The sequence below is a fragment of the Paenibacillus sp. LjRoot56 genome, from assembly GCF_964253335.1.
In the GTDB taxonomy this organism is placed as follows: Bacteria; Bacillota; Bacilli; order Paenibacillales; family NBRC-103111; genus Paenibacillus_E; species Paenibacillus_E allorhizoplanae.
Genome location: NZ_CAXURV020000001.1, coordinates 2,510,759 through 2,568,429 on the forward strand (window position 1 = coordinate 2,510,759; position 57,671 = coordinate 2,568,429).

The 57,671-nt window shown below is 46.1% G+C and carries 35 protein-coding genes (2 of these 35 running past the window's edge); 31 read left to right on the forward strand and 4 right to left on the reverse strand.

Annotated elements, in window-relative coordinates:
* The 10 genes from ACSQ8O_RS11265 to ACSQ8O_RS11310 all read left to right on the forward strand — a co-directional run.
* Nucleotides 1-585 carry the final stretch of a glycoside hydrolase family 88/105 protein gene (locus tag ACSQ8O_RS11265; protein WP_436241633.1) on the forward strand. The gene continues 1,584 nt to the left of window position 1, outside the view, so 585 of the gene's 2,169 nt are visible here — the last part of the coding sequence; the start codon falls outside the window, past its left edge; the stop codon is at nucleotides 583-585.
* Nucleotides 586-850: 265 nt separating this feature from the next.
* On the forward strand, nucleotides 851-9,487 hold the full coding sequence (locus ACSQ8O_RS11270; RefSeq protein ID WP_436241634.1) for a cadherin-like beta sandwich domain-containing protein: 8,637 nt from the start codon (nucleotides 851-853) through the stop codon (nucleotides 9,485-9,487).
* Nucleotides 9,488-9,769: 282 nt separating this feature from the next.
* A complete protein-coding gene (locus tag ACSQ8O_RS11275; RefSeq protein WP_436241635.1) occupies nucleotides 9,770-12,856 on the forward strand; it encodes an ATP-binding protein in 3,087 nt (1,028 codons plus the stop codon).
* Between the two features lie 3 nt (nucleotides 12,857-12,859).
* Nucleotides 12,860-13,957 carry a BTAD domain-containing putative transcriptional regulator gene (locus ACSQ8O_RS11280; RefSeq protein ID WP_436241636.1) on the forward strand — a complete coding sequence of 366 codons (1,098 nt, stop codon included), beginning with the start codon at nucleotides 12,860-12,862 and terminating at the stop codon, nucleotides 13,955-13,957.
* A gap of 262 nt (nucleotides 13,958-14,219) precedes the next feature.
* Entirely contained in the window at nucleotides 14,220-14,615 is a 396-nt protein-coding gene (locus tag ACSQ8O_RS11285) for a (R)-mandelonitrile lyase (protein ID WP_436241637.1), read from the forward strand.
* A gap of 177 nt (nucleotides 14,616-14,792) precedes the next feature.
* A complete protein-coding gene (glgB, locus tag ACSQ8O_RS11290; protein ID WP_436241638.1) occupies nucleotides 14,793-16,697 on the forward strand; it encodes a 1,4-alpha-glucan branching protein GlgB in 1,905 nt (634 codons plus the stop codon).
* A gap of 7 nt (nucleotides 16,698-16,704) precedes the next feature.
* Nucleotides 16,705-17,886: a glucose-1-phosphate adenylyltransferase gene (locus ACSQ8O_RS11295; RefSeq protein WP_436241639.1), complete on the forward strand. Its 1,182-nt coding sequence runs from the start codon at nucleotides 16,705-16,707 to the stop codon at nucleotides 17,884-17,886.
* Nucleotides 17,887-17,909: 23 nt separating this feature from the next.
* Nucleotides 17,910-19,046 carry a glucose-1-phosphate adenylyltransferase subunit GlgD gene (gene glgD / locus ACSQ8O_RS11300; protein ID WP_436241640.1) on the forward strand — a complete coding sequence of 379 codons (1,137 nt, stop codon included), beginning with the start codon at nucleotides 17,910-17,912 and terminating at the stop codon, nucleotides 19,044-19,046.
* Nucleotides 19,047-19,069: 23 nt separating this feature from the next.
* Nucleotides 19,070-19,885, forward strand: coding sequence for a PPK2 family polyphosphate kinase (locus ACSQ8O_RS11305; RefSeq protein WP_436241641.1), 816 nt, complete (start codon nucleotides 19,070-19,072; stop codon nucleotides 19,883-19,885).
* A gap of 30 nt (nucleotides 19,886-19,915) precedes the next feature.
* Nucleotides 19,916-20,458 (forward strand): DUF1003 domain-containing protein, encoded by a 543-nt coding sequence (locus ACSQ8O_RS11310; RefSeq protein ID WP_436241642.1) that lies wholly within the window; start codon nucleotides 19,916-19,918, stop codon nucleotides 20,456-20,458.
* 128 nt (nucleotides 20,459-20,586) lie between these two features.
* On the opposite strand, the gene ACSQ8O_RS11315 is transcribed toward ACSQ8O_RS11310, so the two are convergent.
* Nucleotides 20,587-20,718 carry a hypothetical protein gene (locus ACSQ8O_RS11315; RefSeq protein WP_436241643.1) on the reverse strand — a complete coding sequence of 44 codons (132 nt, stop codon included), beginning with the start codon at nucleotides 20,716-20,718 and terminating at the stop codon, nucleotides 20,587-20,589.
* A gap of 111 nt (nucleotides 20,719-20,829) precedes the next feature.
* Nucleotides 20,830-21,720, reverse strand: coding sequence for an AraC family transcriptional regulator (locus tag ACSQ8O_RS11320; RefSeq protein WP_436241644.1), 891 nt, complete (start codon nucleotides 21,718-21,720; stop codon nucleotides 20,830-20,832).
* A gap of 118 nt (nucleotides 21,721-21,838) precedes the next feature.
* Between ACSQ8O_RS11320 and ACSQ8O_RS11325 the strand changes: the two genes are divergently transcribed.
* From ACSQ8O_RS11325 to ACSQ8O_RS11380, 12 genes are all read left to right on the forward strand, one after another.
* Nucleotides 21,839-23,704, forward strand: a complete 1,866-nt coding sequence (locus tag ACSQ8O_RS11325) for an ADP-ribosylglycohydrolase family protein (RefSeq protein WP_436241645.1) — start codon at nucleotides 21,839-21,841, stop codon at nucleotides 23,702-23,704.
* 361 nt (nucleotides 23,705-24,065) lie between these two features.
* The gene (locus tag ACSQ8O_RS11330) at nucleotides 24,066-28,538 is read left to right on the forward strand and encodes an S-layer homology domain-containing protein (RefSeq protein ID WP_436241646.1); all 4,473 of its coding nucleotides are present in this window, start codon (nucleotides 24,066-24,068) and stop codon (nucleotides 28,536-28,538) included.
* A 211-nt stretch (nucleotides 28,539-28,749) separates the two neighbouring features.
* Nucleotides 28,750-29,760, forward strand: a complete 1,011-nt coding sequence (locus ACSQ8O_RS11335; RefSeq protein ID WP_436241647.1) for a zinc-dependent alcohol dehydrogenase — start codon at nucleotides 28,750-28,752, stop codon at nucleotides 29,758-29,760.
* Nucleotides 29,757-30,890, forward strand: coding sequence for a Gfo/Idh/MocA family protein (locus ACSQ8O_RS11340; RefSeq protein ID WP_436241648.1), 1,134 nt, complete (start codon nucleotides 29,757-29,759; stop codon nucleotides 30,888-30,890). Before ACSQ8O_RS11335 ends, ACSQ8O_RS11340 begins: the two co-directional genes overlap by 4 nt.
* A 34-nt stretch (nucleotides 30,891-30,924) precedes the next feature.
* Nucleotides 30,925-31,803 (forward strand): helix-turn-helix domain-containing protein, encoded by an 879-nt coding sequence (locus ACSQ8O_RS11345; protein WP_436241649.1) that lies wholly within the window; start codon nucleotides 30,925-30,927, stop codon nucleotides 31,801-31,803.
* 149 nt (nucleotides 31,804-31,952) lie between these two features.
* Entirely contained in the window at nucleotides 31,953-36,971 is a 5,019-nt protein-coding gene (locus ACSQ8O_RS11350) for a cohesin domain-containing protein (RefSeq protein ID WP_436241650.1), read from the forward strand.
* Nucleotides 36,972-37,384: 413 nt separating this feature from the next.
* Nucleotides 37,385-39,202, forward strand: a complete 1,818-nt coding sequence (locus ACSQ8O_RS11355; protein ID WP_436241651.1) for an S-layer homology domain-containing protein — start codon at nucleotides 37,385-37,387, stop codon at nucleotides 39,200-39,202.
* Nucleotides 39,203-39,321: 119 nt separating this feature from the next.
* Nucleotides 39,322-40,416 carry a response regulator transcription factor gene (locus ACSQ8O_RS11360; protein ID WP_436241652.1) on the forward strand — a complete coding sequence of 365 codons (1,095 nt, stop codon included), beginning with the start codon at nucleotides 39,322-39,324 and terminating at the stop codon, nucleotides 40,414-40,416.
* Entirely contained in the window at nucleotides 40,413-42,191 is a 1,779-nt protein-coding gene (locus ACSQ8O_RS11365) for a cache domain-containing sensor histidine kinase (RefSeq protein ID WP_436241653.1), read from the forward strand. The genes ACSQ8O_RS11360 and ACSQ8O_RS11365 overlap by 4 nt, the downstream gene beginning before the upstream one ends.
* Before the next feature lie 99 nt (nucleotides 42,192-42,290).
* The gene (locus ACSQ8O_RS11370; RefSeq protein WP_436241654.1) at nucleotides 42,291-43,259 is read left to right on the forward strand and encodes an ABC transporter permease; all 969 of its coding nucleotides are present in this window, start codon (nucleotides 42,291-42,293) and stop codon (nucleotides 43,257-43,259) included.
* Between the two features lie 27 nt (nucleotides 43,260-43,286).
* Entirely contained in the window at nucleotides 43,287-44,162 is an 876-nt protein-coding gene (locus tag ACSQ8O_RS11375; RefSeq protein WP_436241655.1) for a carbohydrate ABC transporter permease, read from the forward strand.
* Nucleotides 44,163-44,188: 26 nt separating this feature from the next.
* A complete protein-coding gene (locus tag ACSQ8O_RS11380) occupies nucleotides 44,189-45,802 on the forward strand; it encodes an extracellular solute-binding protein (RefSeq protein ID WP_436241656.1) in 1,614 nt (537 codons plus the stop codon).
* A gap of 398 nt (nucleotides 45,803-46,200) precedes the next feature.
* Here ACSQ8O_RS11380 and ACSQ8O_RS11385 read toward each other — a convergent pair whose 3' ends face one another.
* Together ACSQ8O_RS11385 and ACSQ8O_RS11390 are read right to left on the reverse strand one after the other, a co-directional pair.
* Nucleotides 46,201-47,274, reverse strand: a complete 1,074-nt coding sequence (locus ACSQ8O_RS11385) for an amidohydrolase family protein (RefSeq protein ID WP_436241657.1) — start codon at nucleotides 47,272-47,274, stop codon at nucleotides 46,201-46,203.
* 17 nt (nucleotides 47,275-47,291) lie between these two features.
* Nucleotides 47,292-47,645, reverse strand: a complete 354-nt coding sequence (locus tag ACSQ8O_RS11390; RefSeq protein WP_436241995.1) for a Rieske (2Fe-2S) protein — start codon at nucleotides 47,643-47,645, stop codon at nucleotides 47,292-47,294.
* 102 nt (nucleotides 47,646-47,747) lie between these two features.
* Between ACSQ8O_RS11390 and ACSQ8O_RS11395 the strand changes: the two genes are divergently transcribed.
* The 9 genes from ACSQ8O_RS11395 to gabT all read left to right on the forward strand — a co-directional run.
* Nucleotides 47,748-48,566: a helix-turn-helix domain-containing protein gene (locus ACSQ8O_RS11395; RefSeq protein WP_436241658.1), complete on the forward strand. Its 819-nt coding sequence runs from the start codon at nucleotides 47,748-47,750 to the stop codon at nucleotides 48,564-48,566.
* Nucleotides 48,563-50,299: a sensor histidine kinase gene (locus ACSQ8O_RS11400; protein WP_436241659.1), complete on the forward strand. Its 1,737-nt coding sequence runs from the start codon at nucleotides 48,563-48,565 to the stop codon at nucleotides 50,297-50,299. The genes ACSQ8O_RS11395 and ACSQ8O_RS11400 overlap by 4 nt, the downstream gene beginning before the upstream one ends.
* The gene (locus ACSQ8O_RS11405; RefSeq protein ID WP_436241660.1) at nucleotides 50,296-51,897 is read left to right on the forward strand and encodes a response regulator; all 1,602 of its coding nucleotides are present in this window, start codon (nucleotides 50,296-50,298) and stop codon (nucleotides 51,895-51,897) included. The genes ACSQ8O_RS11400 and ACSQ8O_RS11405 overlap by 4 nt, the downstream gene beginning before the upstream one ends.
* 153 nt (nucleotides 51,898-52,050) lie before the next feature.
* Complete coding sequence (locus tag ACSQ8O_RS11410; protein WP_236285956.1) at nucleotides 52,051-53,001, forward strand: ABC transporter permease; 951 nt, start codon at nucleotides 52,051-52,053, stop codon at nucleotides 52,999-53,001.
* A 20-nt stretch (nucleotides 53,002-53,021) separates the two neighbouring features.
* Entirely contained in the window at nucleotides 53,022-53,888 is an 867-nt protein-coding gene (locus ACSQ8O_RS11415) for a carbohydrate ABC transporter permease (RefSeq protein ID WP_436241661.1), read from the forward strand.
* 62 nt (nucleotides 53,889-53,950) lie between these two features.
* A complete protein-coding gene (locus ACSQ8O_RS11420; RefSeq protein WP_436241662.1) occupies nucleotides 53,951-55,456 on the forward strand; it encodes an extracellular solute-binding protein in 1,506 nt (501 codons plus the stop codon).
* 21 nt (nucleotides 55,457-55,477) lie between these two features.
* The gene (locus tag ACSQ8O_RS11425) at nucleotides 55,478-56,227 is read left to right on the forward strand and encodes a LamG domain-containing protein (RefSeq protein WP_436241663.1); all 750 of its coding nucleotides are present in this window, start codon (nucleotides 55,478-55,480) and stop codon (nucleotides 56,225-56,227) included.
* Nucleotides 56,228-56,596: 369 nt separating this feature from the next.
* Nucleotides 56,597-56,902 (forward strand): helix-turn-helix domain-containing protein, encoded by a 306-nt coding sequence (locus ACSQ8O_RS11430; protein ID WP_436241664.1) that lies wholly within the window; start codon nucleotides 56,597-56,599, stop codon nucleotides 56,900-56,902.
* Between the two features lie 160 nt (nucleotides 56,903-57,062).
* Nucleotides 57,063-57,671: the start of a 4-aminobutyrate--2-oxoglutarate transaminase gene (gabT, locus tag ACSQ8O_RS11435; RefSeq protein ID WP_436241665.1), read on the forward strand. It continues 747 nt past the right edge of the window; 609 of the gene's 1,356 nt are visible here — the first part of the coding sequence; its start codon is at nucleotides 57,063-57,065; the stop codon falls past the right edge of the window.

A 57,671-nucleotide genomic window follows, 5' to 3' on the forward strand; every position in this document is an offset into this window, starting at 1 on the left:
CAGTTCATCCAGTTCAAGAAGAAATTGTACATCCCTGAGCTGCAAATTATGTCTCACGTCTATGACTTCGGTATCGACAAGCCCACGAAGATCGCTTGGGGCCGCGGCAATGGCTGGGTCATTTTTTCCTTATCGGAATTGCTGGCTGTGCTGCCGGAAAGTCATGAGCAGCGCGACGAACTGCTGCAGTTCTTTAATGAATTGAGCGAAGGCTACTTGCGCCTGCAAGGGGAGAACGGCTTGTGGCACCAAGTGCTGACAGAGCCGGCTTCTTATGAGGAAACCTCGTGCACCTCGATGTTTTTGTATGCTTATGCTCGCGGTGTAAGGTATGGCTGGATCACAGATACAGAGAAGTATATCGCAGCGATCCATAAGGGCTGGAACGGCATGGCCCGCATCTCCATCGATAAATTCGGCAATGTGTACGGTGTGTGCCGCGGTTCGGGCTACTCGTACAGTGTTGGTTATTATAAGGATGATCTGTCATGGCTGCTTAACGATACGCATGGTATTGGTATTGTTTTGCTTGCTGGCATTGAAGTGCTGCAGCTGGAAAGCCATTTGGTAGCAGGGAAGGTCTAGGTAAAACTGAATATACGATAAGTGAAGCTGGCCTTACGAGAAATCGTGGGGCTAGTTTTTATTTCTAGTCAAGGTAAATAGCAGGAGACCTTTGAACAAACCTAGATTCCATCTTGTTCATTTTTTGTTTATCCGACATTTGTATAATAATCCCGATTACTGTCGAAAAGTTTCGTGAAGTTAGGACTAGAGGCCTGGTTTTGGTAGGTCTATAAGCTGCTATGCCTACGGATACTGTTGATGAAAACTAGGAAAAGAGGGATGAATGTTGAATAGACGTCGGAAAGCCGGATGGGCCAAACTATTAATTGCTGCATTGCTATTCCAGTACATACCGTTTCTATACGGCGGTTCGAGTGTAGCTCAAGCTAAAGATGTGGCTCCCGGGACTAACACAGTGCTGCAGAATACATACGGTCCTGCAACCAAAATCACGGATTATACTTGGCAGAGAGTAACAACGAATCTTTCACCTGGTGCAAGACAGGGTGCAGCCATGATCTTTGATGAGATGGCTGAGAATGTGGTCATGTTCGGAGGTCAGAGTAACAGTGGCCTTTTCGATGAGACTTGGATATGGGATGGCTATGAGAAAACTTGGCGGGAAGAATTGCATCTTGCTTCCTCTCCGTCCAAACGCAAAGGCGCAGCCATGGCTTATGATCCATCCACTGGAAAAGTTCTTCTATTCGGAGGCGAGGGTCAGTCCGGAGCGTTGCTAGGTGATACTTGGCTGTGGGATGGCATGGATGCCAAGTGGGAGCAAGTTCAAGGGCTTACGGACTCCCCGATAGCTCGCGGAGGCGCTCAGCTTGCCTATAACGGCGATCAGTTGGTTCTGTTCGGCGGATATTCAGGCAGCGGAAGTTCTAAGCATCTTCAGGACGATACTTGGCTGTGGAATGGAACTGGCTGGACTCAGGCTACGCCTGATGATAAGCCACCTGCAGCGTATGGCGGGCAAATGGCTTTTGACGGCCAAACGGCAGTGCTTTACGGTGGGAACAAAGGCCAAATCACTGCGTCCTACACAGGTACCGCTACAAAAGAAACGAAGACGATCACGCATGATGATAGCTCTCCGTTATTATGGAAATGGAACCGGGAAGCAAAGAACTGGAGTTCGATAGCTGGTCCAGAAGCTTATGGTCGATGGGGACAGGCAATGGCCTATGATGGGCGTCGAATTGTCTTCTTTGGTGGAGAACGAGACTATGTACATGATAACAATGCGGTATTGGTTGAAAAATTAAAACTGCCATCCAGCACATACCCTCCGACGAGGGGGAGTATGGCTTATGGATGGAATGGAAGTAAGTGGGAAACTTCTCCATTAAAATTCTCCACCGGAGTTATGTATAAAAGTAATATGGACGATAAGGGAAAGGTTTATGAGGTCCAGGGGCAACCCAATCAGGTGCCTTTCCCATTAACCAATGCGAACATAGCGTTCGATGGTAAAAATTTTGTCATGTTTGGTGGAAATCGCGACGAAATTATGATCATGGATAAAGTTTTCGGCTCTAAAGTCGGTGCTGAGCCTGCAGCGATTATGAACGAAACTTGGTTGTTCGGGTATACACCTCCGACAGCGCCAGGTGTTAAGCTTACGGTGGATCCGATTCTTCAGTTTGATCTCAAGCATATCGATGATATTGTCAGTGTGATTACAAATGTCTATGATGATGGAACAAAAGACATTACAGCACGAGGGGTCGAGTATCGAGAGTACTCAGATAAGGGCGATAATAATTGGGTTCGAGTACCGTACACAGGTACAGAAGAAGGAACAAGCTCATTTACGGTTGTTCTAAAAGGCCTTACGTGGCATAAAGAATATGAAACACGTGGCTATGCAACGAATATCATTGGTACAAGCTACACAGATATAAGACGATTTATCATGAAAGATGATCCGAACATGTTAAAACCGGATGTTGATTATGACCGTGTAGGCGCTTCGGTTCTGCATGTGAAAGACAAGAAACGATTGGTTGCAGTCGGTACGGGTATTCCTAATTTGCTTCGTAAGCCTTTAGCCGATATTCATTACTATTTACAAAGTAAGGACGGCACCAAATATACACTTTCTTACAATGTCATTAATGAACGTCAGTTAGAATTGACATGGAAGGATGAATTGCCACCGGGCAAATATGATGTACACCTGGAGCATGATTTCTATGAAGATTATGTATATACGGAAGGTTTGATGATAACAGCACAAGACTTCTACAAACCAAGAAACTTCGCTAGAGTAGATGTGCCAAGCACGTCTGCTAGCAACGAGGCAAACAGTCTTGGTCTGCAAGGGCCGTTCACGGAGAATCCGGATACGGCTGGTCTCTATACACTTAATGACACTACCGAACCGGTAATCATTAATGACTCGGTCATGTTCAAGGGAACCAGCCTTACTGTGGACAAAAGAGTAAATCCAGCGACAATAACCGGCGATGGCCGCTTATATGTCAACGGCGGTGGAGCACTCGGTTCGAATGTGTCTTACACGATTCATGAGGGGCCTTTTACCATCACGTCAGACAAGTTCGCTTTGGATTTGAGCAGCTCGCAAGCGACGGACTACTTGAACATGGATATGCCGGTCAAGGCAAGCTCGTTTATTTTTACAAAGGACGGCCTGCGTCTAACTGGTGATCTGGAAATCGGTTTGCAAGTAGGAACTCAAAAAGTTAAGGAAACGGTGCCGTTTGAAGGCCTGCAATTCCGTAACAACCGCTTCGATTTGTCGGGTACCTACACGATGAAGAATAGCTTTCAGGTGGGCCCAATCAAAGCAAGTGATACTAAATTCGTTGTGGAAAGCCGCATTCCTTATGTCGGTGTTCAGGGAACAGGCAGCTTGCCAGATACGAACTTAAGCTTCGATTTGAATATGAAAACCAAACAAGGACGTTTGGATGGCGTAAGTTTTGGGATGTACAAGAAAGTGAAGCTTGCTTCGACAGGTCTACAAGTCAATTATCTATTCGGTAATGTGGACAAACTTGCAGAGAAGTCGCAGATTCCTCAGAAGTTCAGTGTCACTGGATCTGTGAATGATCTCATTGTCCCTGAACTGAAGCATCCGCAGGCCAATTACAAGTTTAATCTAATCGGTACCGATTCCATTGATATGAATCTATCGAACTACGGCTTTAATGGCAGTGGAATTGAATACTACTATTGGCTGCCAGTGAAAAACATGGACATGCAAACAGTAGTGAATCCAGCAACCGCTGGAATCAAAGGATTTTCTGCACCGGGCTTTGCAACGAAAGGCGACATCAACCTTTTTGAAGTCGTCAAAGGAGCAATTGGCACGTACTCTTTTAATCAAAAGGGATTCAACGGTGCTATTAAAGGAACGGTTTATGTTCCCAAAGGGATTCCGCGTATTGGTGGAGCGACGGTGAGTAACGTTGCACTTAGTGTAAATGAAAAAGGCATTAGTGGTACTTTCAGACATAACGGGGTAGGCGCTAATCTGAAGTATACGTTCAATAACAATACCATTCTGTTCGAAGTGGAAGCAGAGCCGCCTAAGAAGTCTTGGTGGGAAAAGGGTCTGGATTTCGTGAACAGTGTTTCTGATTTTATGGACGCAGCAGAACCATGGCTGGACATTGCGGAAGAATTGTTCCTAAGGAATACAGATTCGGGCAAAACGGTGAATGATGTTAGAATTGCTGCTGCCAATCCGCTGAAGCGAGTCTTTGATCTAACACCGGTTAGTTTGTCTTTCCAACCGGATGAGTCAGTTCATATCGATGCGAAAGCGCGCATTGTGAATGGACAACTTACGTCAGTGGATCAAACACCTCTGATCACAACAGAAACAAATGCTTCAAGCGGGAAGTCGACAGCTACTTTTACGGTAGATCGTTCCTACACGGCACTTATTGCCTTAAAAGGAGATCAACGAACTGCTGCACTGAAAAGTACTGCATCTAAGCAAAGTTATGAGCAGACTATGTATCCAGAAATCAGCTATGATGCTGACAGCCAAATGACATATATGCGTGTAGCGTTGTTTGCAGGCAAATGGAGTCTGACAACAAGCGGTAATAGTCATATCCAAGTGAATGAACTGTTATTTGCCAGCGAGTCGCTGAAGTTGGATGAATTGGCGAAGCTGTGGTCGCAAACACCAGATCGCTCGGTTACTTCTCTTACAGTGAAAGAGCGTGGAAGCTACATCCTTAAAGTTGGTGAAGCTCAAGGTGATATTATTGTGTACAAGCCAGATGGACGTCCTTATAGTCTACAGACGGCACAGAACGAACCAGATTGGAATGCTTTCGAAGATAAGGGTTACGTGTACACGTTGGTGGATGCGGTTGAGGCAGGAACTTGGATGATCAGCGCAGGCACAAGTCCAAGTGCCGTATTAAACAGTGTTCCGTCCAAAACGAAAATAGAGGATGTTCAGCAGTGGGTGCAGGATCAAGTTTATCCTACCGTGTTTGACATGACTCAAACAGATAATGGCCAAGCGATCGTAGAGATTTATGGCGCAAATGAACAGACAAAACTGTATACGCCAAAAGGTGATCTTTACAAGCTTCAACCAAATGCGGATTTGCCAGGAATGAATGTTCTGTATGACGAATCGCAGCAGAAGAAAACGATTTTCCTAGATGATGTTGATTTGAAGGGACAGTGGAAAGTTGTAAGCAGCAGTCATACAAGTGTTGTTGCCTACAAGTCAACTAGGAAGTTCAAGTCCATTAAACCATTGGCGATGGAAGGCCGATTCAGCAAATATCTCGAAATCGCCGAGAATGGCAATTACATGCTAACGGTTAGCGACGGCAATGCCAATACTGTCATTACAGCGCCTGACGGTTCACCGTACACACTGAACTTCGATGCTCCTGATGGCAACGCCTATTTACAACCGGCGTCAGATCGAGTATCAAGTACAAACTCAAGCGGAGATCCGCTCCAACAGACGAAGATCTCGACACCAAATCCAGTGAATGACGGCAGGGATACACTATATGTTTCGCTGTTGAATGCGCCAGCTGGCAAATGGATGATTCAAAATGCTACAAAAGTTGATCTGCAAATTCAAAAATTAATTCCTCTGCCTGAGATTAAAGCTTCAGTAAATGCTGTAGCTGGCGTGGAAAATCGTATTCAAGTAACGTGGTCTATGGAGAATGCATCGTCTGATGCGCAAGTAACCATGATGTTAACAGACAGTGCTGATCAATGGGTTGGAGAAGTTATTCAAAGCAGTTTGCCATCATCCGGCAGTAAAGCTATTGATCTTCCGACTTCCTTGCTGCCTGGAACTTATTATCTTTCTGTTGTAGGAGAAAGTGCAGATCAAGCACCAATCCATGCTATTACGGATGCAACTGTAGAGGTGACTGCTCCTATTTCGCTGGATACACCTGAGCAACCTGAGGTTCTTTCTACTGGGAATGGAGAAATATCCTTGCGCTGGGCTTCTATTGCAGGAGATGTGACAGCTTATCGCATTTGGGCTAGTGAAAGCACGAGTGGTAAAGCTGCAGTTCCAATCATGGATCTGCTACCTCAAGTGGGAAGTGAGCAGAATGCTGTTATTACCGAGTTAACTTCTGGTAAAAAATATGATATCTTTGTCTCAGCTATTGGTCATGAGCAAGGACGTATTGTGCTTAGTCCAATGTCTACGAGTGTGTTGACAGATTTGCCAGTTCCACAACCGCCAACGTTATCAGTGGCGATTGATGCAGGTGCAAAAGCAGTCATTGAACAAGCGTATACGTCATATGACGGAAATAAAGAGAAGCTAATGCTTACAACAGCTGAAAAAGCCTCCTTGAAGGTGACTGCTGATCAAGACGCAACTGTGACTTTATTCGTAAACGGACAGCAGCTCGGCAGCCATGAGCAAGTAACAGCAGGAGGAACTGCCACATTTGTTCTGCAAGATCTGCTTGGAGTTGCCGTATTGGAAGAACGGGAATATAACGTGTTGGTTGAATCTGTGAATGTGCGCGGTGACCGCTCTACGGCATACCGCAAGTTGTTCATTGACCGCACAGGACCGATGTTGATCGCTTCCGGAGGCAATGATGCTCAGAGCAACCCGATTTCACTGAATGGTATTGTCACAGATATCAGCAGAATGTATATAACCGGCCAAACAGATGCGGGAGCTAAACTTGTTGTTAATGGTACGAATGTTCCATTGGATGATAAAGGGAAATTCTATTATTACGCACCATTGGCGTGGGGAGATTCGACGGATCGCGTAAAGATGACGATGACGGCTACTGATGGAGTTGGCAACAAAACCGAGTATGGATTTGAAATCATCCGAGGTATACCTGAAGCGATTCCGGCAACCCCTAGCGATCTTGCGGCACTGACAACGGGCAATGCACAGATGAGTGCTCCGTATCAATTCGGTACAACTGCTTATCAAGCAGTAGCTTATTCAGACAATGTTCGTGTATATGCAGTTCCGATGGCGGCTACTTCGGTCGTGACGATCGACGGCACGACAGTTCCTGAGAGCGGTTATGTCGATGTCGCAGTACCTGTTATTGGGAAATCGGTATCCATCAAAGTTCGTTCTGCTAGCGCAGGTGATAAGTTCTACACACTTACTCTTGATGGAACGGGTTCCAAAGAAGCCCTATTGACGTCATTGAAGCTGAATAATGCCACGGCTTCGCAACCGGGAGATGTACTTCCGGCGAAAGCCTTCACAGGGACGGAAGAAAACTATGCCGTTTATGTGGATAATACCGTGGACACAGTAACCTTGACACCTGGTGCTATGAAAGCCGGTTCAGGTATTAAAGTGAAAGGTCAATCCGTTCAGGGCGGGCAATCTTCTCAGACGATTCAGCTGCAAGTTGGCGAGAATCAAGTCCCTGTGGTTGTGACCTCACCAGACGGATCGGAAACACGCAACTACCAAGTAACTGTAGTTCGAGAACTAAGTGGTAATGCACAACTGCAAAGCTTGGGACTTGCTACTGACGGAGCTCAGTTGTTAACTGACTTCAACCCGACAGTAGCAAATTATGAGGTTCTTGTACCTTATACAGCTGGTGAGTTTAAGCTTCTACCAGTTGCTGCAAAATCGGATACAGTCATCTACATCAATGGTCAAAAGGTAACGAACGGAACAGTCTTGTCACTTCCATTTACGAAGGATGCACAATCCTTTACTATTAAGGTGGAAGCTCAAGACGGTACCGCACTCACCTATATTGTATCTGTATTGCGTAAGCAGACAGTGCCTGGTCAGCCACCATTATTGGCGAGTTTGCAGGCAGATACCATCTTGGACGGTGCTTTTACGCCATACAAGCTTAAATACGGAACGATTGCACCAACCGAAAGCTCCAACGTGGCAATCAAGGCGATTACCAATGATCCAGAGGCGACAGTAAGGGTGCGGAATGTAAAAATTAAAGGCGGTGGCACCTTTACACCTGCTATAGGAATTGGAAGCAATACCATAATCGTCAATGTGGAATCAGCCGATCTGATGTCTTCACAGACGTATTCCATCGACGTAAAACGTGTAGAGGAATCAAGTACTGGCCCTAAGGTTCGCCAAACGACGGTTGCAGGAAGTTCCGGAGGTTGGACATTCGAAACCAACATCCTGAGGACCCAATCGTCAGAAGGTAAAGCGCTTGATACGGTGAAATTGAATACTACAGATGCACGTAAGATCTTGGAAAAGGCTGCAGAGAATAAGGATCATATTGCTCGCATCTATGTAACGGACTTGCCAGAAGATCCTGCAGATGAGCGAATTGTCAGCTTAAATGCCGAAACGGTAAGCTTGCTTGCAGATGGAGGAATGGCGCTGCAGTTGGTGCTGCCTGATGGGCAGATCACCGTATCCGTAGAGTCCCTACAGCAAATGGACAAAGACGGAAAAGATGCCTACTTCCGAATTGTTCCGGTCCGTGCAGAGGCTGAGCGCAGTGAAGTAACAACACGCGTGAAAGCTGCTGAGCTTGTGCTCAAAGATGCAGGAGGTCGATCGATTACCATAATCGGTCAACCGGTTAAGATTGAAACCAACTATTCGGGATACAAGACGGAAGTCGTGTTCCCACTGAATAACTTGAGTTTGCCAGAAAACGCAGCAGCGGCCAAACAAGTACTGGATGGGCTTGCTGTGTACATTGAACATAGCGACGGCGAAAAAGTGCTTAAACAAGGAGAAATCCGTTATGATGCGGATGGCAAACCAATCGGTATTGCTATTGAGATCAGTAAATTCAGTACATTTACCATTATTCAGAAAAATGGAGCGGGAGCGCTGAAACCTTATTTGTCCGGTTATCCAGACGGCACATTCCACCCATCGCAAGCCATTACGCGTGCGGAATTGGCGACAATTTTGAATCGTATTGGCGCTGCTAAGTCCAACAATACATCGGTTTCGGCACAACCTAGTGGTTATCCGGACGTTGCCAAAGGACATTGGGCTGCAGAAGCTATTGCCAATATGCAGCGCGCAGGAGTGATGCTCGGAGATGATACCGGCTTCCGCCCTAATGATGCGATTACTCGCGGCGAGATTGCCAACATCGCTGCTAGACTGCTTCAAGTTGGAGCAACTGGAAACACTTCTTATGCAGGTTTCAGCGATACGCAAGAGCACTGGGCTTTTGAAGCGATTAAGCAAGCTTCGCAAGCAGGCATTTTGCAGGGCTATTCCGACGGCACCTTCCTGCCGAATAATCAATTGAATCGTGCGGAAGCAGTAACGATATTAAACCGATTGTTCGGGCGGCCGACAGCCGACGTTAAGTCATCAAGCTGGCCGGACGTTCCGCAAGAACATTGGGCACTTCGGGAAATTGAATCAGCCTCGGGCACTGTACAAGTGTTGTCTGATGGCAGTGTTTATGTGGTACCTAATCATTAATAAGTTTTAAACATGACAGCCAATGAGCTGGTCATACCCTTGTCAAGTAGACAGATGAAAAAAGCTATGCTGTGAGCGCGTGCCGATACTCAATTGGCGCGCGCTTTTAAGTTTGAAGCGGTTTTATTTTCATTTTAAGCCGCATACCGAATAGGAATTCATGATGACAACAACGAAATAGTTTATATCGTTAAGTAACTGTCTAGGAAAGAGGAGGCGAACCTGATTCGAAACGAAAGAATATCATGGCTTGCAAGGGTCTTACTTGTCACTGTTATCGGATTGATCGGTTTTTCGCTCGTACCTCTTTCCGAGAAGATCGGAGGCGGCGAGCAGCAAAGCCAATGGATTGTGCAGGATGGCGTCTTAGATCTTGCGCGGTGGAATCCCGAAGACGATCCAGTTATCCCGTTAAACGGCGAGTGGGAGTTTTACTGGAATCAGTTGCTTACGCCGGATGATTTCCGGCAGTTATCAAAATTGCCTGATGCCAGCGACATTGCTTATATGAAAGTCCCATCCCCGTGGAACGGGAAGGTGATTAATGGCGTCGAGCTACCGGTTTATGGAGCGGCTACGTACAGGATGGTTTTGACAGGGCTTTCCTATTCCGGAGAGTTGGCACTGAAGAAAACGAATATTCGTTTTGCCAGTGAGATTTATGTGAATGGAGTCAAGCTGCTGGCGGATGGGCAAACGTCTGGAGATAACAAATCGGGCTATCGTTCGGGTAACCGCCCGCAACTTGGCGTATTTTCCGCAAACCAGGGGCGCACCGAGATTATCGTGCAAGCGGCCAACTACGATTATGTAAATTCAGGAATGGTCGATTCGTTGCGCTTTGGGTCAGCCGACCGATTGATCTCAGAACGGCAGCTAGCGCTCAGTAAGGATTTTTTCGTACTAGGTATTCTCTGTACGCTGACTTTGCTTTACTTGATCTGTTTCGTAGCTGCCTCCGCTTATCGCATCAGAGACAATTCGCTTTTACTGTTGGCGTCCATCTGTTCGATGTTTGGGCTGTATCATGGACTAATGGGAGAGCGATCGCTATTTTTTTTGTTGGAAGGCAGATTATCTTTCGAAGTCCTCTATAAAATCAAGGATTTCGTTTCGGTTTCCGGTTGTTTGGCATTAGCACTTTTTTTCCATCATTTGCATCGAAGCAAGCTGTCTTTACGGATTACACAAGGGGTATCGTTCGTGCTGGTTGGATTTATGCTCCTTATTCCGATGCTGTCCATTCGGGCGTATACGCCCATTCAGTTTTATATTGTTCTCCTGTACCAAATCGTTCAATTTTGGAATTTTCTCGTAGCTGCACAATTGTTCGTCCGAGGCGATCGAGGATCACGGTTTAAATTACTGATGCTGTGTGTGGCTGTCCTGATGATTAATATGTATTCGCTGGACGTTATTTTCTTCGCAATGGGGATCCATAGTAGCGCCTCGCTGGCGCAGTTTTGCATCATTATTTTTAATATCGTGATGGTACCTGTAGTAGTACTGCGCTTTTTTGAAGCTTACCAGACAGTTGATAGGATGAAAGACCAATTGTTGCGGCTCGATAAAATCAAAGACGATTTTCTGTCGAATACGTCTCATGAATTGCGGACACCGCTGAATGCGATCGTTAATATTTCCCAGTCACTGCTTAAGGGAGTGGAGGGGACGCTTACAGACAAGCAGGCTCGCAACATGGCCATTGTGGTTGACAGCGGAAGAAGGTTGATGATGCTCGTAAATGAATTGCTCGATTACTCCAAGCTCAAGCACGGTGATTTGGCGTTACAAAGAAACACAGTCGATGTGAAATCGTATGTCGAATCGGTTATCCAGATTCACGGCTTTTTGCTGGAGGGCAGAAGCACGAAGCTTATCAACAGCGTGCCGGATCATTTGCCTCTCGTTTATGCGGACGGTAATCGTCTCATACAAATTTTGCACAATTTAATCGGTAATGCAATTAAGTTTTCCAATCAAGGGACCGTCGAAGTGAGCACTGAAACCAGGGGAGAATGGATGGAAGTGCGAGTGAGCGATACAGGGATAGGGATCGCTGCAGATATGCGCGAACGTATTTTCCTGGATTTCGAACAAGGCGGAGCGGCTGATTACGGCGGCACCGGGCTCGGGCTCAGCATTACGAAGCGTCTGGTGGAGCTTCACGGCGGACTTATCGAAGTTGATTCTGAGCCGGGTAGGGGGGCGACATTCCGCTTCACGCTTCCCCTGGCAAGTGACAAGTTGAAACTGGACGGCGACGGAAGGATGGCTGAATCAGTCGAATTGCCATTGTCCGGAACTGTCAGCGTACTCCCTACTGAGTATCCACTTTATGTTGCCGGGAAGGAAAAAGAACCCATCCTGCTGGTGGATGACGACTTTGCCAATCTGCAAAGTATGATGAACATGTTCAAGCTGGAAGGGCGCACTTTCATCGTTGTCGACCGAGGACAATTAGCTTTGGAAACGTTGTTCAGTCATCCGGATATTTCACTTGTCGTACTGGATCTCATTATGTCGGACATGTCCGGCTACGAAGTACTTGCGAAGATTCGGGAAAGATTCTCGCCGTTCGAACTTCCGGTGCTCGTGCTGACGGCCCGCAACAGCAGCGAGGATATTCGGATCGCGCTAGAAAATGGAGCGAACGATGTCGTCGCTAAGCCGTTTGAATCCGAGGAATTGATTGCCCGCGTACGTAATTTGACCGAGCTGAAATCTTCGGTCAAGCTGGCCAGAAATGCAGAGATCGCTTTTCTACGTTCGCAGATCAAACCGCATTTTCTGTATAACGCGCTTACGGCGATCGCCGAACTGTGCGTGATGGATGCCGAACAGGCGGAGCAGCTTACACTCCGATTGTCGCGGTATTTGAGAAGCAGTTTTGATTTCAAGCACCTTGAAGCGTTGACTACGCTAGAGAACGAGTTGGAGCTCGTCAAATCTTATGTAGCCATTGAGCAGGCGAGATTTGGCGCGAGGCTGCAGGTGGAATACATCTTGGAGGCAAATTTGGGGGTCATGATCCCCCCTCTCGTCATTCAGCCGATTGTCGAGAACGCGATTCGACACGGCATTATGTCCCGCTCGAAAGGGGGGACGGTGAAATTGACCGTCATCGAACGGGCACAAGGTGATATATTGATACGCATTGAAGACAATGGCTGCGGCATGAATGAAGGTCAGTTGAAGTCAGTCATGAAGCCCGATACGACAGTCGGAGGCATTGGATTGTGGAATATTAGTCAACGCCTGCGATTGCTGTATGGTACAACATTGTGCATCGACAGCCGAGAGGGCGAAGGTACGCGTGTCGAGATGGAACTGTCGACAAGCCACATTTTAGAAAGAGGGGAGACGTAGCGTATGCTGCGATTGATGATCGTAGACGACGAGGAAATGGCGATAAGGAGATTGAAGCGCCTCTTGTCGGAAATCGGTGGAATCGGGAGTATCGAGACATTCTTAGATCCCCAAGAAGGATATGATTATGCCAAAGAGCATGACGTCGATGTCGCCTTTCTAGATATCTCCATGCCCGATATTAACGGAATGAGATTGTCGGCGTTGCTAACGGATATGCGGCGAAATATCGATATCGTGTTAGTGACGGGATCCGACGAGTACGCGGTTAGGGCCTATGCGATTAACGTGCTAGACTATATCGTAAAGCCTGTTACATCGGAGAGGCTGGCCGTCACCATGGAGAAGATTCAAAGGGTTCGTCGGCAGGACGATCCCATCCCGAACCTGGAAGTTCAACTGTTTGGTGGTTTTAAAATTATAGGCCGTACGACCGATGGGAAGAAAGAAGTGATTCGATTGCGGACTCCGAAAACCGAGGAACTATTTGCTTTCCTGGCTTGCAAAAGAACGGTCACCCGGGAGGAAGTAACGGAAACGTTGTGGCAGAATCTAGCCCCGGACAATGCATTGAAGAATTTGAATTCGACGCTGTACGCTATCCGTAAAGCGGTCGGATACGACCGGTCTGGCGGCGGGATTACAACGACAGGAAACGAGATACGCTTAGAATCCGATGACCTGAAGTGCGATCTGTATGAGTTCGAGCGATTAATCAAGGAAATTAGAAGAGCACCTAGTGAGAGCGCAGCCTTGTTGGAAAAGGCGGAAGCCCTCTATAAGGGACCGCTGTTGAAAGGCAGGTCCTATGAGTGGGCTATCGAGATTAGTCGCTCGCTAGAGCAACAGTACATTGATTTGCTAGAGCTAACCGCTCAGCATCATCGGACACATGACCGTCAGCAGCAAACGCTGCATTACTACGGGGAAATGTTGAAGATCGATCCCATGAGAGAAGACATCCATTACAAAATGATGCGGTTGTATACGGAGCTAGGCCGGAAGAACGAAGCGATGAAGCAATATCGCGAATTGGAGCAACTGCTGCAGCGAGAGCTTGGAACGTCGCCAGATCTTCGGCTGGAAGATGTGATTTCATAAATAAAGACAAGCTCTTCACTCAAAAGGGAAGGGCTTGTCTTTGCTCATTCCTTATGCGGATGCTAGGTCCTGCCACACAGTCACCGTCAGCAGCTCTTCGATGAGCAATTACAAGGTAGTTTTGTAAATCTCCTGTCCTCCAGATGATTAGATGGATTTTATTCTAACTGCTAGCGAGAATTCAATTTAGCCATCCCTTTTGGTATCATTATGTTTACAACAACGCGACAACAAATACGTAACTTAGGGAGGTAATTAGAAAATGGAAATCAAAAGAGCAGGATCCCAACCTTCGGGTAAAGGACCATCTGATTATTTTACGGGAACGGTTCGGATCGATCCATTATTTGAGGCAGCTGAGCCTGCACGCGTAGCTGGTGCAAGTGTTACGTTCGAACCCGGCGCACGGACAGCGTGGCATACACATCCGCTGGGTCAAACACTGATCGTAACGGCAGGGGTAGGACGGGCTCAACGATTGGGAGGTCCAATCGAAGAAATTCGTCCCGGTGATGTGGTCTGGTTCCCACCTGGTCTAAAGCACTGGCACGGAGCTTCGCCCACCACAGCTATGACACATATTGCCATTCAAGAACGTCTTGATGGCAAGGCGGTCGAATGGTTGGAGCAAGTCACTGATGATGAATATCAGTCCTAAGCCACGCGGAATCGCTGTTATAACAGCAAAAGCGCTATATAAATTTACTGTTCAAAAAACACGAGCCAAAATGGCATCGTGTTTTTTTGTGCTGCAAAAAGTTATAAGTTCGTTGTTTCAATCTACCCAGATGTGTGTAATTAGCATTAAATTCAACAACACAGGGGAGGAAAGTACATGACAATGATCGCCTCGAAATCAAACACGGATGCGCTCTATTTGCTGCATGAGGGCACACAGTATCAAAGCTATCAATTTCTTGGAGCACATTTGGAAGAACGCGATGGCTGCAAAGGAGTCAACTTCGCTGTGTGGGCACCGAATGCCAAGCAGGTGAACGTATCCGGAAGTTTTAATGGTTGGGATGGCACTCATCATGCTATGACCATGCAGGAAGGTATTTGGACACTGTTCATACCCGAGCTGGAAGAAGGCACTTTATATAAATATGAAATCGTTACGCTGGATGGGGATCGTTATCTGAAGGCGGACCCATATGCGTTTCAAACGGAGTTTCGACCGGAAACCGCTTCCATTATTGCTTCGCTTGATAATTATGAATGGCAGGATGAAGACTGGTTGGCGAATAACACGTCGAATCAACACTTGCAGCAGCCGCTTCTCATTTATGAAGTGCATTTGGGCAGTTGGAAGCGCAAGGAGGATGGCGGATTTTATAGTTACGTGGAATTAGCAGATGAACTTGTGGATTACGTTAATGAGCGAGGGTATACGCATATTGAGCTCATGCCTTTAGCCGAACATCCGCTAGACTCATCGTGGGGATATCAAGTAACCAGTTACTATTCGGTAACAAGCCGATTTGGATCACCGAAAGACTTTATGTATTTTGTTGATCGTTGTCATCAAAAGGGAATCGGCGTGATTATGGATTGGGTCCCTGCTCATTTTTGCAAAGATGCGCATGGCTTATCTCGATTTGATGGCTCCCCCCTTTATGAATATGCGGATAGTCGCAAAGGTGAGAATCCGACGTGGGGGACGTATATTTTCGATTATGGTAAGCCGGAAGTCGTTAGTTTTTTAATTTCGAATGCCCTCTTCTGGATGGATATGTATCATGTGGATGGATTAAGAGTCGATGCCGTCTATAGCTTGTTAACGTTGAATTTTAATCGGCCAGAAGAGGAATACATTAAGAACGAACAGGGTGGAGAGGAGAATCTGGAAGGGATTGCATTCTTACAGAAATTAAATGCGGTCGTATTTTCCAGGTATCCTAATGTGCTTATGATTGCAGAAGACTCCAGCGCGTATCCGGGTGTCACTACACCGGTTGAGCATGGTGGACTCGGGTTTAATTATAAATGGAATTTAGCCTTTACCTGGGATACGCTCGAATTCATGAAGAAAAATCAAAGTGAACGCAGCGGACAGGAAGATCGGTTAACGCGGTCACTACTGGGGACAAGGGATGAGAATTATGTCTTGCCTTATTCTCATGACGAGATGAATTATCCGAGCAAATCCTTGTTAGGTAAAATGTCTGGGGAAGATAATTGGCAGCGTTTTGCCAATCTGCGTGTGCTTTATTCGTATATGATGGGACATCCGGGTAAAAAGCTGCTTTTTATGGGTACTGAATTTGGTCAAATGGATGATTGGAATTCAGAGGATTCCTTGGCATGGGGATTGCTCAGGAATGAAGAGCATCAGCATTTTGCAGAATTTGTGAAACAGATGAATCATTTTTACATAACAGAAAAAGCATTGTGGGAATTGGATTTCGAGTCGAACGGCTTTACCTCATTAGTTGCGGATGATAAAGAGGATGGTCTGGTGACGCTCTTGCGAAAATCGAAGACGAACAATGAGCAGCTAATTATCATAAGCAATTTCAAGCCTGAAACGCATGAGGGATATCGCCTTGGGGTTATGGATCCTGGGCGCTATCAGGAGGTTTTTAACAGCGATAAGTTGGAATTTGGCGGTTCAGGAATAACGAATGACAATAGTTTGGATACTGAGGAATGGTTTTGTCAGGGTTATCCTCAAAGTATTTCAGTTAACATACCGCCACTTGCAGCGGTTATCCTCAAATATATGCCTACGGAAGGATGAGATTAAGGTGAAGAAACAGGAATGCATAGCTATGCTTTTAGCAGGTGGTGAGGGCAGTAGACTTAGTCCGTTGACGAAAAATATTGCAAAGCCAGCTGTCCATTTTGGTGGGAAATATAGAATCATTGACTTTTCTTTAAGCAATTGTCACCATTCGGGCATTGACACGGTGGGTGTATTGACGCAGTACAAACCTGCTGTTCTGAATGCTCATATCGGAAGCGGGGAAGCATGGGGGATGAAGAGTGATAGAGGGGGTATCTCTCTATTTGAAAGACAAGTTGGTGCGCCCAATGCGTACTCGGGGACAGCAGATGCCATTTATCAGAATCTGGCTTTCCTCCGGGAACAGAATCCAAGCTATGTCTTAATTATTTCCAGCGACCATATCTACAGCATGGATTACCGCGCGATGATCGAGCATCACAAGGCATCTGGTGCGGATGTTACCATATCCGTGACACCTGTGAAATGGGAGGAAGCAAGTCGGTTTGGCATTATGAGCACGGATGAAAACGACCGGGTTACAGCTTTTGAAGAGAAACCACTGAAGCCCGCTAGTAATCTCGCTTCCATGGGAGTGTACTTGTTCAATTGGGATGTTCTTCGTTCATCATTGGAAAAAGATGCGAAAGATCAGGCTTCGGAACATGATTTTGGACACAATATCATTCCTGGATTACTAGCTGGAGGTGCCCATTTATCAGCGTATCCTTTTGATGGATATTGGAAAGATGTGGGTACGATTCATAGCCTTTGGGAATCTCATATGGATTTACTGGGATATACGCCGAAGTTGCAATTGGAAGAAGAAACGTGGCCTGTACTGACCAAAACAAAGAAACTGTCGAAGACGCACGTTGCCTTAACGGCTAGAGTAAATAATGCGGTTATCGGTGATGGCTCGACGATCTATGGAAATGTTAGTCATTCCGTGATATTTGATAACGTGCGGGTTGGGGAAAATAGCAGAATACTCAATAGTGTCATCATGCCAGGTGTGCAAATTGGCAAAAATGCACTCATCAGTAATGCGATTATCGGAGAGGGCGCTATTATTAAAGATGGAGCTGTTGTAGGTCAGTTAGACGCGTTAGAGATCACGACAATTGCTGAGAGAACAACGGTAAGACGCCAATATCCAGCTGTAATTCCGGCCAAGCTGACCAATCAGGTATACTTTGGGTAATCCAAGACAAGGAGGAGTGTACGATGAAGGATGTTCTTGGAATGATCAATTTGATGAATGAACAGGATGACTTATCTACACTTACACGCAATCGATGTGTAGGTGCCGTTCCTTTTGCTGGTCGTTATCGGATGGTCGACTTTGCGCTCTCCAATATGAGCAATTCAGGTATTCAGAGGGTTATGCTATTGTCAAATGACAAAGCGGACTCCTTGCTCGAACATGTGGGTGACGGGCATCATTGGGGCTTAGATACGACCGCGGAAGGCGGTGTAACGGTGCTCCCTCCTAGTTATCTCGCTAAGGATGTGCGTGGAGATCTATTTCATCTATACAGTCATCTTGATTTATTGAAAAATTGCACCGAAACGTATATGCTGCTTGCCCCAAGCAGTGTAATTTACCATATGAATTTTGAAAATATGATCGATTACCATCTGGGCAACGACGCTGATATTACGATTCTCTATAAGCATTTAACGGAGATGGATCGCCATGCACATATTGGTCATGCCTATAACTTGGAAATGAGCGATCAGGGCAGAGTCGTCCGGGTTACGCCAACCTACCATGCGTTGCCAAGTTTAAAACCGCAAAATATCGATTTGGATACAATGGTGATCAAACGAAGTTTGCTCATTGAGCTGATCGAGCAAAGTATGATGCTTGGCAGTGAGAGGTATCTGAAAGAAGTCATATGGAACCACTTAGCCGATATTCAAGTTCAAGGTTATGCCAATCATGGATATGTGGCAATTATGGATTCGATCGATAGTTACTATGCCCATAGTATGCACCTTCTGCAACCGCATGGATGGCATGAATTTATGATTAACCATGAATCTGTCTATACAAGACAGGAAGAAGAACTGGAAACGGCATATCATGACCAAGCGTTGATTCGTAACTCATTCATCGCTCATGGCTGCAGCATTGAAGGCTATGTGGAAAATAGTATTTTGTTTCCAGGGGTGAAGGTGAATCGTGGTGTAAGTATCAAAAATAGTATCGTGATGCATCAGTGCGCGATCGAAGCGAACGCCTATTTGGATCATGTTATTTTGGACAAGCAAGTTGTTGTGGAACAAGGAACTATCTTACGCGGCGAGTTCGCCCACCCCTTTGTAGCAGAGAAAATGGGTGATTTCACCACTACATGACAACATGGTAGAGGAGGTCAAGTATGCCTAACAACGATTTCCGCTGGCAACCCGGTAAAAAAGTACATTTATCGAGCATAGATCCAAACGATACAAATGCTCATCATGAAAGAGATGACATCGAGCCGAATATGGCACGTTTAAGGGAACGATTGGAAGCTCTTCAAAATATGCTTTATGCAGAAAAGAAGCGGTCCGTTTTGTTCGTCATTCAAGGTATGGACTGCAGTGGAAAAGATGGTGTCGTGAAGCATGCGTTAGGAAGCCTGCATCCACAAGGATTCCAAGCAACGAGTTTCCGAACGCCAACAGAAGAAGAGGCATCCCATGATTTTCTATGGCGTGCACATAAGGCAACCCCTGCCAAAGGTATGATCGGAGCTTTTATTCGGTCTTACTATGAAGATGTATTAATCACTCGTGTACATCGTTCAATCGACGATTCGGAAACCAAACAACGGTTCAAGCATATCAAACATTTTGAGAAACTGCTGGAGAGCAGTGGTGTAAAAATAGTAAAGATTTTCTTGCATATATCGCAAGATTTCCAACTAGCCAAGCTTAGGAATCGACTCAAGGATCCAACCAAGCGTTGGAAATTCGATAAGAATGACCTAGTTGAACGTGAATCTTGGGACGAGTATCAAGCGGCTTATGAGGATTTAATTAAACACTGCAGTTCGGAGTCAGCACCTTGGCATATTGTCCCTGCTAACCATCGCTGGTATCGGGACTGGGCAGTTCTGCAAATTGCCGTGGCAGCGTTAGAAAGCATGGAATTAACTTATCCGGAATCGGACAAGGAGTTTGATGACAAGCTCCTCGCTACTTTGCAGTAAGATTGGCTTTAGGGAAGAAGGGACAAGGAGATGGAAAAAGAGATAGGAAATAAGACGGAAGGGGCTCAAGCCGCAGGTGATGTCACTTCGGAAAAGTTATTTCATGAATTAGATAATGATCCTAACTTTAAATTGGACAATGACCAATTAGAACGCATAGCCTCCATCGTAAATGCGTATAAAGGGAACATTAAGTCCCATTTAATAGAGCAGCAGGAGAAGAAGACTTCTTGGGCTGATCGGCTTGCTGATGACATTGCAACATTCGGTGGAAGTTGGGCGTTTATCTTGCTATTCAGCTTGTTCTTAGTCATTTGGATGTCGATTAATCTCATGAGCTTCGCCTTCGATAAACCCCCGTTCATCCTGCTTAATCTTATCCTTTCTTGTATTTCAGCCTTTCAAGCTCCAGTCATTCTCATGAGTCAGAATCGACAAGCTTCCAAAGATAAGCAGGAGGCGATCCTTGACTTCGCCATTAATTATCATGCGGAGCAGGAAAATATGGAGATCAAGGTCCTGCTGGAAAGGTTGGATCAAAGGCTTAAAAGAATCGAGCAACAGGGGCGGTAAGTAGTGTCTTGTTACATATATACATAAGTAGAGAACGTTGGAATCGCAGATCTTATTTTCTTATTTTTATGTTTGAGCCAAAAAACTCTTTTGCTACATATAGCAGATGAGTTTTTTGGTTCTACTATTTATCTAATAACATGACGCGTTCCACGGTTAAAAGGTTCATGATGCTCCAAGTCGTCTTCATCATCGTCAATATCCAAACCAGTTGCAATGATCGTGTCATTCACGATGGTTTCGAGCTCACCATCTTCCATTGAAATTCCTCCATTTCGCTCATGGTTCAGATGTACCTCATATCTATTTCCCTGTCAGATGTAATTATCCTTCACTTTTTTTATAAGGACGGCATCTTGTCAGTTGACCGTCTACTCCATTGGCTCTTTATTCCGATAATGCAGAGGAGCGACACCTTCGATCCTTTTGAACATACGGCTGAAGTAGAAAGGATCCGGATATCCCACTTCACTGGCAATTTCCTGAACACTTTTATCTGTAGTGCGCAGCAGATGTTTGGCGCGTTGGGTTTTGAGTTGGTGGATATAATTGTGGATGTTCGTTCCGGCATACTTTTTGAACACCTGACAGAGATATTCGTATTTGCGATCCATCAATCGTTCTAATGTCTCTTTGGAAATGTCCGAATCGTAAAAATTATTCAAGTAATTGACTAGATTGCGAAAAGTAAGGTAGGAAGCGGAGAAAGCGGTGTCCAATTGGCTTTGCTTCAAAAAATCATTGGCCATAAGACGAAGGATTTCACCAAGTAATAAGGTGGCATGAAAACGAAAATAACCCGTCGGTTGTTTCATTGTCTCGACTAGCTCTTCAAACAAGCCGAGCAATTTATAACGTTGCAAAGAACGAAACTGACGTGGGATAACAAGCAAATCTTCATGCAGGTTTTCCGTGGTTCTAAGCTCGGTTCGTTCGGCATGGACAATATTAAGCTCAGCGGCTCGATCCAGCACGAATTCATTAAGGGGAGGATTGCAGGAAAATTGCACCCAGAAAAATTGCCCTTGTCGTTCTTGGGGATTCCAACCGGTATGCGTTTCCCAAGGCTTCAAAAGAAGCGACTCCCCGGCGTGTAAGATCATACGTTCATCTGCAGTCTGCAAATGCACCGTTCCGTCGGCAATGACGATAAGCTCATAAAAGGGATTATGATGCTGACCGAAGAAATGGGGGTTATTGGCATCGAAAAGATCTGCCCATTTGACATCCAATGTGGATAATCGAGAAAGAGAGTAGTGCATGGCATGACATCTCCTGATGTTTTTTCTTTTTAGAACAAAACTATGTACATGGCACTATAATGGAACCGCTTTTATACTGAATTCAATGTCCATTATATCAAACAACGGAGGTTTCCACATGCCTATCAGTATTTTAAATGAACAAGATTACTATCGTATCGTATTTGGGGGATGGCTAGGGAAAAATATCGGAGGAACGCTTGGGGCACCGGTCGAAGGCAAGAAGGAGCTGCTTGAATTGAGCTTTTATCCAGAGCTGCCAGACGGTCCACTAGAGAATGACGATCTGGACCTGCAGTTGGTGTGGTTGCACGCTTTGGAGCAGTATGGTCCGGGATTGACCGCAACTGAGCTTGGACAGGAATGGTTAGAGCATGTCTTTTTCCCGTTTGATGAATATGGCTATGCGCTGACGAATTTAAGAAGAGGTTTACTTCCACCAATTGCTGGTTGGTTCAACAATCCATTCAATGACTGTATGGGCTCACCTATTCGTTCCGAAATATGGGCGATGGCAGCTCCAGGTGCCCCGGAAATCGCTGCTCACTATGCGTATCAGGATGCGATTGTAGATCATGCTGGCGGCGAAGGGGTTTATGGTGAAATGTTTTTCGCTGCGTTGGAAAGCGCCATATTCTTTGAGAAAGACAGGGATCGGTTGATCGAGATTGGAATGAAGTATATCCCTGAGGATAGTCGTACTTCCAAGGCCTTGAAAGATCTGCTTCGGTGGCATCAGGAAGGGAAAAGCTGGATTGAAACGCGCTTACTCATTCTGGAGCACCATGGCAGCGATAATTTTACCGATGCTCCTCAAAATATTGCCTTTACCATCCTTGGATGGTTGTATGGGGAAGATTTTGAAGACGCGATCTTGAAAGCCGTCAATTGTGGTTACGATACAGATTGTACAGCAGCAACGCTGGGTGCGATATTGGGCATGCTGGTAGGACCGGAAGGCTTGCCTGCTAAATGGGTAAAACCGGTAGGTGACCGCATCGTCGTCAGCCCCCCAATCAAGGGATTCCCAGCGCCTAAGAATTTGGACGAATTAACTCGTCGCACAATCCGTATGGGCAAACAGATTCTCGCAGCTTGGGATACTGGGATTTTGGTGCATCCTGAGTTTCCTACTTCTTGGAAACAATCGCTGGAAGTGGGAGAAGCGGATGAAGCCATAAGGGAACTTTGGGAGAGAAAAGTAACATCGAATCATTACTTGCTGCCTCTGGGTACGAAAAGATGCCCGGATGCAGAATTAATCATCGATTTCGGACCAGATGGTCCAGCTATTGGTCCAGGACATAGTAAGGTACTGCAGTTCACGCTGACGAATCGCTCATTGACCCGGATCGATGGAGATATAGCATTAGAGCTACCTTCAGGTTGGCATGGACCAACAACGGTTAAGATTAGTTTGCAACCAGATGAATCCTTCAAGTGGGATACGGAAATCCAAGCTGGACCGATTGCAGCAGTAAGTCATGAGTTAACGTTTAGTTGGACTCGAATCCATGACCATGCGATATGGTCGATTCAAAAAGTACCATTTGCCATGGTCAACTCTTCCAGATGGATCGTCTGGGGGCCCGAAGATAGCGAAGGAGAAGTGATCTATTTCCCAGGGAATAGCGTACAGTGGGAGAAAGTCGAAGTAGAAGGCGTGTATAAGGCGGAAACAAGGCTTACTAATCCGATTGAGCGCAAGCTAAGACTTATTGCAGCAGCGAATAGTCCTGTAACGCTGAAGTTGAATGGTCAGACGGTGATTTCATGCAAAGAAACGTTGGAGTTCATGCCAGCGTATCACAGAGCCCCTGATCAACAGTATGTGGAGTTAACTCTAGCAGCTGGAAGTCATCTTGTGGAAGTTGAGGCCATGGGCGATGGCTCACCGCTTGAGGTGTATATCTTGCCGGTGGCCCTTCTCGATACAACATCACCGGGTCCTTACTATTATTATACGGATATATTACTGGGATAAATGATGTGAATTTGCCCAAGTCACATTGATCAAAAAGATTGCCAATCACCTTGCCAGGAAGGCCGGGATGAGTGGCAATCTTTTTATTGTCCAAACTGACAGGCAGTGTGTAGTCCGCGAGCATGCGTGCGGAGGGCTTGAAGGCAATTCCCAGACCAGGCGGCTAACATCCGAAACTTGAACGCCAAGCGCGTTCGTTATTTTCATTAACGTTGTAGCTGAGCGTCATTATCAATAAATATCTGCCCTTGAAATAGAGATTACCGCATTATAACCAAAGAACCCAGTTGCTATAATGAAAAAGTGGTAGCGCTAACATCCTTGCAAAAGTCAGCGAAGCTATACAGGGGGGAATGAACAGATGATAACAATTAATCGATTTTTCAGTATGATCATGGCGGTTGTTTTTACGGCAGGGTTTCTTTTTAACCCTCTAACAACTAGCGTGGAGGCAGCAGTGACTCCAGAAATTAATGCAGCAGCGTCGAAAGCAGTCATATATCCTTATAATCAACCAGCGAAGTATGCGGCTTCCGTTAACTACACGCTGAAGGCGAACGGAGTGGATATTCCCGTAGTCAAAGCTTTTGACGATTATGATTATGCGAACTTTTCCATGTCCAATGGACCGGTTACCTTCGAGGTTACGATACTAAATACGGACAAAGTTCACGATTACTCTATTAGCCCCAAGAAACTGGGAATTCAACCGGACAGCGTTGTGGGTCGAACCTTGACGTTCACCACGCAGAAAGATGAATATTTGATTGTTACGATGAACAGCAGGAAGACGCGCCTCGTCATTGCGGCTGATCCGGCAGAAACCGATGTGCCTGCATCTACAGGGACAGGTATTTTTAACGTTGGACAAGCCCCTTATCTTGTTAACTCAACCGGGGATCAAACGGGCGTGGCAGCTAGGACATCAGCTATTCAGCAAGCCATTGACGATGCTAGCAGCTACGGTACACTTGCAGGGAATGGCGTTCAAGGAATCGTGTACATTCCTGCGGGACAGTACTATATTGGCAATCTCGTGCTGAAAAGCAATACCGCCTTGTATATGCAGCCTGGGGCTGCGTTTATAGGAACGGGAAAGACAGCCGATTACAAGGAACATTGGTACAAAGATTCTATGGGCAGGCCGGCAACTTGGTGGATTTCCACCGCATTTGATTCGACGAACATCAAGATGTATGGACGTGGAACGATAGATGGGAATGGCGCTGCGCTATATGCCGATAAATCAACCAATGCCAAAGGCATGATTAACAATCTGGTTGTGCCTATCGCGACATCCAATTTCATTATGGATGGAATTATCATCCGAGAATCCGCGTCTTGGGCGGTTACGCCAGTTCGGTCACATGACCTAAGTTTTACGAATGTGAAGTTCTTTAACAGCTTGGGCATGGGGGAAAATGACGGGATCGATGTGTGCGAGTCGCAGAATGTCGTAGTGAGAAATGCGATCGGGATTGCCCTGGATGATCCCTTTTCGACCAAAGCTTGGAAAGAAACGACGGATATTGCGTCGGGCAAAGTACCTTGGCCCGGCAGTCCACAGCCTGTAAGTAATGTGCTCTTTGAGGATGCAATCTCCTGGACATTGTGCTACGGCTTCAAAATTGGCCAAGGGGTCATGCAGGATCAGAATAATGTAGTCTTTCGAGATGGCGTCGTGTATAAGGCGGCTGTCGGGTTTGCCATTCATCACAAATATGGCACTGGTGCTGTGAGCAATGTTACCTTCGAGAATATGGATGTCGAGGATATCAGCGGCTTCAACGAAGATAACAGTGCTTGGATGACGCTTTTTACGGTAAATGGCAGCAATTCGGGTGTTGGCCCGATTTCAGGAATTACGGTTAAAAATATTACTGTGCGCGATGCTGGCGAGGGTGTTGCCAAAATAAAAGGGCTGCCCGATGCGCCTATAAGCGGAATCACGTTTGAAAACGTCTATATGCCAGGAAAAGCTCAGTCTGCGACAAGTCTATATGAGATGAATTTCGCAAATAAGGATAATTATAGCGATATCACCATTAAACCGGTACAGAATCCGGAGCCTCGGCCGCAGACGAATTTGGCCCTGAATCAGCCAGCGGTGGCTTCCTCTAATGACAGTACGGTCGATACGGCGCCTTGGGCTTTTGACGGAGATATGTCGACCCGGTTCGGTTCCAAAAGAGCCGTCGATCCAGGCTGGGTTTATGTTGATTTGGGAACTATTAAATCCATTAATGAAGTCCGGCTTTACTGGGAGGCTGCTTACGCAAAAAGCTATCAAATTCAGGTATCGAATGATCTGCAAACCTGGAATAACGTGTATAGCACAACCGCTGGCAAGGGTTTATTGGAGAAAATTACATTTAATCAGACCGATGCTCGATACGTAAGGATGTATGGTACAGTACGGGCTACGCAGTATGGCTATTCCTTGTGGGAGTTTGAAGTCTATGGTCCCGAAGTTTTTCCTGAAGCTATCTCTTTGAACAAAACGGCATTTACCTTGCTTCCAGGCGAAACGGAGTCCTTGACAGCAACGGTGCTGCCAGCAAATACAACGAACAATAAAGTATTATGGTCGTCGAGCAACAAAAATGTAGCTGCGGTAGATAAAAATGGACTAGTTAGTGCAATTGGCTTAGGCACAGCTTTCATAGAAGCCAAAACCTCGAATGGTGAATTCAAAAAAGTGGCAACGGTTACGGTAGCTGAACTGAACAAGCCTCAATTGCTATCTGTCATAAGCGGAGATGGTTACGCGAATCTGAGCTGGAGTAACGTAGACAGGGCCACGAATTACCGCATCTATGCTAGCGCAACAGCGGGTTCATATGGTTCCCCGCTAGCAACGGTTAGCAATGAAGTTTACAATTACAAGGTTGAAGGGCTGAATAACGGCGATACCTATTACTTCGTCATTAAGGCAGTTCGTGGTGAAAGAGAGAGCGGCTTTTCCAACGAACTGTTAGCAACACCGCAAATAGCAATGCCGGGAGTACCTCAAGTAACGTCCGCGTTGCCGGGCGATGCCCAAGTGCGTCTCACTTGGGAAGCAATGGATTCAGCCACGAATTATCATATTTATGTCAGTGATCATTCAGGCTTATACGAAGATGAACTTGCAACCGTGAGCGGTTCTGTTTATGCGTATGATGTTGTGAATTTAACGAATGGAACACCTTACTACTTTGTTCTAAAGGCCAGCAATCTAGGAGGATTAAGTGGAGCATCCCAAGAAGTTAGTGCAACACCACAAATATCGCCGCCTGGAGCACCGACCGTTAAACCTCCAGTTGCTAGCAATAGGCAAGTAAGTCTCAGCTGGGACCCGATGGATCATGTGACGAATTATCAGATCTTTGTCAGCACGAATTCAGGTGAATATGGAAGCGAACTTGCAACTGTAAGTGGCTCCGTATATACGTATGATGTCGTGAACTTGATCAATGATACGAAGTACTATTTTACCGTTAAAGCTGTAAATCCGGGTGGAGTCAGCGAAGCATCGCAAGAAGTAAGTGCGGTTCCGTATACGGAAGAACAGTCAAGTAGTGGGGATGGCGATCAATCTAGTACACCATCGGAACAAGCTCCTGTTACCTCACAAACAGGTGTGTTGGGCTCCACAGTCAAAGATGAACTAGGAGGCAAATCCACAACCACCTATACCGTGGATGCTCAAAAGCTGGAGCAACTTTTATCCACAGGTGGAGAGGGTAGTCATATTATTTTGTCGACTTCGGGTACAACAGACGCGTTCATAGGTAAACTGACCGGACAAATGATTAAAAGCATGGAGCAAAAGAATGCTGTGCTAGAATTACAAACCGATGCAGCTAGGTATACTTTACCAGCAAAGCAGATTCAAGTTGAAAGTTTACAGAGTCAGTTTGGCGAAAATGTGGAGTTTCAAGATATTACAATCCAGATTGAAATTGTGAAACCAAATGAGGATATGGTGCAGCTTGTAAAGAATACGCTTTCCACTAATGAGCTGGAACTGAAATCTTCGCCAGTTGATTTCAAAGTGACTGCTAGCTATAAGGGCCAAACTATAGAGATTTCTCAGTTCAGCAATTATGTAGAAAGAATGCTGCCTATCGAAGATCAAGCCGATGTGTGGCAAATCACGACAGCAGTCGTGATCGACCAAGACGGAACCTTACGGCACGTACCGACCAAGATAGTGAAAGTAGACGGGAAATATTGGGCCCAAATAAATAGCTTGACGAATAGCGTCTACTTTCTGATCTCACACCGTATCGAGTTTGGAGACGTTCAAAATCACTGGGCGAAAAAAGAAGTGAATAATTTGGCAGCCAGAATGATTATTCAAGGGCAGGACGATACTCACTTTAACCCGGATCATGACATTACACGAGCGGAGTTCACCGCTATTATCGTTCGAGCGCTAGGATTGAAGCCACAAAATGGTAGCGGCCGATTCGTTGATGTGACCCCTGCGGAGTGGTATCATGATGCGATTCAAACTGCCTCTGCCTACCATCTTATTGGAGGGTATGAGGACGGCACTTTCCGGTCGACGTATACCATCGACAGGGAACAGGCGATGATGATCATGGCTAATGCGATGAAATTAACAAGCATGAAGGAGAACGTATCGGACGCAGCACTTCTTACCAAGTATCAGGATGCCGATCAGGTATCGGAATGGGCGCAAAGAAGCATAGCCATCTGTTTACAGGGAGGCATAGTTGCTGGCCGAACGGACAGCACGTTAGCGCCGAAAGGGCAATTGACACGAGCAGAAGTTGCTGTCATGTCGCAACGTCTTCTGCAGCAGGCCGGGTTGATCAATCCGTAAGACAAGCTTTTTCATGCTTTGGATCATCGATGTCGTCAATGCGTTTAACCAGCGTGATATTCTTTCTGAAGAATGTCGCAACAACAAGAACACGGAACCCTATTTTGGGTTTCGTGTTTTTTGATAAAAAATCATGTTTTACGTCAAAGACGCTCCAGGTAAAAACATTTATATTGAAAATGAGATCAATATAAAGGAGTGTATCAATGCGATGATCAACAAAAAAGTAGTATTTCTAAGTCCGTGGCGTGTTGAAACGGTGGAAGAGAACTTCTCTGAGCAAATTGGCGTAGAGGAGGTACTCGTTAAGAAGCTGTATACCTTAATCAGTCCGGGAACTGAACTGGCCATGTTGTCGGGGAATGAAGCTTGGTTCCAGATGCCTGGGATTCCAGGTTATGCGGCTGTAAGTGAAATCGTTGAAGTAGGGACAGGCGTGACGGGGTTTACATCCGGCGATATTGTTTTTCATTATGGAACCCATTCCAAATATGAGGTTGTTTCCATAAGGGGGACTTTCCTTAAAGTTCCGGAGAATTTAGATTTGAAATGGGTACCTTTTACTCGCATGGCAACCGTGGCAACGACGGCGATTCGTGTTTCGAATATTGAATTTGGGGATTATGTTAGCGTAACGGGGCTTGGACTTATCGGAAATATGGCCGCTCAACTGGCACAGGCTCAGGGCGCTACGGTGATTGGTATCGATTTATCTGCGGAGCGGCTTCGAATAGCCGAGCAGTGTGGTGTTATCTATGGTTTGAATGGTGGACAAGACAGTGTGAAGGAACAAATCGCCGATATTACCCATGGAAAAGGAGTTTCTACGCATATTGAAGCTACGGGGGTCCCGCAAGTAGCGATCCAGAGCCTCCCCTATATCGCCAAATTAGGCGAAATCATTTTCTTAGGCAGTCCTCGCGGTGAATATAACACGGATGTAACGGATGTTCTGAATTACTGTCATCTGTATGGCAGGGGCTGCATTACATTTAAGGGAGCGCATGAATGGCGTTATCCAATTGAGGCTAACGAGTTTGTCAAACATTCGTTGGTCAGAAACTCGAGCATCATATTCGAGATGATGAAGCAGAAACGGTTGCAGATTGACCCTTTAATTAGCCATGTGTTGAAGCCAGAGGAAGCTAAGAAAGCTTATGAGGGTCTTCGATTGAATAAGGATCAGTACAGCGGTGTTTTATTTGACTGGAGCGAGTCATGAGTCTGAAAAGAAAAGTTCGCGTTGGCATGATCGGCTACAAATTTATGGGCAAAGCTCATAGTCATGCCTACCGGGATCTTCCTTTCTATTTTGATACAGATATCGACCCTGTACTTCAAACGATCGTTGGTCGTGATGAAGCCAATGTTAAACGAGCGGCTGATAAATTTGGATGGTTATCGTATGAAACCGATTGGCGTCGTCTGATAGAGAGGGATGATATTGATATCATAGATATCGGTACCCCGAATCATTTGCATGCGGAAATCGCCATAGCTGCGGCTCAAGCGGGGAAGCATATCATCTGTGAAAAGCCACTCGCTATGCATAAAGAGCAAGCTTTCACCATGTGGAAAGCCGCTCAAAAAGCCGGCGTGATCCATATGATCTCGCATAATTACCGGTTCGCACCTGCTATCCAATATGCCAAAAAGCTAATTGATGAGGGAGTTATAGGGGACATCTATCATGTGAGAGCACAATACTTGCAAGATTGGCTCATGGATGCAGATTTCCCTCTTGTTTGGCGTCTAAAGAAAGACATATGCGGCTCAGGAACTTTAGGTGACCTTATGGCTCATTCTATTGATTTGGCTCGATTTCTGGTAGGTGAAATTAAGGAAGTTACTGGCATGATGGAAACGTTTGTCAAGAAGAGGCTTGTAGAGGGCAAACCAACTATGGCAGACGTAGATGTAGACGATGCTGTTGCGGCTTTGGCTAAGTTTGAGAATGGCGCCTTTGGCGTATTCGAAGCATCGCGATTTGGCAAGGGAAACCGCAATGGGAATCGCCTTGAAATCAATGGTTCCAAAGGTTCTTTACGCTGGGATATGGAAAATATGAATACCCTTCAGTTATACTTGGACAATGATGTATTCGGCATGCAAGGCTTTAGAACGATTCATTGTACGGAAAGCGTACACCCGTATGCTGGGGCCTATTGGCCTGCTGGCCATGGTATTGGCTATGAACATACGTTTATTAATCTGATGCATGCGTTTATGCAAGGCATTTCAACAGATGTGAATCCGTCCCCAAGCTTCGAGGATGGCTATCGGAATCAAGTGGTGCTGGATGCGATCGCAAAGTCGGCGTCAAACGGAGCACGGCTTAAAATTAAATATTGAGACATTCATCAATCATTTCGCTGGAGGGAAGTACATGGAGATTTGGATGAACAGCTTATCGCCTTACGTCAGAGTGGTCAAAATTCATAAATCCTTCTCTCTGGCAGGTGAATGGATGGATTATGACCATGTGTTTACCTATATCGAGCAAGGTGAAGCTGAGTTTTTTTTGAACGGAGTCAAATATGAGGTGAAGGAGGGGGACATTCTCCTTATGCCTCCCTTTATGGCGCATATTATTCGCTCTACATCAGAGATACCTTTGATCCAATATATCGTTCATTTTGACTTGTATTATGACGAAGAACGAAGCTCATGGAAGGACCAAGTGATTACGGAAGAGCGTAAAGCCATTTCCGATAAAGAGATGCAGTTCGCATCTACAAGCCCAATTTCCCGCCTGCAGTTACCAGACCAGATCGAGTTAAAGAAAAGATTTCTGATCATGCAGAAGGCGTTTCTGGATAGGAGATCGGGTTATTCGTTGATCCTTAAAGGGATTTGTTTGGAGTTATTAGTCCTTTTTATGAAGGGACAAGTGGGTCATAACAGTAGAGAGGGAAAGCTGACGAAGGGTTGGGTGTTTATTGAAAACACCATCACATTCATTAATGAAAGATATTGGGACCCTGAACTGGATAATCATAGGATAAGTGAGCATGTTGGAATCTCGACCAATCATTTATCGTTTTTATTTAAAGATCAGCTTGGCATTACGATTCATAAATATTTGACGCATATTCGAATCGAGCAATCCAAAATAAGAATGATTGAAGGGAGCCGAACTTTAACCGCTATTGCGGAGATGGTGGGCTTTTCAAGCATTTATTTATTCAGCCGATCTTTCAAGGCTACGGTCGGTGTTATGCCCAGCCAGTTTATGGCGATGAATTCTGATATTGGCAAGCGTTGAAATAGTCCGTCCTTTTGTCATAGATATCTTACTTCTGTCCTGTTGTGAACGCATCCATCCATTTCTTAGAATAAGATCATACCCATAAGATCTGAGGTGACTGAAGTCTTATTACTGGTGTGATCATAATCATGGAGGTGTGTCTCGAAATGTTGAAGAAGATGACAAGGGTACGGGAAAGTCGTGTTGTTAAAAAGGTCCTAGCGCTGGTTATGATTGCGACGCTGCTTGTCAGCATCGTCCCGATTGGAATGACAGCCGTTTATGCAGCTACAGGTGATGTGCTAGGCGCTGAGGAGATTGGTGTAATCCTAGATGATCAAGATCCGGGTGTCACATACACGGGGCTTGCAGCTCCACCAAGCGTGGCGAACTTCATTCAAGGAGCAAGTGGAACGTATCAAAGCAGATTTACTTATGCGAATTTGAACAAGGCTGCGCCTCAAAGCATGACGTTTGCACCTCAGTTTCCGCAGGATGGCATGTACGCCTTCTATGTAAGGAAGCCTGCTACGACACGCTGGTATGCGGGCAACGTTCCGTATAAGATTACGCATGCCGCAGGCGAACATGTCATTAACAACCCGAGTTCTGGCAACGGGACAGATGCATGGGTGCCATACGGTGTATACCCTTTCCGAAGCGGGCAGACATATCCCATTATAGCAGGCGGAGCCGGGTATCAGTATTTCCCTCCAGTAGCGCCTGCAGCTAATGGCACGATTCCGATAGCAATCGACGGTATCAAATTTGTCAAAGTTGGAGAGCTGCCAGACCAAGCGGGATTGGATGCCATCCAGCTTGAGCGCAATGCCGAAATGTCAGCTTCCATGAATCAATGGGCAATCGATCTGGAAAAAGCAAAATACGAATTGACAGGGACGATTGCTGGAAGCACGACAGTTGGTGCGAACGTGTATGAACAGGTTCTTCGATTGAAGACGGGGAGTACAAGTAATCCGAATGTCCAAATCACTGCAATATCTCCTGTGGACGGTACTTATTTGAAGGTTGTAAACGGAAATCTCATACTCAAAGCAAAAAATATGACAACCTCGGACGTAAATGAAAACGCTGTCATACAGTTGAGCCTGGGGAACGCATCGGCAAATGTCAACCTCGCGGTAACGATTGCTCCGAGTCCAGTCATCGTCGGTGGCGATGATGGCAATTTCACGGATACACCTACTTGGTACCGCGATTATGCACCCGGCTTATTCAATCCGAATGAAGGGACGATTGAGCTTCGGTTGCGTCTGGATAAGCCCTATGAGGAATTCGGCAACTATTGGGATTTCCTGTTTAAATTAATTCCGGAACAAAGCGGTCCCGGTAATACATTGATTCAGGCACATATTCCACCGCCGACGGACAAACCAACAGGCCCTAACGCGGTGTATGAGCAACCAATTACCTTTCATGTCAAGAACGGCGAAGGAATCAACGGAGCTTTTGCATATGCGCAGGCAAATCAGCTTAATTATCAAGTAGGTCAACCTTTCAACCTGGCGTTTTCCTGGAAAATGGGAACAGGCGGTTATGTCGCCATTTATAAAGATGGTGTTGCAATCAGTCCTCCATCGCCTACAACGGTTGCAGCAGTAATGGAGAAATTTATGCCTTACGAATTCATGGTGGAACGTGGTAATCCGTTCAATGTCAGTCAGGTTAAGATTTCGACCAAAGCGCTAAGTTCAGGTGAGTTGGAGCACACGGCACAGACTTTCAGCCGAGGAACGGATACAGCACTGCTTGCTGACATTACCTATGGTCAAGACATTCAATCCCAAAAGTTTATTACACCATGGCATAACACCTCCAAATATAGCGTAGTCAAGCCCGCATTTCGCAATGAGAAGCAAGTTTACTATGCGGGAGAAGATGCGGTCTATCCGGTTATGACGGTGAATTATGGGGATAGCGCCAAGACCTTCGACGTAAGCATTAAAGCAACTGATCCTTACGGGAAGGTGGAATTTACCGAGTCCTACCCTAATGTGCAAGTAGCTGCTGGAGGTACGTATCACATCGAAAACCTGGCCCTTCCCATGTTGAAGGACAAGGTAGGTTTCTGGTATTTGGAAACGACGGTAAGTTCAAGCGGTTCCGCCCCCATCGTCTATAAGAGTGGGATATCGAAAGTACCCGCTGATGAATCGGGAGTGGCTGATGGTAAATACGCCAATTATTATGGACAGCACGCGAATTACGACTATGATATGTCCGCATGGACCAAAATTCATACGAGCGCAACGCGCACTTGGGAAGCAGCGCTGCAGTTCTTATGGAATGTCGTAGAGCCAACCAAAGGCCATTTCGTTTGGGACAAAAGCGATGCTTACGTCGAGAAAGCACAAGAAGCGGGAATGGATGTGCTGGCCGTACTTGGTTACCCTTCCGATTGGGCATCAACCAGACCTTCTGAACAGGATATTCCGGCAGGCTTGGATGATCTGATGTATCGAGCGGAACGTTGGGTGCCTAAGGATATCAAGTATACGAATGGCATACCCGGAACTGGCGAGGATTGGCGTAATTATGTCTATCAGTCGATGAAGCGTTATGCGGGGAAGGTGAAGTATTGGGAGGTCATCAATGAGGTGAATTTCCATCCAACTTCAAATCCGAATACACTCGCAGCGTCCTTCTCAGGTACGAAGGAAGAGTATATCCTGATGCAAAAAATCGCCTACGAACAAGCACAGCGAGTGAAATCTGAATATAAGCTGGCAACAGGTAATGACCTTGAGTTATACGTAACAACAAGTGGATTTGCAACCCCTAACCCGGCTGCGGATCGCCAACTAGCGGTTGATATGCTGAAGGGGGATAACGTCAACTACTACGATATCTACAATGTGCATGGGTATGTTGGAACACAGGGAATAGCGGATATACTTACCGCTTATACACAAGCGAAAGCGACTCACCCAAACTTGCAGCTGTGGCAGTCGGAGGTGTACGCAACTAATAGTACAGTTACGCCATGGCGCATCTTTGATACCGTGTGGAATTACATGGATTTCTTAGCAGCAGGTACAAGCAAATATTTTAATATGGGCACACCAGCCGAAGATACATTCGTAACACGGCATTCCCAGTCGCCAACAGAAATGTATCAGACCATGGCGACGCTGCAGCATCATATTCGTAAAGTTGACGAGTATATAGGTTCTTATAATGGCTTTGAGGGGGCTAATTTTCTGAAAGCCAATCATTATCTGAAACGTACGGATGGCAAATATCTAAGCGTACTTTCAGCGGATAACCTATCGTTATATGTGACTGTCGCCAACGCTGAGCAAATCGTTAGTGCGCAGGACGCCTACGGAAATCCCGTTCCGGTTACAGACTATGAGGAAACCAAGCGGTTGCTGAAGAAGAATAGCTTGTTTATCGTCAGTCAAGCTCCGCTGCAAATCACGAAAGTTGCGGGAGATGTTCCGCTTGCTCTAGTGAAAAACGGAGATTTCGAACGAGTAAGCGGGGACCCCCAAGGTGGCCCTTCAGCTGTGGTATTACCGAACTGGACGATGGGCTGGAACAGAGGTGTTTATGGAACGAACGCCTATGTGACTAAGACTTCTCCGTTTGCAGGACAGAACGCGGCTGAATTCAATTCGGCGGGAGCTCCGAGTAATAGAACGTTTATGTACCAGCAAGTATCCATTACGCAACCTGGTACGTACGTGCTTTCCGCACAAATCAAAAAGCTGGAAGGCACCGATGTACAGCCAGAATTGAATATTTGGGACGGGACTCAGGATCACCAGCTTGCACCTGTTACGTTAACGAATCAGTATGTCAATTACAGTCAAACGTATGAAGTCACCGGACCGATAAACCTGGTTCTCAATGTAGGTATTCTTTCAGGAGTAGGTAAAGTTGTGTTTGATAACATTAGCTTTGAGCTGGTGCCAGAGAATGTCACAATCACAATGGATAATTCGGATCCTACTGGCGTAACCCTCTTGGGCCAATGGGAAAGCAGACCGAATGCAGATGCAAATAAAGGTAATTTTGCTTTGAATACAACCAAAGACGGAGCTTCTAGCGTAAGCTACAAGCCAGCTATTCTGATTGACGGTATGTATGATGTCTATGTATGGCAGCATATTACGACCGGGACGCAAAATGCACCTTTTACCATCCATCATGCGAAAGGTTCCGATACCGTATTGGTGAACCAATCGCAAAATGGGAAGAGTTGGTACAAAATAGGCAGCTACCCTTTCCATAAAGGGGAATCAGGCAGCGTTGTTGTTACCAATGCCTATACACAAGGTAACTTTATTCTGGCCGATGGCGTTCGTTTTACGCGCACAGGTCCAATACCAATTCCTAACCAGAACTTGAACAATAAGTTGACAGGTCCGGCTACCGTAGATGGAGGTCAAAACTTCAAGGTTACGTACAGCCTGGACAGTGTGACCGACAGCGTTTATGCGCTGGATACGACTGTAACCTACGACTCGACTAAATTGGATTTCATCTCAGCTGCTTCTTTGAAAGATGGGTTCAATATTGTATCTACGAGAACTTCAGTTGCGGACCAAGTCCGCATCATTGCCTCAAGTCTAGGTGTAGCTACGGCCATACAGGCAGATAGTGATGTATTGGAGTTGACGTTCAAACCCAAAACGAGTGGAAGTAACGGCGGCGTTGATCTCCATGCAGCTTCAACTGCCGTTATCGGTGCTGGACTTGAAAGCACGCTGGCTTCCTTCAAGTTTACGGTGAATGTTCAATATGCGAACAAAACGAACTTAACTGCAGCAATTGTTGCCGCAGAAGCGCTTTACAATGCTTCGGTGGAGGGAACGCTGATCGGACAGTATCCGGCAGGTTCCAAAGCGACGCTCCAATCGGCGATTAACGCAGCCAAAGCAGTAGAAGCTGACAACTCCGTGAGCCAGGCACAGATCGACGCGGCAACGAGCTTACTCGTAGGAGCAGTAGATGCCTTTAAACTGACTGTGAATAAGCAGAAGCCTGAGGACTTAAATGGTGACAATCGGATTAGCGTCAGCGATCTCTATCCCATTTTGATCCATTATGGTAAAACCTCGGCAAGCGCTGATTGGTCGACTGCTCGTCAATACGATGTCAATCAGGATCTGAAGATTGATTATCTCGATATGGCCGCAGTTGCTATGAAAATCGAATAACTATCCAGCTTCGGGAGATTGGTTTTATTACACCAAATCTCCCGAATCTTTTATATCATGAACCCTGGGAGGCGCACTCGAAGGACGGAGTAGCCGTCGAATACCTGTATTTCCTACAGTTAATTGAAGCACAATACCGAGCTTTTGTGAAATAACTGGATTTTCTCCCGTTATGTAAGGGGAATTGCGCCAACTGGGTAATTTTGAGCGAAATTAGATGTAGGAAATCCATCTAAACTCCGAATATGCTAGTTTTCCTCTGAAATAGATGTAGAAAATCCAGTTAATCTTGTTGAGCTAACCAGGCTGGGGCACGAATGTGTTCTAGTTTAGGAAGTTGCTACTATGAGAAACCCTATGAGACGTCCGCGAAGGACGGATTAGTCGTTTATTTTGTGCAAAGGAGCATAGAAATGATAGCAATTAATAATCTGAAGTGTTGGAAAAGCAGGATTCCCTTATTTATTTTTGTGCTGCTGTGTATGCTCATAGCCCCATTCCCGGCTCATGCCAATTCGTTGCCATCATCATCCGCTTACACCCTATCAGCAAGTACGAGTTCACCACAGGTAGGTGACAGCTTCACGGTAACAGCGACAGCGAACGTTTCGGAGTTATTCGCATTCGAGACGATATTTACCTATGACCCGCAGAGGGTAAAACTAATCCGTGCTGACGCAGCTGCAAATGGCAATCTGATAAAACCTGTTGCTGATGAGGGGAAGATCGTACTTGCATGGTCAAAAGAAGGCAATGAACAGCCGACAAACGGTACCATGAGAATGGCTGAATTGACTTTTAACGTACTGAAAGAAGGGGAGACGGAGGTCCTCTGGAAATCACTGAGAATTGCAAATCGGAGTTTGCAAGAAGTGTCCGTATCCCCAGGAGTTTCACTTCGGACTAATGTTCGTGCTGAATCTGGTTCAGGTGACGTAGGGAATGTAGGTGGTGTAAACGTGCCTAATACGGTTGGGAGTGGGAAAGAGCCGGCGCTTTTAGCACTAGAAGCAGCCATTATCACGAATCCCGCTCAAACCAGTCAATTTTCGGTGCGAGCTGTTAGTCTCACATCCGAACCAGGTAATCATGTGCGCGTTGCTTTACATGTGGAGCAAGTATTGAAAGAAATCCATTCAACTAATGGGAAATCTACGTTCGTCATCATGATTCCAAGACAGGAGTCGGCATCTATTACGGTGGATGTAGCCTCTGAGGTTCTACAAGCGATTCAATCTAAAAGTGGGGGAAGTGGTTCTCTTGTCATTTCGAGCTCTGTCGGCATGTATAAACTGCCAATTGATCAACTCAAACTTGATGCGAGTTCAAAGGTTACGATAACAATAGCCCCCGTGTCAGAAGAACAAGCGCACGCAATGGGGACGATTGTTGCTAATGAAGGCTTTACGCTAGCTGGTGCGCCAGTCGACTTCTCCGTTTCGATCCTAGATGCTTCCGGTCAAGTAACTGAGATGCATGACTATGAAAGCGCGTTTGCTGCTCGTACGTTACCTGCAGGGCATATGGATCCTGATAAATCCGCAGCGGTTTTATTCCGTGCAGACGACACGTTGGCCCCGGTTCCAACCTTGTTCGTCAAGCAACCGGATGGCTCCTATATGGCACTTATCCACCGGATGGGGAATAGTGCTTATGGGCTTATTACGGGAAGCCGAACATTTGCCGACTTGAGAGGTCATTGGTCTAAAGGGGACATTGAAACCATGGCGGGCCGCTTGCTCGTAAATGGGGATACGGAGGGAAGATTCCGTCCAGACGATGCGATAACCAGAGCTGAATTTGCTAAGTTGCTAACGAATGCGCTTGCGCTGCCGGACAAAGGTGACAGCATGACTTTCCGTGATGTAGAACCATCCGCATGGTATTCCCGTACTCTCCTTACTGCGGTATCCTTCGGCCTGATTAAAGGCTATGATGGAGGAGTATTCCGTCCTGATTCATTCGTCTCGCGGGAGGAGATCGCCATCATGCTGGATCGGGCACTTCACTTAACAGGATATCAATACGATTCACCTGCCAATTTCGCTGAACTGTTAGATATGGACCAACTAAACGACTGGTCGAAGGACGCTATTTACAAGATGTTGGGACTCGGCATCATTACTGGGGATCAGAGTAACATGATCCAACCTTCACAATCGGCGACACGTGCGGAAGCAGCTGTTATGCTGAAACGCATGTTGATTAAGCTTTCTTATATGAATGAGTAAGTGGAATATGCACCAAGAGTCTTATGAACATTGATTACTCTACATTGTGATTGAGCAAATCCATCAGAGTAAGATACAATTAAGAGAACGCTCTCATATTGCCAAGGAGGTCCCTGCCCATGTATACAATGATGCTTGTCGACGACGATTATATTTCGAGGGAAGGCCTGCGAGATCTCATCGATTGGGATAGTCTGGGTATCGAGATTACGGGGGAAGCGGAAGATGGGGCGGAAGCTCTGCTCGTTGCCCGCGACCTGCGGCCTAATATCGTGATTACAGACGTTGTGATGCCAGTGATGGACGGCATTCAATTTGTAGACAAGTTGAAACATGAGCAGCCTGCGGTAATAGTGATCATGATAAGCGCTCATCAAGACATTCAGTATGTGAAGGCTTCAATTAAATTGGATGCGATTGATTATATATTGAAACCTTTTAATCGAGAGGAATTAAAGCAGGTAGTAGCCAAAGTTGTCGCTAAGTTGGATAAAGAAAGAGCCGAGAAGCAATTAAAGGACGACGTTAGCCAATATTATTCAGGCAGCATCTCATCTACGGGGTTGCCGGTGATTGTGGATTCCATAGAGAAGATCATAGGATTGTGCAGCACAGGGCAAACAGACGCACTAACGGCTGAGGTCCAGCAGCTCTTTATTACAATACGGCAATTAAAAATGGAAAGCATGCTGTTCCTAACGACTATCTGCAGTGAGCTTCTTATTAAAGCGATTCGCAAAGCATCCGTGCATGTAGAATCTGCCATTGCGCAAGAGGTGAAAGAGTCCTTGCACCAATTCAGAACGATGCAGAGCCCTCAGCAAATCGAGATGTTTGTCCTAGAGAAGCTAGTCTATTTGGAGAGGGCTTCGAATGAGTTGCGAAACAGTAAGTCTCGACGAATTATTCGGGATGTTGAGGGTATTATTCATAAAATTTACTATCAGAATCTGACCATTGGGCAGCTGGCGGCGGAAGTATTCATGTCTCCTGGACATCTTCAGACGTTATTCAAAAAAGAAACAGGGCACACGATTAACGATTATATCACGCATGTACGATTAAAGAAGGCACAGGATCTGCTCAAGGATGCCTCAATTAAAATATACGAAGTAGCCAATCAGGTCGGCTATCAGGACACGCACTATTTTACCAAAATTTTCAAAAAAGTGGTGGGCGTCAACCCTATGGAATATCGGGAGAAAATGCTATGAGAAAAGTGCTCCACAAACTCAGTGGCATGTACTATAACATCAACTTGCGGACCAAGCTGGTTATTTCCTATTTAATTCTAATCATTATTCCAGTTATGGTATTGGTCTATTTCTCCTATATTACGATTCATAAATCTGTGGTTGAACAGACAGGCAAGGCTTATTTGGAAACCCTGAAGCAGGCGGAGAAAAACATTGCATTCGGCATTGAAACCGCCTATAACATTGCCGATCTGACGCAAAGCAATTATGATATTCAACTCATTCTAAGAACGGTATCTGAGCGAGCTTTGACTTCGGGGGAAGTGATTGATTTTTTCAATCTGCTTAACAAAAATGTGAGCAATTACGTGGGCAAGAGCAATGTGCTTAAGGTTAGCTATTTTATGAAAGGAAATCCAACCTTCGTCTCCGCTAGCCCTAATTTTTTTGGTATAGATCAGCTTCAACTTGAAGCTGGTCTACAGCCACTTTTGGAAGGCAAAATCAAAGAAAAGTGGTTCTATGCAAGCGACGTGCAACATTTAAGCATCGTTCAAGGGGATGAGGTTCTCTTTATAAAAGAGATCAAGGATATCAACCGATTTCAGCATGTTCTTGGCTATGTGATGGTGGAATTGGATGCCAAATTTATCTGGTCTATTCTAAATGACATTCGGCTTCCAGATGGAGCGGAAACACTAGTCATGTCTCCTTACAAGCGAATTGGAGCTACACAATTACTGGCAGGGGGCAGCGGTGCTAGCGACATCTTTTTGAAGTCTTTGCCGGAGGAGGAAGAGGGGATTGTCAGTTTCGGACCTGCGGAGAGAACCAATTATGCTGTTTTCAGCAGGGCGAAAGGTCTGGATTGGCAAATTGCATTGCTCATGACGGAGAAGCATCTTGGGATGAACAGTAGGTGGATTCAGAACTTCATGCTCGGCTTGGCGGGGGTAGTCTCGATTATCGCGATCATTACAGCCTTCATTATTTCAGGAAGCATTACCAAAAGGTTGAAAAAGCTAGTAAAGCTTATTAAACATGCAGAAAAAGGGAGCTTTGAGACAGAAGATAATATCCGAGGAAATGATGAATATGCAAGATTGCAGCGTTCTTTTAACAAAATGAGCACGCGAATTAAAGCTCTTATCGAAGAGGTGTATCAGGCCCAAATTAGCAAACAAGATGCGGAAATGAAATTGCTGTATGCGCAAATCAACCCGCATTTTTTGTATAACACGTTGGATATTATTCAATGGAGCGCCCTACGGATAGACGCCAAGGAAATCGCGGAATTGACGGAATCACTTGCCAAGTTTTTGAGGTTGAGTTTGAACGAAGGCAAGGAGCATATCTCCGTTGCAGAAGAGGTTATGGAGGTCAGCAAGTATATGCAGATCATCAATTACCGCTATCGAGGAGCCATGCAGTTCATAACGGACGTCGAAGAGGGTCTGGAAGAGAAGATAATGATCAAAATGATATTGCAGCCACTGGTTGAAAATGCCGTTATTCATGGGATCAGGCCCAAAAAAGGGAGGGCTGGGACCATTGTGGTCCGTGCTTACCAGGAAGGTGCCTATATGTATTTGGAGGTTATCGATGATGGCGTCGGGATAACGGCAGAGAGGCTTAAGGAGCTATTTGAAACGGAGAGCAGAGGGTACGGCGTGAAGAACGTACATCAGCGTATACAAGTCTATTATGGTGAGGATTGTGGCTTGCAGTTTTACAGCGAACCCGGAATGGGCTGCCGTGCCGTTGCGAAGCTAAAGGTTTCTGGGAGTCTATAATCCGTATTTTTGTCAGTGATATCTTACTTCTGTCCTGTTGTGGCTGATAGGTATATTTACGTAAAATAAAGCTATACAACAAGGAGTTGAGGTGATGAAATGGCAAAGATTACACCCTCCCATGCGATCAAATCTCTAGACGCAGGTGTGATCCCCAAGACAAAAAATCGCCTGAAGGCAAGAATCGCACATAATCTAGATTTATATCTGATTATTTCGATACCCTTACTGGTGCTTTTGATTTACAGTTACGTCCCAATGCTGGGGATCGTCATCGCATTTAAGAACTATCGGGTATTCGACGGCATACTGGATAGCAAGTGGGTAGGGCTGGCTCATTTTCGAACATTGTTGAGCGATCCTAAATTTTTTAGCGTGTTGAGCAATACGATGCTGATCAATCTGTTCAAATTTATTTTTCAGTTTCCTCTGCCTATTATCTTGGCGCTGCTATTGAATGAAGTCAGGACGGGCTTTGTTAAACGTATGACGCAAACGCTTACCTATCTGCCACATTTTCTATCGTGGGTCGTTATTGCAGGAATTTTTGTGGATATCCTGTCCCCAAGTACAGGTATTATCAATGGCATCCTGAAGGCGTTCGACATCTCACCGATTTCGTTTCTTGGCGACGATAGTTACTTCCGAAGTGTGCTCGTCGCATCAACAGCTTGGAAAGAAACCGGTTGGAGCGCCATCATTTACTTGGCAGCTTTAACGTCAATCGATCCCGATCTGTACGCCGCGTCCAGCGTTGATGGTGCAGGTAAGCTCAGACAAACGTGGCATATTACGCTCCCGGGCATATCCAGCACGATCGTATTCATTATTATTCTAAGGGTATCTACCTTATTGGGCAGCGATACGGAACAGGTGCTACTGCTGTACAATCCTCTTGTATATAGTGTTGGGGATGTCATCGGGACCTATGTGTACCGCGAAGGGATTCAGAACGGTAGTTACAGCTATACAACCGCAGTCGGTTTGTTTGTATCTGCTATCGGATTTACCTTGATGGTTACGGCCAATAAGATTAGTCGCAAGTATTCGAACCGAGGGATATGGTAAATAAGCAGCAGAGAGGAGCAAATAGCTTTGTTCGACAAGAGGATGAAGACCGGGGAAAAGGTATTTACGGTTGTGAATTACACTTTGTTGATAACAGTAGGTCTCATTTGCGTCCTACCGTTTATCACACTGTTAGCGAAATCGGTTAGTGAGGAAGCTTATGTCGTCAGCGGTCAGGTTAGCTTATGGCCAATGGGCTTTCAGCTAAAAGCTTACCAAGTGTTGTTATCAGGCATTGATTTTCGCACTGCGTTTACGAACAGCTTGTTCGTCGCCGTTCTGGGTACGGCCATTCAAGTGTTCTTTACAGCTTGTGTGGGGTATGCCATTGCGAAAAGGGATTTGGTAGGCCGCAAAGCGATCAATATTCTGTATGTGTTCACGATGCTGTTCAACGGGGGAATGATCCCTACCTATATGGTCATTAAAAATACCGGATTAATTAACCATCTGTGGGTGCTTATTATTCCCGGGATGGTGAGCGCTTTCAATCTGATTCTGGTGCGAAATTACTTTGAGTCTTTGCCTTATAGCCTAGAGGAATCTGCGAGAATTGATGGAGCTGGCAATCTCACCATCCTATTTCGCATCATGCTTCCGATCTCCAAGCCTTTGCTTGCGACAATTGCGATTTTCAGCGCAGTAGGGATTTGGAACAATTACATGGACCCTCTAATGTATTTAACGAAAAAAGAAGTTCAGGTTCTACCTTTGTTTTTGCAAAACATTGTGGCCGCAGCTAATAAGAACGGCTTGGAAAATCCCGAGCAATTGGCCAATATCGCATCGGAAACATTCAGAGCCGCAGCCATCTTCGTTTCTTCGATACCGATCCTGCTCGTTTATCCTTTTCTACAAAAGTATTTTGTCACAGGGTTAACGCTAGGTGCTGTTAAACAATAGCTACATATTTGAAGGGGGAAATAAATATGCGGAAAAGATTAAACAAATGGTCCACGACAACGTTACTAGTTGCACTTGCAGCCTCGGTATCCCTTGCTGGTTGCAGTAATGAAGCGAAGCCAGAAAGCAAGGAAACGAAAGAGGCGACTGCTACCCAAGGCCCAAAACTGAATAAGGCGGCCAAAATCAGAATCGCCGTTCCCGATAATGCCGGAGTCAAGGGATACGAGCAAGGAGCAAGCGCAAACGATAACCAATTTTTGAACATGATCAAAGAGAAGACTGGTTACACGAATATAGAATGGAATGTCATTCCGACTGCGAATCAATTGGATACGTACAATTTGATGTTTGCCTCTGGTGATGTGTATGATCTCATTTATACGAATGATTTGAATATTTTCAAACGTTTTAGTGCGCAGGGAGCTCTCCTGCCAGTGGACGATGCGATCAAGCAATTCGGCAGCGAAGTGGATAAATTAGTTACCGAGAATGCATGGACGGCTGTATCGCTGGAAGGGAAGAAATATGCCATCCCGGTTCCTCCGTTTCAGAAATTTGAAAATGTAGATCTAGGTGCAGGATTTCTAGCTAGACAAGATTGGATGGATAAGCTGGGACTGAAGGCGCCTAAAAATCTCGACGAGTTATATACCTTCTTAAAAACCATGAAGGACAAAGATCCAAGCGGAAAGGGAACCATCCCTTACGTAGCAGCAGCTGGCAATAACGGGAATCCACTTGATGGGCTAGATGTCATTACCGCAGCTTTCGGATTGTCCGGCATAAATAACCTTGCTGTCCCTTTCATTGTGAAGGAAGGCAAGCTGGTTGATGCACAGGATGTGAATCTGAAGGACTTGCTGACCTACCTGAATAAGCTCTACAAAGAAGGCTTGATTGACAATGAGTACCTATTCAACAAGACACAGCAAGTGACTGAAAAGATGTCATCGGGGAAAGCAGCTGCCGTGTATGCGGGCTACTGGGATCCTGCTACCTACCAGGCAGGTTTAAGTAAAACAGATGCTAATGCGAAGTTGAGCTTCTTGCCTACAGTAGAAGGAAAAGATGGACAGAAAGGCTATACAATGCCTGCTCCTGTATCCAACTTCTATATCATTCCTAAAAGTTCGAAAAATGCGAATGAAGCTGTGGATCTACTGAACACCTATTTGAAAGATAAGGATTTGCAGAAGTTTGTTAATTTCGGTAAAGAAGGCGTTCATTATGACATGGTAAACGGCGCGCTGAGCCCGAAGAAACCTGCTTATGATCAAATCATCTATAAACTGTATTATAGAATGTGGAATACGCCGGACATCTGGCTGCCTAACGCATTACTTGGCGGATATGAGCCAGCTATGAAAAGCTTCGCTCAAGCGGGTGCGCAGCTGACTGCATTCAATATCAACCAGTACAGACCGCAGACGGAAGTCGAACTTGCCAAAGGTAGAGCGTTGATTGACCTGAGAAATGAGTACGTTGCCAAAATCATCAACGGTGCATTACCGCTTACAGCATTGGATGAGTATTTTAAAAAGGCGGATGCTGCCGGCAGACAAGATGTTATCAAAGCATCGCAGGATTGGTTTACCAAAGAAGGCAAGGCTATTCATGATAAATTGAATAAGAAGTAGTGTCTAGTCCTTCGGAAATTCAAAGTAGAGCAGTTCACCTTATTGGGGAACTGCTTTTTGTTTGTGCGGCCATAAGTCTTTGCTAGGTGGCCTGTCACTGCGAATAGATGGATTTTCTACAGTTAAATTTATGGATTTTCCGGGAATGTGTAATAGATGGAGAACCTACAGGTAATTTTAGCCATTCTACCCGATCTGAGCAAAAGAGGCAGTTTTAACTACAGGTTATACAGTTAAATCGAGTTTTCGGGTAAATATCTAATAAATAACTGTATATTTTCCAGTTAAACCTAAACGCTGTGAACTAAAAACTCCCTCCCCCTCATTTTCAGAGAGGGAGAGAGAGTCACAGAGAGAGTCAGAGAGAGAGAGAGTGTGTGTAGGGGAGTTTCGTGCATTCACTTCAGCTTGAACAACTGGCGAGCATTTTCGCTGAAAATTTTCTTCTTTTTCTCGAGCGGAAGCCGTTGCAGGATCTTCGTCGGGTCGTCGAAATCCCAATGCGGATAGTCGCTGGAGAAGAGCAGCATATTCTCCGCATCGAACATGTTGAACATCGCTTCGAGGTGCTTGAAGTCGTCCGGTTCCTCGATTGGCTGTGTCGTCATGAAGCAGTGGTCGCGCACATACTCGCTCGGCATTCGCTTCAGCCATGGCGTGGATGAGCGTAAGGCTTTGAAGTTCTTGTCCAGCCGCCATAGCAGTGGAGGTAACCAGGTGACGCCGCCCTCGCAAAACACCACTTTAAACCCTGGATACTTCTCAAACACGCCTTCGCAGACAAAGCTAACCAAATGAGCCATAAAGGTTTGGGGCAAACAAGTATGCCACTGCAAATAGTTGGACACATACCCGACCGCAGTCGGTGGGTTAAAGGTACCTGCGCCTTCGGCGCCAGGATGGATCACAAGCGGAAGTCCATTACGCTCACAAGCTTCGTAGATCGGATGGAAGAAACGCTGGCCGTACGGCATCCGGGCACCTCCGATCACACTGACCGCGACGATGTCTGGATGCGGACCGACCCGGTCTATCTCGCGCGCAGCCTCCAGGGGATCTTGGGTACCGATGCACAGGTAACCCTTGAACTTAGGGCTAACGGGCAGCCATTCGGCGATTAGATAATCGTTGTAGGCCCGGCATACGGCTGCAACGTGATCGCTGTCCGCATAACCTGACATGCCAATTATCGAATCGGAGCAAAGCAACGCGTAATCAAGGTTAAATGGTTCGACCAAGTGCTCGAGCATGTAATGCGGATCGGATCCCAACGGTAGCCCGCTAGGCGGATCCGCATCTTTGCGCTTGCTGCCAATCGGCGACGAATAGGGCAGCCCAGCTCCGGGAATGCCGAACCTTTCGGCATGACTTTTCCAAGGCTCATCGAGATAAGGGATCAAGTCATTTCTACTACGGAACTGATTGTGCACATCACAGTCAATGACAGGCAATTTCTCTTTGTTCGAAATCATCTCGTTTCTCCTCCTTATTAACCAATCACGATGCCAATTTGTCCATCTTCTACGACGACGGGGTAGGTGCGTGTCCGCACTTTATCACTGAACAATGATTTGCCCGTCTTGAGATCGAACTCCCAGCCATGCCAAGGGCAACGTAATATTTCTTGGTCGCGCCCGTAGATAAATTCATAGACTTGAGATTCAAGTGTTGTACCGCAGACCACGCCTTTGCATAACTCTGCCCCTTGATGCGGGCAATAATTATGTACGGCATAATAGTCACCTTTCACGTTATAGACCCCGATGGAACGTTGTTCGATTTGTACAATTTTGAATGCACCGGAAGGAATTTCTTCTATGGAAGCGACCGGAAATATGGCCATCATGTTCAGCCCCCTTTAAGCTTTGTTAGATTAATCTTAAGTGAATAGCTGAAAAATAACTATTGCGGAAACAACTGTTTTTTGTATAATTCTAAGGTATAGATGGAAGGGGCGATACTTGATATGATGCAGCTCGTATCTGTGTTTATTGATGATATGGACGTGGATTGGCAAAAGGCGGAGGAGCCGACCTTGACAGACATGTTGATTCTTGTGACGCACGGGAAAGTGAATTATGTGGTCGACGGTGAACCGGTTCATCTGGAGAAAGGCGACTTTCTATATATCCGGCAAGGTGTCAAGCGCTCTGGAACGAATGCACCAGACGGCCCGCATGTGAAGTATTCCTCGCATTTTCATTTGCACACTGGACAGTCTGGCCAGGAAATGAAAGCGTTATCTAATGTTGAACCCTACCGGAAGGTCAAAGCGCAGCAGTTCGATTACGTCAAACAGCGTTTTAGCACGCTTGCGCAGCATTGGTTCGGCCAGCGTGAGCATGCCGACATCATCTGCACCGGAATCGCCACTGAGCTGTTTGGCTATTTCGTGCAGGAAACGTCGGAAGAGCGATTTGGCTTTGCCAAGCTAAGACTTATGCGTGAGGTTCAGGACTATATTTCTGCCCACTACCGCGATCGGATCCGCATTGAGGAGCTGTCCCGACTCGTGGACCGCGCTCCCAATTATGTTACGCAAACGTTCAAGGAAGTGACGGGCATGACACCGATCACTTATCTGCATCACATTCGGGTGCACTCGGCACGTGATTTAATCCTCAATACAAGAATGACAATCGGAGAGATTTCGGAGTATTTGGGATATAGCGATCAGGCTCATTTCAACCGTGTGTTTAAAAAAATAATGGGCCACCCGCCTTCAGCTGTGCAGCGGGAAGTCCAAAGAGGTGGCCTACGATGAAGCTGCTTAATCGGCTGCATTCGATCCAATTCAAGCTAACACTTACCTTTCTGCTTATCTTGCTGCCGCTCGTTAGCGTCAGTGTTTTCGCTAATAACTATTCCCAGTCGATTCTGGACGATCAGATCAGCGACCGTACGCGAGGAGCGCTGCTGACGACGCTCGAGTACGTGGATCAACTGACTAAAAACATGGATCAACAAACATTGCTTATCGCTTTGAATTCGTCCATTGTCGATATTTGGAACAATATCGATAACCCTCTTAACCCTGACCATTTGTATGGACTGCATACGGTACAGCAGCAGCTGTCCGCACTTACCAATGTAAATGGTTCTATCAAAGAAGCGTTTATCATTCATGGGGAAAGCGGGAACGGTGTATCCACAATGACCGGAGGCTTGAGATGGCCAGATGTGAAGCAGGAGTTTTGGTTCAAGCAAACGGTGAACTCGAATGGCGGACTTGTGGTGCATGTACCGACGGCCAAAGTCGGTGGACCGTCAGCCTATCTGAATAACGATATGATTTATTATTCCCGGCTACTCGATATGCAAAGCAACAGCAAGGAGCCGAACGTGCTCGTGCTTGCCGTGGATAAGGCTTCCTTTCGCAAAATCATTCAACATCTTCAGACATCCGATAATATGAACATCAGATTGTCCTATAATAACGGTTTCGTGTTGGAGACAAATCCTGGCGCCATGCACGGGAATGGCAATGAGGCCGATGTGATGTCGATCAAAGAAGAGAGCAACTTCTGGTCGATCGAGCTGGAGCAACCGCGTTCGGAATTGTTCAAGCTGACGCATAGGCTGCAACAGTTCACGTATTTGATCATTGTTATCAGTATCATCATGGCGATATGGATCGCGTGGCTCGTCTATGTGGAAATTTCTAAACCTCTGCAGAAGTTGCTGGCGGCGTTCAAGCAGTTTAGTGGCGGCAGCCTGAATACACAAATTGTACATCGGCGGAAGGATAAATTCGGTGCCGTCATGAACGGTTTTAACCGGATGGCGGAAGCCCAACGGCTATTGATTGAGGAGGATTACGAGAAGGAGCTTCGGCTCGCCAAATCGGAGTTCAGCCTCCTGCAATCGCAGATTAACCCACATTTTTTATACAATACGTTAGATTCGATCTACTCAGTTGCCTTTAAGAATAAAATTCACGAGATTAGCGAAATGGTTATTAATCTTGCACGATTTTTTCGGGTCAGTCTCGGTAAGGGACGTGAGACGTTTACGCTGGAAGAGACGGTTCAGCACCTGATGTACTATATCCGGGTACAGCAGATCCGTACGGATCATTTTACAGTTCAGATTACGCTGGAGGAATCAACCAAATCGATTCAAATCCTGAAGCTGCTCCTGCAGCCTGTTGTGGAGAACGCGATCATCCACGGGCTGGAACGAAACTCCAGTGGTGGGGAACTGCGGATTAGCTCCCATCTGGCGGGCGATACCTTATTGATACAGGTGGAGGACACAGGAATGGGGATTCCGTCGGAGAAAATGAAGCACCTTAGCAGCGAGCTAAGCGCGATTACTAGCCATTCGTACCGGATTTCGAAGAGCAGTCCGCCTGATATGTATTTTGGACTGAAAAATGTAAAGTCACGACTCAAACTGTACTACGGCGAACAGGCAGATCTGCACGTACACAGCGTGGAAAATGAGGGAACTCGGGTTACGATTACAATTCCATTAGGGAAGGACGAAGCGCGATGAAATTGTTAATTGTGGAAGATGAACTTTATGTCCGGGAGAGACTCGCGGAGGGGATCGAGTGGACTGAGGTGCAGATTGAACTGGCGGCTGCCGTGTCAACGGGCAAAGAAGCGATGTCCGTGCTTCAGAATGATCATATCGATATTGTGCTGACGGACATTCGGATGCCGGAAATGGATGGTCTGGAACTGGCGAGAATGGTCAAACGGCAATACCCTCATATTAAGCTGCTGATTTTGACCGGGCACGACGATTTTGACTACGCTCGGGAGAGCATTGAGCAAGGCGTATTCAAATATTTAATTAAGCCAGCTGAGAATGAGCAGATTGTGGCGGCAGTGCTGGAAGCGAAAGTACTGCGGGAAAAAGAGTTAAACGAAAAGCATAATACGACCCTGCTGGAAATGAGGTGGAACGAACATCTGCCCCATCTGAAGGAACTATTTTATAAAAATTGGTTGAATGGCCGGTATTCTGCCTGGGAAATCGATCGGAGAGGACATGACCTTGCCATTCGATTAGAGAACCGAAAGGCATTGCCCATTATTCTAGATATGGATCCAATACCTGAAGGAAACGAGCGGTTTGAGGTGAAGGATCGACAGTTGGTGCAGTTTTCACTGTTTACGATTGCCCGGGATGTGCTGGAGAATGAGAATTGCGTTGTTGTGCAGGATGATGATAGCTTGACAGCAGCTATTTTCTTCGCTTCTACGGACGTAGGTGACGAGGTGATGAAAGGGCTAGTGAATGGGCAGATTCTTGCGCTGCTGGAGACGGTTAAGGACACACTGAAGCTGACTGCAAGTGCGGGCATAGGTACGCCGGTGGCTGAGAGTTCCTTGCTGCCCCGTGCTTACAAGATGTGCCGTCTTGCCCTGCAGGAGAGAATTATTCTCGGCAACGGCGTTGCGATTCCATATCGTGACGATACGCCCGAAGAGGATTCTTGGGATGCGCTACAAGAGATCGAACGTGAGTTTGAGGCGGTGATCGAAGCGGGCAGCCAGGAAGAGCGAAGAGAGGAACTCGTCCGTCGTATTATGGAGACGGGGTTCGCCAGCGGTATACCCGTGGTGGAAGCACGAGAGGTCTTGTTTCGGATGGCTTGCTTACTTGCACGGATTGTGCATGCGCAAGGCTGGACGCTGCGTGGTACGTTGAAGAGCGATTACGAGGACTTCGAGTCGTACACGTCTTTGCTTACCCGGGAACAGATCGAAGGCTGGTTGAATCGGATGGCTGGGCGAATTAGTTTGGCCATCGCACAGAGAAGGCAGTCCAGCTCTCAGCGGACCGCACATGAGGTTATGCGGTTTATTCAAGAGCATTTGCATAAGGAAGAGCTAAGTTTACATTTTGCAGCGGAAAGCATGTACATCAATTATTCGTACTTAAGCCGAATTTTCAAAGAAACGATTGGGGAATCGTTCTCCAGTTATGTGCTGCGGCTTCGGATGGAGCGGGCCAAGGAGTTATTGAGCACAGGAGTCAAGGTATCTGACGCCACGGAACAGGTTGGTTACCGTCATATGAACTATTTCTCCAAAAGCTTTCAGAAGTTCTGGGGCGTTAAACCGAGCGAGGTTAACAAATAATGGCCAATCTTTCGATTGGCTTTTTTTTCGTGAAGGAAGTAAAAATAGTTGCAATGAAAGTAAAAGGATTGGTATACGCTTTCAAATCAACAACAGATATAATGAGGGCACAGAAGTTCAAATCCAGCATCTCGGAGAGGAGAGATCCAAAATATGAAAGCCTCAGTCCCTGCCACAGCATCCCATGTGCTGACAAGCAAGCGAGCCAATCGCCATCCGCTGCTTAAGTATTGGGATCTTTATTTGATGGTTCTGCCAGCGCTGGTATTCCTGCTAGTGTTCAAATATGGACCGATGTACGGAGTCGTGATTGCCTTTAAGGACTACAACATTATGCAAGGGGTATTTGCAAGTAAATGGGTTGGTCTTCAGTACTTTCGTGAATTGTTCATGTTCGATGAGTTCCCAAGAGTGGTCATAAACACGCTAGTTATCAGCCTGATGAAGTTGGTTGTCGGGTTCCCGGCTCCGATTTTGCTCGCACTACTGCTCAATGAGCTTCGTTTGGTGAAATTCAAGCGCTGGGTACAGACATTTACGTACCTGCCGCATTTCATTTCGTGGGTCGTTATCGGCGGAATCGCTGTCGACTTGCTGTCACCGAGCAGCGGTATTGTGAATAAAGCGATTCAAGCATTTGGCGGAGAGCCGATCTTCTTCTTAACTAGCGAGAAGTTGTTCCGCTGGATTCTCGTGTACACCGATGTATGGAAGGAAGCCGGCTGGGGCGCTATCATTTACCTAGCGGCATTGCTCAGCATCAATGAGGAATTGTTCCAGGCAGCCACAGTGGACGGGGCTGGACGGCTCCGACAAATCTGGCACATCTCCCTGCCGAGCATCCGCTCAACGATTATAATTCTGCTTCTACTGCGAATTGGTCATTTACTTGATGCTGGATTCGAGCAGGTGCTTGTGATGTACAACCCGACCGTATACGATGTCGGTGATATTATCGATACGTATGTATTCCGAGTGGGATTAGGGACCATGCAGTTCGGACTGACTACGGCGGCTGGGTTGTTTAAATCAGTCATCGGTTGCGTGCTGTTAGTTATTGCTAATACGCTTGCCCGGCGAATGGGTGAGGAAGGAATTTACTAACCTAGAGAGGTGGTGCCTGTGTGATTCGTACTAGAGGAGAAACCGTATTTGGTTATTTTAACGTGTTCATACTTTCCGTCATCTCACTGTCGATGATTCTGCCGTTCATCCACGTGGCAGCCAAAGCATTCAGCAGTGAAGCCCATGTGCTAGCCAAGGACATCCTGTTATGGCCTAAGGGTATAACGACGATTTCCTTTGAATACGTGCTTTCAAATAAGCAATTTTACTATTCGTTCGGCAACTCGGTGTTTATTGCCATCGTAGGGACGATAATCAGCATGGCGCTAACGGTGCTTGCAGCTTATCCGCTTTCCCGTAAAGGATTACCGTACACTCGCTTTATGATGTTACTGTTCGTCATCACCATGTTCTTCAATGGTGGGCTGATTCCGACGTACCTCGTGGTGAAGCAAGTTGGGCTGCTCAACTCCCTATGGTCGCTCATTTTACCAACTGCGCTCGCACCGTTTAATATGATTTTGATCCGCAACTTCTTCATGGGCGTACCAGACTCGTTGGAGGAATCTGCCCGAATGGACGGTGCCTCAAACTTGCGGATTCTGACCTCGATCTACCTGCCGTTATCCGTACCTGCACTGGCTACCGTCGGCATGTTCTACGCAGTTGGCTACTGGAATGCTTTCTTCCAAGCCATGATGTACATCACCGACCGGCAGTTGATGCCGCTTCAAATGTTTCTTCTTCAACTCGTAACCGATGAGAAGTCAGCTGATCTGGTTGTGAATGATGTATTCCGCGAAGTCACCCCGGAAACGATACGGGCGGCGGCCATTCTGTGTGCGGTAGTTCCGATTCTGTTTGTGTATCCGTTTATTCAACGATATTTCGTCAAAGGGGTTATGTTGGGCGCAGTCAAAGGGTAATGGCCAACCTGCTAGCACGCCCGTTATTTCATATATAAACACTTTAGGGGAGGTTTTATTCGATGAAAATTCAAAAAACAGCGCTTGTGAGCATGTCTGCTGTCCTGCTGGTTGGGCTTGTTGTAGGGTGCAGCAGTAACAATGCTGCTCCTGCCAGCACAAACGCAGGGTCGACAAGTTCAAGTGGAACGGTCAAAAACAAGGAATTGAAAGTGATGCGTATGTATCATCCTGCCATGGAACAATACAAGGGCAGCGACACCATTAACGATAATAAGTTGGTGAATGTTCTGAAGGAGAAATCCGGATATAACGTGAAATTCGAGTCGCTGCCTAAGGATAATCCCAACCAGAAGATATCGATCATTTTGGCTTCAGGTGATGTACCAGATATTATGTGGATCCCTGGCAAATCCGACTACTTTAAACTGGCGCAGCAGGGGGCATTCGAGCCACTTGACGAGCTGGTCAAAACAAATATTCCCAATCTAGCTGCATTTCTCCCCAAAGAAATTCTCGACGCCTCCAAGCTGGATGGCAAAATGTACGGTATTCCAGTACGCGTTGCACAAAAAGTTGGCAACGGCCTTCTGGAGCGCTCCGACATACTGAAGGAGCTCAGTCTGAAAGAACCGACGACGATGGACGAGATGTATACGACGCTTAAAACAATCAAAGAGAAAAAGAATATGGCGCCTCTCACAGGTGCCGCTGGAAATCCGGGTGCGTTTATGGCGTCCTTCCTGCCTTACGCATCTGCATTTGGGGTAGGTAACTCGACGGTAACTAAAAACGGCAAGTTAGAATTCTCATGGCTGCAACCGGAATATAAAGAATACCTCACGACCATGAAGAAGTGGTATTCCGAAGGATTAATCGACCAAGAATTTGCCATCAATAAAGACATAAAGGATAAGATGATCAACGGCTCTGCCGCTTTCGGCACTGTGTATTGGGGTGATGCGCTGACGATCGATACATCCATCAAGGATAAAAAGACCGGAGGAACCTTGCAGTATATTGCACCTGTTAGCGGCAAGAACGGAGCAGCAGGCTTCCAAGAAGAAGGTATTCCAGGCAACTACATCGTTATTCCGAAGCAAGCTAAGAACAAGGAAGGCGCAGCTGCCTTCATCAATTACATCATGAATGCAGATACGGACAAATTTTTGACTTACGGAATTGAAGGTCAGGATTACAAGGTAGAGAACGGGCAAATCGTGCAGACACCGGAACAGAGCAACAATATTCCATGGCGGACACTCTACTTCTTTGGTGACAGCGACCCGAGCTTCAATGCACGTTTGAAGGTAAAAGGATTCCTTCCGTATTACGAGCCCCTGCTGAAATTTAAGCAGAATCGAGAAGAAACCTCCTACGCACCTTCGATTGAGGCGTACGACACCAAATTTACAGAACTGCGCAACTATACAGAAGAAAATGCGTTGAAATTTATTATGGGTAAACGCGATCTTGGCGAGTTTGATAAGTTCGTACAGGAATTCAACGCCAAGGGCGGCAAAGCTGCCATCGATGCGATGAACGAATGGTTTACCAAAAAGAAATAAGAAACTTTGGAGGCTTCATACATGAAGAAGGATATTGCAATCATCCTCAACCATCCGGATTTAGTGAGTTTTTGGGACTTTCAAGAAGGGCCTGGGCAAGCACGCCACTCGATGGGAAGACAGCCATATGCCCTGGAGGAAGGTGGAGGGCCGGTAGAACGAGACGATGAAGGCGTATTCGGTCCATTCAGCGCACTGCTGGAGGAAGGGAAATGGTTTCGAATCCCCCGTGAACACCTCCAAGATCTGAACATGCATGGTGAGAACGCTAAGGTGACGGTAGCGGCTTGGGTTAAACGCAGAAAGAAATCCAATAATGAATGCGAATTCATTGCTGGCATTTGGAATGAAACGAATAAGAAACGCCAGTACGGGCTATTCCTGAATTTATCGATTTGGGAGAGCAGCCAACAGGTGTGCGGCCATGTATCGTCCGTAGGCGGTCCGACACCTGGCTATCGCTGGTGCATGGATTCATCAATCGGTAAAACGGAGATTCCTCTTGAGGAGTGGCATTTTGTTGCTTTTACTTACGACAGCCAGTATGTGCGGTCCTATGTAAACGGGATACTAGATGAACGCCCGATCCGTAATCCTTATTATTACCCTGGCGGCCTTTTCGATGGCGGGCAGGACGGTGCTGATTTTACCGTTGGCGCAGTGGATCGTTCTCAGGAGATCGGTAATTTCTTTGTCGGCAGCATCGGTGGATTAGCTATTTATAACAAAGCGTTAACCAATGAAGAGATGTACCAACTGGCTTGTTTGTAAAAGAGGAAGGGTCCCACTAGCCATGGTTGTGGCGGGGGACCCTTTTTTGCGTTCATGCAGGGAATATGGTTGTGTAGCATGCAAGAGACAAGTCTGCACAAGTTCATAAATGCAAATGAGCATCATTTTATATCCAACGTAGCACTTAATCTAAAATTGATGCGAAAGTGCAACCATTTCTGCCTTCAATGTTAGTTTTGGCACTTTATGGGTCCTGAAAGATGCTCATTCGCATTTATTTATCGAGGAGTGGCCGTTTTCCTCTGAAATTGATGCCTTATTGCAACTTTGACCATTTACGCTCGCACTTTCAGTGGTTCCCTACAAAATTTATTTAACTACAACGCGTACCCGGCATAAATTTAACACTTGCGTATAAAAGTCGCTGTCATTGCCTTCCATCTATTCGAAGAAATTAAGTTGCAACAGCTTTCGGTTGTGTCGGGGCTTAACACGAGCTATTTGTCCCAATTGTTCAAAAAGGAAACTGGATTAACGCTGACAAATTACATCCAATGGGAACGTGTTGAGGAGGCAAAGAAGCTGCTCGACCATTCCAATGACACGATTTCCATGATCGCTGCGAGACTCACCTTCTATGATCAAGCCCATTTCGTTAAGGTTTTCAAGAAACACGCGGGGGTAACGCCAAAGCAATATAGAAATCGTCGTTAGAGGACGAGTGAATCGCATTCGTAAGGAGGTTGTGGCCCTCTATAGGGCTTTTTTGCGTTATATTCTGAATTTGTAATCCGTTGCCGTCATAAAATGAAGGAGAAAGTAGTGGTAATTATTCTACAAATATGAAAAATTAAAATTAAAGGGGAAGATGAACATGCAAATCGCACGTAAATTTGCTTCAGTACCCTCCAAGTTACAGGGCGGCCGCACCCAAGAACTCATGGATAAAAGACAAGCATTCGTACCCAGAGGTGTTGGCAACAATACACCCATTTTTGTTGAAAAGGCAGAAGGGGCATTGATTTATGATGTGGATGGTAATGTGTTCATTGACTTTGCCGGTGCCATCGGAACGCTGAATGTGGGCCATTGCCCGCCTGAAGTTGTCAAAGCTGTGCAAGAGCAGCTTGAAAAATATATTCATCCTTGCTTTCATGTCGCTATGTATGAACCCTATCTACAGCTAGCTGAGAAATTGGCACAAATTACGCCTGGCAGCTTTCCAAAGAAAACGATCTTTCTGAATAGCGGTGCGGAAGCGGTTGAAAATGCAGTGAAAATTGCTAGGAAATTTACAGGGAAATCAGGTATCGTCTCCTTTTCGCGAGGATTTCATGGTCGGACACTCTTAGGCATGTCGCTTACAAGCAAGGTCAGACCCTATAAGTTCCAGATGGGTCCGTTTGCTCCGGCCACCTACAAAGCACAATTTCCATATCCGTTGAATCGTCCGCCAAGCATGTCGGAGACAGATTATGCGCTT

Excerpts from the sequence above, each read along its gene's own strand:
- ACSQ8O_RS11400 (WP_436241659.1), top strand. The coding sequence starts at position 48,563 with ATGAAGCTGCTTAATCGGCTGCATTCGATCCAATTCAAGCTAACACTT.
- ACSQ8O_RS11385 (WP_436241657.1), bottom strand. The coding sequence starts at position 47,274 with ATGATTTCGAACAAAGAGAAATTGCCTGTCATTGACTGTGATGTGCAC.
- ACSQ8O_RS11320 (WP_436241644.1), bottom strand. The coding sequence starts at position 21,720 with ATGCACTACTCTCTTTCTCGATTATCCACATTGGATGTCAAATGGGCA.
- ACSQ8O_RS11310 (WP_436241642.1), top strand. The coding sequence starts at position 19,916 with ATGGAAAAAGAGATAGGAAATAAGACGGAAGGGGCTCAAGCCGCAGGT.
- ACSQ8O_RS11305 (WP_436241641.1), top strand. The coding sequence starts at position 19,070 with ATGCCTAACAACGATTTCCGCTGGCAACCCGGTAAAAAAGTACATTTA.
- ACSQ8O_RS11380 (WP_436241656.1), top strand. The coding sequence starts at position 44,189 with ATGCGGAAAAGATTAAACAAATGGTCCACGACAACGTTACTAGTTGCA.
- glgB (WP_436241638.1), top strand. The coding sequence starts at position 14,793 with ATGACAATGATCGCCTCGAAATCAAACACGGATGCGCTCTATTTGCTG.
- ACSQ8O_RS11330 (WP_436241646.1), top strand. The coding sequence starts at position 24,066 with ATGATAACAATTAATCGATTTTTCAGTATGATCATGGCGGTTGTTTTT.
- ACSQ8O_RS11315 (WP_436241643.1), bottom strand. The coding sequence starts at position 20,718 with ATGGAAGATGGTGAGCTCGAAACCATCGTGAATGACACGATCATTGCA.
- ACSQ8O_RS11360 (WP_436241652.1), top strand. The coding sequence starts at position 39,322 with ATGTATACAATGATGCTTGTCGACGACGATTATATTTCGAGGGAAGGC.
- ACSQ8O_RS11285 (WP_436241637.1), top strand. The coding sequence starts at position 14,220 with ATGGAAATCAAAAGAGCAGGATCCCAACCTTCGGGTAAAGGACCATCT.
- ACSQ8O_RS11345 (WP_436241649.1), top strand. The coding sequence starts at position 30,925 with ATGGAGATTTGGATGAACAGCTTATCGCCTTACGTCAGAGTGGTCAAA.
- ACSQ8O_RS11365 (WP_436241653.1), top strand. The coding sequence starts at position 40,413 with ATGAGAAAAGTGCTCCACAAACTCAGTGGCATGTACTATAACATCAAC.
- ACSQ8O_RS11340 (WP_436241648.1), top strand. The coding sequence starts at position 29,757 with ATGAGTCTGAAAAGAAAAGTTCGCGTTGGCATGATCGGCTACAAATTT.
- ACSQ8O_RS11425 (WP_436241663.1), top strand. The coding sequence starts at position 55,478 with ATGAAGAAGGATATTGCAATCATCCTCAACCATCCGGATTTAGTGAGT.
- ACSQ8O_RS11395 (WP_436241658.1), top strand. The coding sequence starts at position 47,748 with ATGGAAGGGGCGATACTTGATATGATGCAGCTCGTATCTGTGTTTATT.
- ACSQ8O_RS11410 (WP_236285956.1), top strand. The coding sequence starts at position 52,051 with ATGAAAGCCTCAGTCCCTGCCACAGCATCCCATGTGCTGACAAGCAAG.
- ACSQ8O_RS11370 (WP_436241654.1), top strand. The coding sequence starts at position 42,291 with ATGGCAAAGATTACACCCTCCCATGCGATCAAATCTCTAGACGCAGGT.
- ACSQ8O_RS11335 (WP_436241647.1), top strand. The coding sequence starts at position 28,750 with ATGATCAACAAAAAAGTAGTATTTCTAAGTCCGTGGCGTGTTGAAACG.
- ACSQ8O_RS11325 (WP_436241645.1), top strand. The coding sequence starts at position 21,839 with ATGCCTATCAGTATTTTAAATGAACAAGATTACTATCGTATCGTATTT.
- ACSQ8O_RS11270 (WP_436241634.1), top strand. The coding sequence starts at position 851 with ATGTTGAATAGACGTCGGAAAGCCGGATGGGCCAAACTATTAATTGCT.
- ACSQ8O_RS11420 (WP_436241662.1), top strand. The coding sequence starts at position 53,951 with ATGAAAATTCAAAAAACAGCGCTTGTGAGCATGTCTGCTGTCCTGCTG.
- ACSQ8O_RS11355 (WP_436241651.1), top strand. The coding sequence starts at position 37,385 with ATGATAGCAATTAATAATCTGAAGTGTTGGAAAAGCAGGATTCCCTTA.
- ACSQ8O_RS11350 (WP_436241650.1), top strand. The coding sequence starts at position 31,953 with ATGTTGAAGAAGATGACAAGGGTACGGGAAAGTCGTGTTGTTAAAAAG.
- ACSQ8O_RS11280 (WP_436241636.1), top strand. The coding sequence starts at position 12,860 with ATGCTGCGATTGATGATCGTAGACGACGAGGAAATGGCGATAAGGAGA.
- glgD (WP_436241640.1), top strand. The coding sequence starts at position 17,910 with ATGAAGGATGTTCTTGGAATGATCAATTTGATGAATGAACAGGATGAC.
- ACSQ8O_RS11405 (WP_436241660.1), top strand. The coding sequence starts at position 50,296 with ATGAAATTGTTAATTGTGGAAGATGAACTTTATGTCCGGGAGAGACTC.
- ACSQ8O_RS11390 (WP_436241995.1), bottom strand. The coding sequence starts at position 47,645 with ATGGCCATATTTCCGGTCGCTTCCATAGAAGAAATTCCTTCCGGTGCA.